The following is a 56,627-nucleotide window of genomic DNA, read 5'->3' on the forward strand; positions in this document are numbered from 1 at the left end:
GTCCACGAGCGCCACCCCGTCCCCGGGCGCCACGGACCCCAGCACCAGCCCCGGAACGGGCGAGACTTCGAGCGGCAGCCCCAGCGACCGTCCGACGCAGGGCAGTCCGTCGCCCACGAAGAAGCCGACGAAGACGCCGACCACGTCGCCCAGCGAGTCCGAGACCCCCAGCGAGTCCCCGAGCGACCCCGAGACCCCGACGCCCACTCCGTCGGAATCGGAGACGACCACGGACCCGTCCATGTCCGACTCCGCGAGCGGCCCGGCCGACACCGTCACCGCGTCGACGACGCAGGACGGGCCCGGTTCCCCGACGACCGCCTGAGAGCGCAGAACGCCGTACGGACCCGGAACCGGGTCCGTACGGCGTCACCGGGGCGCCGGCCCCGGATCAGAACAGTCGCAGCTTGTCGTCCTCGATGCCGCGCATCGCGTCGTAGTCGAGGACCAGGCACCCGATCCCGCGGTCCGTCGCCAGCACCCGTGCCTGCGGCTTGATCTCCTGAGCCGCGAACACGCCCCGCACCGGCGCCAGATGCGGATCACGGTTGAGCAGCTCCAGGTAGCGGGTCAGCTGCTCCACACCGTCGATGTCGCCCCGCCGCTTCAGCTCCACGGCGACCGTCGCACCGTCCGCGTCCCGGCACAGGATGTCGACCGGGCCGATCGCGGTCGGATACTCGCGGCGGATCAGGGTGTAGCCCTCGCCGATCGTCTCGATGCGGTCGGCCAGCAGCTCCTGCAGGTGCGCCTCCACGCCGTCCTTGATGAGCCCCGGGTCGACACCCAGCTCGTGGGACGAGTCGTGGAGGATCTCCTCCATCGTGATGATCAATTTCTCGCCCGCTTTGTTGACCACGGTCCAGACACCCGCGGTGTCGTCGGCGCCCTCCTTGAGGGTGCACGGCGGGGACATCCAGTTGAGAGGTTTGTACGCCCGGTCGTCGGCGTGGATCGACACGCTGCCGTCCGCCTTCACCAGGATCAGACGGGGGGCGGAGGGCAGGTGGGCAGTGAGCCGGCCCGCGTAGTCCACGGAGCAACGGGCGATGACGAGACGCATGGTCGGCAACGCTACTCGACGACGACGGCTGTACGCGATTCCCGCACCCCTCCCGTACGCGCCCCGAGGGCCGCCGATATGGCTTGCCCCTCTTTGCGACCGTTCGTAGATGGCCGGTTGTGTTCCCAATCTCCTGGTGCGGCCCGGACTGCGCCCTTACCGTGTAAGCAGGAGGTCGCCGTCTGTGTACGCAGCGTCGCCGCCCAGCCCTGCCCGTAAGGCCCCGGCCACCTGGCCGGGGCCGCGAGAGGAGAACCCATGTCGCTCGACGTCTCACCGGCGCTGTTGGAACAGGCCGAGCGAGGCGAGGTCGACGAAGCCGACTTCGTCGACTGCGTCCGGACATCCCTGCCCTACGCATGGGAGATGATCAGCTCTCTGGTGGCTCAGCTGAAGGTCGACGGCGGACAGTTCGCCGACAACCAGACGCCCCCGCCGGACGAGCAGGCACGTGGTCAACTGCTGCGTGCGCTCGCGAGTGATGCGATACGCGGCGCGCTGCAGCGGCACTTCGGAGTGCGCCTGGCATTCCAGAACTGCCACCGCGTCGCGGTGTTCCCGCTGGACGCATCGGTCGACGAGCGACTGGCCCGGTTCACTTCGGTGAGAGGCCAGTTGCTCAACCAGTCGCCCGAACTCCGGGACTGCTGAACGCTTCTGCTGCCGCTTCGGGCCGCGGGAGGTGCAACTGGCTCCGGGGCGGCAGCTCCCGTACCACCGCACCACCAGGACTACCGGCGTGAACGGATCACTTCAGCAACGGCAGCACTTCCGTGCCCAGCCGCTGCACGTTCGTCTCCGTCGCCGCGAGATCGCCCGACCCCTCCACCATGAGGGCGTAGCGGGTGATGCCCGTGCGCTCCGCCGTGGCTGCCAGCCGGTCGGCGGCGAAACGGGGCGGGCCCACCGGATGCAGGCCGCACAGGTACTCCGTGTACGCGACGGGGTCGCGCATCACCCGGTGCCGGCCGTCGACCGTCACATGGGCGTCGAGCCCCTGCCGCAGCCAGCCCGGCATCGCCTTCACGAGCGTCTCCGCGGCGTCCGCGGGACTGTCGGCGATCTGGGCCACCCCTGCGGACACATGTGCTACTCGCTCCACGACCTCCGCCGGCTGACCGGCCTCCCGGGCGGCCGACCGCCACAGAGCGACCGCGTCGGCCTTCTCCTCGTCGCCGCAGTGCATCCCGAGGAGCATCGGCAAACCCTTTTCAGCGGCGAGTTTCACGCTTTTCGGCGACGTGCAGGCGACGATCACCTCGGGACCCGGCGGACCGTCCCCGAGCAGTTCGTCGGCGCGGGGCACGACGGCCACCTCGCGGAAGTCGTAACGCTGTCCGCTCCCCGCGACCCGGGGCTTGTCCAGCCATGCGAGCAGCAGCTCCAGAGCCTCGGGGAAGCCCTTCTCGTACGCCCCGAGCCCGCCTCCGAAGACCTCCAGGTCGACCCATGGGCCGCCGCGCCCCACTCCGAGGGAGAAGCGGCCTCCGCTGGTCAGATGCAGCAGCGCGGCCTGCTCGCCGAGCGCGACGGGGTGCTGGTTCGGCAGCACGCTCACCGCCGTGCCCACGCGGATCCTGCGGGTGCGGCCGAGCAGCAGGGCGGCCAGTGTCGTGGCGGACGGGCAGACCCCGTACGGCACGAAGTGATGCTCCGCGAGCCAGACGGAATCGAGCCCCGACTCCTCCGCGACCTCGGCGGATCTGACGGCCCGGTGCAGGGCCTCGCCCTGCCCCTGGCCCGGGAACTGGGCTGCCAGTACGAACGTTCCTACGCGCATCGCCTTCTGCCTCCTTGCGGCCGACGCGGCTGTCCCCCCTCACGGGCAACAACGTCTGACACGTGCCAAAGGCACGGTCCACGGCGAAGTTGTTGCGATTTTCCGGTAACCCACCCACCCCGTCGCTGCTCACGCGTCACTCCTGACACGGGCCTCGGCCGATGCCTCTAGGCTGGACGGAAACGATCTGCCCGTACCGCCACCCCGTGAGGTGTCCCGTGTCCCCGCGCCGCAACCGCCCCCGAGGCGGCGAGAGTCCCACCCGCAGCCCAGGCGGTGCGGGAGAGCGGTACGGCGGGGGCGGTGCCACGGAGAGCTGGCAGGGCGAGGAGTGGTCGGTGCGCCCGGTGAGCGGCGCGAGCGCGGCGGGCAAGCGCTACCGCTGCCCCGGCTGCGACCAGGAGATCCCCTCCGGCGTCCCGCACCTCGTCACCTGGCCCGAGTTCGGCGGGATCGACGACCGCAGGCACTGGCACAAGGCGTGCTGGAACGCGAAGGACCGCCGCACCACACGGGTGCAGCGGTCCAGGAACGCTCCGCGCTACTGAGTCACACGTCGCGCCGGTCCAGCGACGCGAAGGCGCCAGCCATGGCCACCGCGGTCACACCGAGGATGATCCACAGCGGCTCCCATCCGGTCGGCCCCGACGTGGTCACCGAAGCGTTGTACATCGAGCCGATCTGGTTGGGGATCGAGTACTCGAAGAGGGCCTGCTGCACACGCGCCAGCGTCGGCGAGAACATGAAGATCGCCAGCACCAGCGGGAGCAGCACCACGGCGATCATGACCGTGATGGCGCCCGCGGAGTGCCGGACGAGCGCGCCGACCGCGAGCGAGAGCAGCCCGAGCGTCGCGACGTAGAGGCCCACCCCCACCGTGGAGCGCACCCAGAAGCCGGTGTCGGGTGTCGCGCCGTCGAGCATGGCCGTCTGCAGGACGCCCACGACCCCGGTGGTCACCGTGGTGATGGTGAAGGCGAGCAGGAAGAAGACGACCGCCTTCGCGGTCAGCATCCGCGCCCGGCTCGGGCACGCGGTGAGCGTCGTACGGATCATTCCGGTGCTGTACTCGGACGCGATGGTCAGCACGCCGAGAGTGATCACGCAGATCGATCCGAGCAGCACGCCGAAGAAGCCCAGGCTGAGCACCGGGGTGTCGTCGAGAGGGGCGTCCGAGATGCTCACGACGAACGCGGTGAGCAGTCCGATCCCGACCAGCAGCACGATCATCACACCGAGCGTCCACACCGTGGAGCGGACGGAGCGGATCTTCGTCCACTCGGAGGCGATCGCGTCACCGAGGCCCGGAGTGCGCACGGGGATCGGTGAGGCGTACAGGCCGGCAGGAGCGCCCCGGTGCTGCTGCGGCTGCGGGGGAGCCTGGTGCGCCTGCGGGGGCGGCGGCGGGGTCGCCGGCATCGTCATCGGGAGTCCTCGCTGGTCTTGCGCTCGGTCCGGTCCGCGGTGGCCGCGGGGGTGGGTGCGGGTGCGCCGGCGTACGGGTTCTGTCCCGGGGGCGGCGGGGCGTACCAGCCCTGCTGCGGGACCTCCTGCGGCGACTGCTGGGGCGTGTGGCCGGGCTGTGCGTAGCCCTCGTGGCCCGGCTGCCCGTAGCCGGGCGGCGGCAGCTGGAGGCCCTCCTTGGCGTCCGCCGTGGAGCGGTAGTCCACGACTCCCTGCGTCATCCGCATGTACGCCTCCTCGAGCGACGCGCGGTGCGGCGAGAGTTCCCACAGCCGTACATCGGACTCGTGTGCCAGATCGCTGATCCGGGACAGTCCCAGCCCGGTGACCCGCAGGGCACCGTCCGGTTCCGTCATGACCCCGCCGCCCGCCTCCGTGAGCGAGGCCGTCAGCTTCTCCCGGCACTCCGGCCGGTCCGCCGGGACGCGCACCCGGGCGAAGTCCGCGGAGTTCGCCGAGATGAAGTCGGTGACGCTCATGTCGGAGAGCAGCTGCCCGCGGCCGATCACGATCAGATGGTCGGCGGTGAGCGCCATCTCGCTCATCAGGTGGCTGGAGACGAAGACCGTGCGGCCCTCGGAGGCCAGCTGCTTCATCAGGTTGCGGACCCAGAGGATGCCCTCGGGGTCGAGTCCGTTGACCGGCTCGTCGAAGAGCAGCACCTGCGGGTCGCCGAGCAGCGCGGCGGCGATCCCGAGCCGCTGCCCCATGCCGAGGGAGAAGCCGTTGGAACGCTTCTTCGCGACGTCCTGCAGCCCGACGACGCCGAGGACCTCGTCGACCCGGGCCGCCGGGATGCCCGCCAGCTGGGCCAGGGACAGGAGGTGGTTACGGGCGCTGCGCCCGCCGTGCACGGCCTTGGCGTCGAGCAGGGCCCCCACCTGGCGCGGGGCGTTGGGGAGGCTGCGGAAGGCGTGGCCGCCGATCGTCACGTGTCCGGACGTGGGCCGGTCCAGCCCGAGCATCATGCGCATGGTGGTGGACTTGCCTGATCCGTTCGGACCGAGGAAACCCGTGACGGCACCGGGACGCACCTGGAAGGAAAGGTTGTGCACGGCCGTCTTCGCGCCGTAGCGCTTGGTCAGGCCGACTGCCTCGATCATTCTCCAGCCCCATCGACTTATCTGTCGTCGGGGCCCAGGCCTCGGCCGCACGCCCCCCGTCAAGAGTTAGGAGGATAACCAGCCGCGGGCGGTTCCGGCCAAGCCGTTGTGCGGAGCGTCGGCGCTCCGGCCGCTCAGGCGTCGCGCCTCTTCAGCACCAGGTAGCCGCCGGCCAGGGCCGCCACCACCCACAGCGCCATGATCCCGAGCCCGCCCCATGGCCCGTAGGGCGCCGGATCACTGTTCAGCGCGTCCGGAACCACCTGCATGATCTTGGATCCGGCCTGGTCGGGGAAGTACCTGGCCACGCTCTTGGCACCCGGGACCGCGGAGAGGATCTGCGAGACGAGGAAGAAGAACGGCATCAGGATGCCCAGCGACAGCATGGAGCTGCGCAGCATCGTGGCCACACCCATGGAGAAGACCGCGATCAGCCCCATGTAGATGCCGCCGCCGACGACGGCGCGCAGTACGTTCTGCGCACCGATGTCCGTGCCCCGGTCGCCGAGCATGGCCTGGCTGAGGAAGAAGGTCACGAAGCTGGTGGCGAGCCCGACCACCAGGGCCAGGACGCCCGCCACCGCGATCTTGCTGAAGAGGAACGACCCGCGCTGCGGCACGGCCGCGAGAGAGGTGCGGATCATGCCGGAGCTGTACTCCGTACCCACCACGAGGACACCGAAGACGACCATCGCCAGCTGCCCCAGGACCGTTCCGGAGAAGCTCACGAACGTCGGGTCGAAGGTGGCCTGCTCGGCGGCGGACAGGTCGTCGAACTGGCTGTTCAGCAGGGCGCTCAGGGCGGCGCCCATGGCGACGGTGACCACGAACGCGGAGATCAGCGTCCAGATGGTCGACGAGACCGTGCGGATCTTGGTCCACTCGGAATTCAGGACCGCGGGTACCGATGCCACCGCCGTCACACCCCCTTCGTCGCGTCGCCGGCCAGGCCGCCGGACTTCTGCTGGTTCCACTGGTCGCCCCAGTGCGGGCCCACCGGCGGTGGCTGGGCCCCGTCGCGGTCGGAGTGGGCGTGGTATTCCACGGAGCCCGCCGTCATCTGCATGAACGCCTCTTCCAGGGACGCGCGCTGGGCGCTCAGCTCGTGGAGCACGACCCCGTGCCGGCCCGCGAGCTCACCCAGCCGTTCCGGGGCCTCGCCGTCGATCTCCAGCGTGCCGTTGCCCGACTCGACCGCGACGACGCCCTCCGCGTGCAGCAGGTCGCGCAGGCGCTCCTGCTCCGGGGAGCGCATCCGTACGAAACTGCGGGAGTTCTCGCGGATGAAGTCGGCCATCGAGGTGTCCGCGAGCAGCTTGCCCTGCCCGATGACGATCAGGTGATCCGCGGTCAGGGCCATCTCGCTCATCAGATGCGAGGAGACGAAGATCGTCCGGCCTTCCGAGGCGAGGGCCTTCATCAGATTCCTGATCCAGTGGATCCCCTCGGGGTCCAGACCGTTGACGGGTTCGTCGAACATCAGGATCTCGGGGTCGCCGAGCAGGGCGGCGGCGATCCCCAGCCGCTGGCCCATGCCCAGCGAGAAGCCCTTGGACTTCTTCCTCGCCACCGCGCTCAGGCCGACCGTGTCCAGCACGTGCGAGACCCGGCTCGCCGGGATGCGGTTGCTCTGGGCCAGGCACAGCAGGTTGTTGTACGCGCTGCGCCCGCCGTGCATCGACTTGGCGTCCAGCAGTGCCCCGATGTGCTTGAGCGGCTCCTGGAGGTCGCGGTAGTGACGGCCGTCGATCCGCACCGTGCCGCTGGTGGGGTTGTCGAGGTCGAGCATCATCCGCATGGTCGTGGACTTGCCCGCGCCGTTCGGGCCGAGGAACCCGGTAACCATGCCCGGTCTGACCCGGCATGACAGATGGTCGACGGCAACCTTGTTGCCGAAGCGTTTGGTGAGGCCGTCGAGCTCGATCATGCGCTTACGCTAGAACGGCCGCGCGCCCGGCGCCACCACAAAGGCGGAACCGGGCGCGCGGAGTTACGCAGCCGACGTGCGTGCCGTCGCTCAGCGGGTCTGCTGGGCGGGGACCCCACGGGTCGCGGACTCGTCCTCCGCCGGGGAGCTCGCGGCGGCGACCGCGGCACCCGTCAGCGTCGCCAGCATCTCGCGGACGTTGGTCAGCTGGGCGTTGATCGAATCGCGGCGGTTGGTGAGCGCCGCCAGCTCGCGCTCGGATTCGCTGCGGATCCGGTCGGCCTTGGCGTTCGCGTCCGCCACGATGTCCTCGGCCTGACGCTGAGCGGTCTCCACCGTCTGGCGGGCGCGGCGCTCGGCGTCCGTACGGAGCTTCTCGGCCTCCAGGCGGAGCTGCTCCGCGCGGTGCTCGATCTCGGCGAGGCGCTTCTCGGCCTTCGCCTGACGGGACGCGAGGTCGCGCTCCGACTGCTCGCGGCGCTTGGCGAGGTTCGTCTCGAAGTCCGCGGCGGCCTGGGCGGCCTTGGCGCGGGTCTCCTCGAAGAGGGCGTCGGCCTCCTCGCGCTTCTGCTGGGCGTCCTTCTGCGCGTCGCTGCGCAGCGTGCTCGCTTCGCCCTTGGCCTTCTCGACGATGCGGACGCCCTCGTCGTCCGCCTTCGCCTTGCGCTCCGCGGCGAAGGTCTCCGCGTCGTTGCGCACCTGCTGGGCGGCCGACTCGGCCAGCTCACGGTGCTGCTCGGCCGCGCGGCGGGCCTCCTCACGCAGGTCCTTCGCCTCCTCCTCGGCGAGGCGGAGGATCTTCTCCACGCGGGCGCCGAGCCCGGCGTACGACGGCTCGGCGTCGTTGACCTGGGCCTGGGCGTTCTGCGTTTCGAGGTGGAGCTCCTCGATGCGCTTTTCCAGAGAGGTGATGCGGGCGAGCGCGCTGTCACGGTCGGCGACGAGTTTGCTGATGCGGTCGTCCACCTGACCGCGGTCGTATCCACGTCGCACGAGCTCGAAGCCGAAGGGGGAGGAAGGGTCGCTCATGGGGTTCCTGTCGAATGAGACCGGTGAGGTGTTAGAGGGAATCCTAGGGGCCTGAGCGGCGTGTCAACGTGAAGATGCCGCTTTGGTATGGAGAATGACACCCCTTTTGAGTGGCTGACCCCCGGAGTGCTTGCGAGCCGAAGGGTTGAATGTTCATGACGAAAAGGGTGGGCGGCTACCCGTCCGACGCCTTGCCCCCCGACCGCGTACCCGCCGCCGCGCCGGCCTTGACGCCCCCGGCGCCTCCGCCCGAGGCCTTGCCCGTTCCGCCCGGAGCCTCGAAAGACTCCAACGCCTCCAGCACGTCCTGGACACGGGAGATCTCCGTATTGATGTCCTCGCGCCTGCGGACCAGCAGGTCCAGTTCACGGCGGCCCTCGTCGACCATCTGCTTGGCCTCGGCCTCGGCGTCGGCGCGCAGCTTCTCGGCCACCCGGGTCAGCTCGGCCTTCTTGGTCTCGGCCTCCTTGAGGAGCGACTCGGCGCGCTTCACGGCCGAGATACGGACCTTGCTCGCCTCCGAATTCGCCTCCGACAACAGCTCCTTGGCCTTGGCCTCGGCCTCGGCCCGCTGTTCCGTGGCCGCCTTCATCAGCTTGTCGACCCGCTCGCCGGCCGTCTTCATCTGCTCGGAGGTCTCGCGCCGGGCGCGCTGGTGCAGTTCCTCGATCTCGCTCTCGATCCGGGCCCTGAGCTCCTCCGCCCGCTCCCGCGTGGCGGTGGCGTCCCGGCGGGCACCGACGAGCAGCTCGTCCGCGTCCGTACGGGCCCGCTCCACCAGGGAGTTGCCCTCGACCGTCGCCTCCGAGGTGATCCGCACGGCCTCGTTGCGGGCGGCTCCGACCATCCTGTCGGCCTGCTCCTCGGCCTCGGTGGCGGCTCGCAGCGCCTCCTCCTGGGCCTTCTCGACGAGCTGGTCCGCCTGTTCGGCGGCGTCGGCGCGGCGCTTCGCCGCGGTCTCTCGGGCCTCGTCCAGCAGCCTGTCCGCCTCCTGGCGTGCCTCCGCGCGCAGTTGCTCCGCCGCGGCCTCGGCGTCGGCGCGCAGCCGCTCCGACTCCTCGCGGGTGCGGGCCGCGTGCTCCTGGGCCGACCCGACGGTCTGTGCCGCCTCCGCGCGCAGCCGTTCCGCCTCGTCGGTCGCCTCTCCGACGAAGCGTTCCGACTGCTCGGTCGCCTCGGTACGGATCCGCTCGCTCTCGCTCGTCGCCTCGGCCATGAGCCGGTCGGCCTGCGCAGCCGCCTCGGAACGGATCCGGTTGGCGTCCTCACGGGCCTCGCCGCGTGCCCGCGAGGCGTCCTGCTCCGCCGACGCGAGGGCGTCGGACGCCTCCGTGCGGACCCGCTGGCTGTACTCGGAGGTGTCCGAGCGCAGCTTCTCCGACTCGGCGATGGCCTCGGAGACGGTCCGCTCGGCCAGCGCCTTCGCGGCCTCCGACTCCTCGTGGGCGACCTGACGGATGCGGTTCGCGTCCTCGGAGGCCCGCTCGCGCTCGGCGTAGGCGTCGGACCGGACCCGGTCCGCCTCCTCCTGCGCCTCGGTCCGCGTCCGCTCCGCCGAGTGCTCGGCGGCCGAGCGCAGCCCCGTGATCTCCTCCTCGGCCTGTTCCTGCAGCCCGGCGACGGAGTCCCGCACCTGCTGGGCGGTCTGCTCGGCCGCGGAGACCAGCTCCGCGGCCCGGCTCTCCGCCTCCTCGACCAGCCGCTGCGCCTCGGCCTGGGCCTCCTCGACCCGCTTGCGGGCGGAGGCGAGGAGCTCCTCGCTCTGCTCGCGGGCGCGCTCGCGGACCTGTTCCGCCTCGGCACGCGCGGAGCCGAGCGTCTCCTCGGCGGCCCGGCGGCGGCGGTTGGCCTCCTCCTGGGCGGCGGCCAGGGCCTCGGCGGCCTCCGTACCGACCCGCTCGGCGGCGGCCGCGGCCTCGGAGCGCACCCGGTCGGCGCTCTCCTGTGCCTCGTTCTTCAGCCGCTCCGCCTCGGCCGCGGCCTCGCTGCGCAGCCGTACGGCCACGGACTCGCCCTCGGCGCGGGAGCGCGCGGCATCGGCGGCGGCCTCGGTGCGCAGCCGCTCGCCCTCCGTCGTCGCCTGCTGCTGGAGCGTACGGATCCGCTCGGCCGCCTCCGTACGCAGCCGCTCGGACTCCTCGCTCGTCTCGCGGCGGATCCGCTCCGCCTCCGTGCGCGCCTCGCCGAGTGCCCTCTCCGCTTCGGCGACCCGGGACTCGGCCTCGGTGTGCAGCCGGGCCAGCTCCTCGGCCGCCTCGGACTTACGGGCCTCGACGCCGCGCTCGGTCTCCTCGCGCAGCTCCTCGGCGGCCTTCTCCGCGGCGGCGGTCAGCGCGGCGGCCTGCTCCTCGGCCTCGGAGCGCACCTTCTCCGCCTCGGCACGGCTGCGTTCGAGCGCTTCCTCGGCCTGCTTGCGCAGGGTGGCGGCACGCTCGGCCGCCTCGGTCCGTACGCGCTCGCTCTCGGTGCCCGCGGAGGTGCGCAGCTCCTCGGCGCCGGCCTTGGCCTTGGTGAGCAGCTCCTCGGCGGTGCGGGCACCCTCCTCGAGCTGCTGGACGGCCTCGCGGCGCGCCTCGCCGCGGATCCGCTCGCCCTCGGCCACGGCCTCGGAGCGCAGCTGCTCGGCCTCGCCGCGGAGCCGGCGTGCCTCCTCCTGCAGCTCGACGGTCTTGGCCCGGTACTCCTTGGTGTCGTCCTTGGCCGCGCCCTTGAGCTGGTCGGCCTGCTCGGCGGCCTCGCCGCGCAGCCGGTCCGCCTCGGCCTCGGCCTCACGGCGGATCCGGTCGGCCTCCTCGCGGGCCGACCTGGTGGTGGACCTGGCGTCGTCGGAGGCCTTGGTCAGGACCTCCTCGGCGCTCCGGGCAGCCTTCGCGAGCTGGGCGGCGGCCTCCTCGGCGGCCAGGGTGCGGGCCTTCTCGGCGGCCTCCGCGACCACCCGCTCGGCCTCCGCACGGGCGTCGACGAGCGCCTGTTCCGCCTCTTCCTTGAGCGTCTCGGCCTGCTTGGTGGCCTCGCCGACCAGCCGGGCGATCTCGGACTTGGCCGTACGGGTGCGCTGCTCGTTCTGCGACTCTGCGCCGGCCAGCCGCTTGACCGCGGCCTCCTTCGCCTCGGCCAGGACCTTCTCGGCCTCCAGCCGGGCCTCGCGCAGCCGGGTCTCGGCCTCCTGCATGCGCTGCTCGGCCGCACGGTTCAGCTCGGCGGTCTGCTGCCGGGTCTGCTCGGTCTCGGCGGTGGCCGTCGAGCGCAGTTGCTCTGCGTGACCGGTGGCCTCCTGGGCCTGGGCGGAAGCGGCCTCCAGCAGCCGCTCGGCGTCCCGGCGGGCCCGCAGCAGGGTCGCCTCGGCGTCGGCACGGGCCGACTCCGCCTCGGAGTTGATGCGCCGACGGGTCTCGTCGGCGAGCCGTGCCGCCTCGGCACGGGCGGCGGCCAGCGACTGCTCGGACTCCGCGCGCGACTCGTCCAGGAGACGACGCGCCTGGGATTCGGTCCTGGCCCGCAACTGCTCGGCCCAGGCGACGTTCTCGTTGACGTGGGACTCGACGGTCTGGCGGCGCTCCGCCAGTTCCTGGTCGAGCCGCTGGCGCCGCTGCACCGCCTCGGCGTGCAACTCGGCCTGGAGCCGGGCCTGGTGCTCCGCGTGCTCCTGCAGGATCCGCTGCGTCTGCGCCCTGGCCTCGCGCAGCTCGCGCTCGGCGTCCGTACGGAGCTGATCGGCCTGGGTCTGGGCGTTGCGGAGCATCTGTTCGGCCTGGTAGCCGATGTCCGCGCCGTCGTGTGCGGGACGGGTCGCCAGACTGCGCCGCGCCTCGTGCAGCTTGGCGCGCAAGACCTCGACCTGGTAACCGAGGTCCTCGGCGTGCTGGACGGCCTTCTCGCGGTCGGTCTTCAGCCGGTCCATCTCGGCTTCGATCCGCGAGAGATGGTCGTCAGCTCGGTGGCTCTGCTGGCTCTCGTAGCCCCGCACTGCGCGGTCCCATCCTTCCCCGAGCTCTCAACTTAGTTCGAGCAGGGGAGGCCCCAACCCTGGTCACAATTCTCCATACGAGTACCGCTCGCCGGCGAGCGGTCCCCCGGGGAATGGTGACAGATCAACGGCACGGCCCCGACCCGGCCCCGGCCCGGAACAGCCCACTCTACCGGGCCGGGTTTCGGTCGGGTCAGTGCTCTGTTGCCGAGGTGACCAGTTCCGTCAGTACGCCGTGGCAGTCCTTGGGATGGAGGAAGGTGATCCGGGAGCCCATCGACCCGGTCCTGGGCTCGTCGTACAGCACCCGGACGCCCTTCCCCCGGATGCCGGCGGCGTCCGCGTCGACGTCCGCGGTCCCGAACGCGATGTGGTGCACGCCCTCACCGTTCTTGGCCAGCCACTTCCCGACGGCCGAATCCTCCCGGGTCGGTTCGAGCAGCTGGAGGTAGGAAGCCCCGCCGTCCGAGGTCTCGTTGATCTTCAGCATGGCCTCCCGGACGCCCTGCTCCTCGTTGATCTCGGTGTGGTGCACCTCGAAGCCGTAGGTCGCGCGGTAGAACTCCACCGTCTTGTCGAGGTCGAAACAGGCGATTCCGATGTGGTCGATTCGAGTCAGCATGGAACCAGTGCAGCGCCCCGGGGATGGTTACGCAACGTGCGCGCGATCACACCCGATGCCGGATGACGGGCGCGGTACCGCTCAGTACATTCATGTAAACCCTCGTTCACAACCGATCCCAAGGGGCTGCGCCTCATGTCAGGAACGACCGGAACCACCTCAGTGATCGTCGCGGGCGCGCGGACGCCCATGGGCCGTCTTCTCGGCTCGCTGAAGACCCTCTCCGGAGCCGATCTGGGAGGCTTCGCCATCAAGGCGGCGCTGGACCGGGCCGGGATCGGCGGCGACCAGGTCGACTACGTGATCATGGGCCAGGTGCTCACGGCCGGGGCCGGGCAGATCCCGGCACGCCAGGCGGCCGTCAAGGCCGGAATCCCGATGAACGTCCCCGCGCTCACCGTCAACAAGGTGTGCCTGTCGGGGCTGGACGCGATCGCCCTCGCGGACCAGCTGATCCGCGCCGGTGAATTCGACATCGTGGTGGCCGGCGGCCAGGAGTCCATGACCAACGCCCCGCACCTGCTTCCGAAGTCCCGTGAGGGATACAAGTACGGTGCGGTCCAGATGCTCGACTCGATGGCCCACGACGGCCTGACCGACGCCTACGAGAACATCCCGATGGGCGAGTCCACCGAGATGCACAACACCCGCCTCGGCCTGACCCGCGCCGACCAGGACGAGATCGGCGCCCTGTCCCACCAGCGCGCCGCCGCCGCCCAGAAGAACGGCATCTTCGAGGCCGAGATCACCCCGGTCGAGATCCCGCAGCGCAAGGGGGACCCGGTCCTCGTCTCCAAGGACGAGGGCATCCGCCCCGAGACGACCACCGAGTCGCTCGGCAAGCTGCGCCCGGCCTTCTCCAAGGACGGCACCATCACCGCCGGCACCTCCTCGCAGATCTCCGACGGGGCCGCCGCGGTCGTCGTCATGAGCAAGGCGAAGGCCGAGGAGCTGGGCCTCCAGTGGATCGCCGAGATCGGCGCCCACGGCAATGTGGCGGGCCCGGACACCTCGCTCCAGTCGCAGCCGTCCAACGCCATCAAGCACGCCCTGAAGAAGGAGGGCATCGGCGTCGAGGACCTCGACCTCATCGAGATCAACGAGGCCTTCGGGGCCGTCGCGGTCCAGTCGATGAAGGACCTCGGCGTCACCTCCGACAAGGTCAACGTGAACGGCGGCGCGATCGCGCTCGGCCACCCCATCGGCATGTCCGGCGCCCGTGTGGTGCTGCACCTGGCGCTGGAGCTGAAGCGGCGCGGCGGCGGCACCGGTGCGGCGGCGCTGTGCGGCGGCGGCGGCCAGGGCGACGCGTTGATCATCCGCGTACCGGGCAAGTAGTCACCGTACGAGCGAGCGAGGAGGCCGAGTGAAGGTGGACGTCCCCACCCTGGTCGAGCAGGCACGTGAGGGCAGGCCGCGTGCGGTGGCCAGGCTCATCTCCCTGGTGGAGGGGGCCTCGCCGCAGTTGCGCGAGGTGATGGCCGCCCTGGCACCGCTCGCGGGGCACGCCTATGTCGTGGGCCTGACCGGATCGCCGGGTGTCGGGAAGTCGACCTCGACGTCGGCGCTGGTATCCGCCTACCGGAAGGCCGGCAGACGGGTCGGGGTCCTGGCCGTCGACCCGTCGTCGCCGTTCTCGGGGGGCGCGCTCCTCGGTGACCGGGTCCGTATGTCTGAGCACGCCTCCGACCCGGGCGTCTACATCCGCTCGATGGCCACCCGCGGTCACCTCGGCGGCCTCGCGTGGTCGGCGCCGCAGGCGATCCGGGTGCTGGACGCGGCGGGCTGCGAGGTGATCCTCGTGGAGACGGTGGGGGTCGGCCAGTCGGAGGTGGAGATCGCCTCCCAGGCCGACACCTCCGTCGTCCTCCTCGCCCCGGGCATGGGTGACGGCATCCAGGCGGCGAAGGCCGGAATCCTGGAGATCGGCGATGTCTACGTCGTCAACAAGGCCGACCGGGACGGCGCGGACGCCACCGCGCGCGAGCTCAACCACATGCTGGGCCTGGGGGAGTCCCGCGGGCCCGGCGACTGGCGGCCGCCGATCGTGAAGACGGTCGCCGCCCGGGGCGAGGGGATCGACGAGGTCGTCGAGTCCCTGGAGAAGCACCGGGCGTGGATGGAGGAGCACGGAGTCCTCGCCGAGCGGCGCACGGCACGTGCGGCCCGCGAGGTCGAGACGATCGCCGTCACCGCGCTCCGTGAGCGGATCGCCGATCTGCACGGCGACCGCCGGCTGGACGCGCTCGCCGAGCGGATCGTGGCCGGAGGCCTCGACCCGTACGCGGCGGCGGACGAGCTGGTCGCGGGACTCACCGGCGGGAACTGACGGTTCCCCGGGCGGCGTGCGGGCCGCCCGGGAATCCGTCCTCCCGCACCGTGCGGGGCCGGGGTCAGTCGTCGTCGTTGTCGTCCCTGTCGTCCGCGTCGCCGTCGGCCCCGTCGTCGTCCTGATCGACGGTGACCTTGCCGCTCTTCGCGTCGACGCGCAGTTCGTGGCCCTTGCCGTCCTCGCCCGCCACGTCGACGTCCCAGTGCGGCGTCCGCCCACCCCGGTCGTCGTTGTCGTCGTCGGCCCGGTCGTCGTCGAGGTCCACGGACGTCACCGTGCCGGGCTGCGCGGCGAGAGCCGCCTTCACTGCCGCGTCCAGGGAGACGCTCGCGGAGCGGGGCGCGTGCCGGTCGCGGTCGTCGTTGTCGTCGTCCTCGCGGTGCGACAGCACCTTGCCGTTCCGCGCGTCCACGGTCACGTCGTGCCAGACCTTGTCGGAGCCGTACACATCGAGCTCCCAGACGGTACGGGCGCTGTCGTCGTCATCGTCCAGCCCGGCCTCGGTGACCGTGCCGGGGACGGCCTTCAGCGCGGCGCCGACCGCCTCGTCGAGCGCGATCCGCGCGGTCTTCGCCGCCCCGGTGCTCCCGGCGTCTCCGCGCGGCCCCGCCGTCCGGTCCGTGCCCGCCGCCGTCCGGTCGTCGACGCCCCCGCTGCCGGAGTCGGCGAATGCGGCGGTCGTGACGAGCCCGCCTCCGACCAGCACGGCTGCGGTGAGAGCGGCGACTGCGATGTTGCGCTTCATGGTGGGTTCCTCCCCGATGGGATCTGCGGTGCGACGGGTTCCACACTGGCGGTGCGATGCTGAACGCAGCCTGAAGCCACCTGAAGGCGCCTTCAGGTTCGGTTTGGGAAGCTGTCCCCATGCGCCTGTTGATCGTGGAGGACGAGAAGCGCCTGGCGACGTCCCTCGCGCGGGGACTCACCGCCGAGGGCTTCGCCGTGGACGTCGTGCACGACGGCCTGGAGGGCCTGCACCTGGCCGGTCAGGGCGTCCACGACCTCGTGGTCCTCGACATCATGCTGCCCGGGATGAACGGCTACCGGATCTGCGCCGCCCTGCGCGCCGCGGGCCACGAGACTCCGATCCTGATGCTGACGGCGAAGGACGGGGAGTACGACGAGGCGGAGGGCCTCGACACGGGCGCCGACGACTACCTGACCAAGCCGTTCTCGTACGTCGTGCTCGTCGCCCGGGTCCGGGCGCTGCTGCGCCGGCGCGGAGGCTCCGCCTCCCCGGTGCTGACCGCCGGCACGCTGCGGATGGACACCGCCGCCCGGCGGGTCCACCGGGGTGAGGAGGAAGTCGCCCTCACGGCCAAGGAGTTCGCCGTCCTGGAGCAGCTCGTACTGCGGGCGGGCGAGGTGGTCAGCAAGGCGGACATCCTGGAGCACGTCTGGGACTTCGCGTACGACGGCGACCCGAACATCGTCGAGGTCTACGTCAGCACCCTGCGCCGCAAACTCGGCGCCGCGTCGATCCGTACGGTACGGGGCGCGGGCTACCGGCTGGAGGCCCTGTGAGGTCCGTACGCGCCAGGGCCGCCCTGGGCGCCACCCTGGTGGTCGCCATCGCCCTGACGGCCGCGGGACTCGCCGTCCTGATGGTGCTGCGCGGCAACCTGACGGACCGGGCGGGCCTGGAGGCCGAGGTGGCCGCACGCGAGGTGGCCGGGCAGCTGGCCCTCGGGGCGACCTACGCGGAGCTCGAGCTGGGTGACGAGGACACCCACCCCGTCCAGGTGACCGACGAGCAGGGGCGCGTGGTGGCCGCCTCCAAGGACCTGGAGGCGATCTCGGGAACGGGCACGGCAACGGTCGTACCGATGCCGTCGGCGCCGGTCCGGAGCCCGGGCGACGACGATGACGACGACGATGACGGGGGCGACCCGGCCCGGGGCGAGGTCTCCTCCGACCCGCCGGACTTCGTGAACGGCTCCGCCACCGTCGACGGCGACACGGCGGACTACCGCTTCGCGGCCGTCGAGGCGACCACCGGGCGGGACGTCACCCTGACCGTCCACGCCGGCGCCCCGCTCGCGGCCGAGCAGGAGGCCGTGGACACCGTGGGCACCTCGATGCTGACCGGGCTGCCCCTCATGCTGCTCGTCGTCGCCGGAGTGACCTGGCTCGTCACCCGGCGTGCTCTGCGCCCGGTCGAGGGCATCCGGCGGGAGATGGCCGCGATCACCGCGTCCGAGGATCTCAGCCGCCGTGTGCCCGAGCCGGACTCACGGGACGAGATCGCGCGGCTGGCCCGCACCACCAACGAGACCCTCACCGTGCTGGAGGCCTCGGTCGACCGGCAGCGGCGCTTCGTCGCCGACGCCTCGCACGAGCTGCGCAGCCCGATCGCCTCGCTCCGCACCCAGCTGGAGGTGGGGGAGGCGCACCCGGAGCTGCTGGACGTGCCCGGCGCGGTCGCCGACACCGTACGGCTGCAGGCGCTGGCCGCGGACCTGCTGCTGCTCGCCCGGCTGGACGCGGGGGAGCGGCCGGGGCGGACGGCGGTCGGCGTGGGCGCGCTGGTCCGCGAGGAGGTCTCCCAGCGCACGGCGGACCGGATCCCGCCGGAGGTGTCCGTCGCTGGTCACGGGGCGCTCGAAGTCGTCGGCTCGCGTGGGCAGCTGGCCCGGGTGGTCGGCAATCTTCTGGACAACGCCCAGCGTCACGCGGAGCGTTCGGTGGCCGTGTCGGTGCGGGAGGACCGGGGGGACGTGCTCGTGGAGGTCGCCGACGACGGTGCGGGCGTCCCCGAGGCCGAACGGGCCCGGATCTTCGAGCGCTTCGTGCGCCTGGACGACGCCCGCAGCCGTGACGACGGCGGGGCCGGGCTCGGTCTGGCGATCGCCCGGGACGTGGCCTCCCGGCACGGAGGCACCCTCACGGTGGGCGAAGCGCCGGGCGGTGGAGCGCTGTTCACCCTGCGGCTGCCCGGCAAAGCCGGGACGGAACCGGAACCGGGGCGTCAGGCCGGAAACCGCTGATGCGGGCTACGGCTTGCCGCGCCGCCCGCGCAGGTGCTCCGCGATCGGGGTCAGGGCCGCGTGCAGTCCGCCGAGCTCCTCGGGGGAGAGCAGATTCATGAAGTGCCTGCGCACCGACTCGACATGGTGGGGCGCGACCTTCCGCATCGTCTCGCCGCCCAGGTCCGTGAGGACAGCGAACAGCCCGCGCCGGTCCGACTCGCAGTGCTCGCGGCGCACCAGGCCGGCGTTCTCCATGCGGGTGATCTGGTGCGAGAGCCTGCTCTTGGACTGCAGGGTGGCGCCGGCGAGATCGCTCATCCGCATGCGCTGGTCCTCCGACTCCGAGAGGTTGACCAGGATCTCGTAGTCGTTCATGGTCAGGCCGAAAGGCTGGAGATCCTTCTCCAGCTGATGCGTCAGCAGCCTGCTGACGTCCAGGTGGGTGCGCCAGGCGCACTGCTCCGCATCGGTCAGCCAGCGGGTGGCCGTCTCGGTCTCCATGTATGAATTCTACCTAAGATGTTGAAAGCCGGACGAATTCAGGGTGTGTGACTCCGGGCACGTACCCCGGGACGTCACGCTCCGCAGACTACCGCTCACAGCCCGAAGCGACGCTGGAGGTCCCCCAGCTGACCGGGCATGCGGGGCGTGGAGCCGTGTTGACCGCCTCCGGGGCCGCCGCCCGGCACGCCGGGCTCGTGCGGCACCGCGCCGGTCGCCTGTTCGGGCATCAGCACCTCGGTCGACTGGAGCAGTACCGTACCCGCCCCGACGAACTCGAACTGGTGCTCCTCGCCCGAGGTCCCGCCGATCCCGGTCAGTGAGCGCAGCCCGCCCATCACACCCGTCATGTAGCCGTGATCGTAGTGGTGGCACGGCGAGGGGCAGTCCGCCCATCCCACGAGCGCCTGGGGGTCCACCCGCAGCGGCGGCTCCATGAAGACCACCGGGCCGTTGGACGCGGCGACGAACTTCCCCGTCCCGATCAGCGTCAGGAAGCCCGGCACGATCGACTGCTTCAGCGCCAGCGTCGGCTGGTAGGCGAGCAGGTTGCCGGACCGGATCGTCAGGTTGCCGTCCTCCAGGTCGAAGGAGTTCACCTCGAAGGCCCGGTCGGCGAGCAGCATCTTGCCGCTGCCCTCGGCCACCACCCAGTCGCTCGCGTGCAGCGGGGAGTGGAAGCTCGTACGGATCAGCCGCTCGAAGCGCCCGTGCCCGATGCCGTTGAAGTCGATCTGCCCGTAGTAGGCGATCATCTTGCCCTTCTGGAGGAACCACTGGCTCCCCTTGAGCTCCACGCAGAAGGTGTACGCGTTGACGTTGTCGTTGGACGGCAGCGTCATGGGATCGAAGATCCCCTCGGGCCTGGACGTCCTGGGGATGCCCCGTTCGGGCGTGCTCACAGCTTCTCCTCCGACGCCTGGACGTACACCGCTCCGCTGCCGCTGAGCTCCAGCTGGAACGCCTCACCGGAACCGCGCCCCACCATGTCGCGCCAGCCGAGCGCGGTGGACAGCTTGTTGGTCACGTCCCCGTGGTGGGCGACGTACGCCTGCGGGTCCACGTGCACCGGCCTTCCCGGCATGATCGGCAGCTCGATCACCCCGCCGTGCGCCATCACGGCCACCGCACCGTGGCCCTTGAGCGTCGTCGTGAACAGACCCTGCCCGGTCACCTGGCCGCGCACCATGCCCATCACCCCGCCCTGCGAGCCCATGAACATGGTGCCCTGCTGGAGGGTCCCGTCGAAGGCCAGCAGCCGGTCGGCCTCCACGTAGAGGGTGTCGCCGGAGAGGCCGATCACCTGGATGTGGTGGCCGCCGTGGCCGAACATCACCGTTCCGCTCCCCTCGACGGTCATCAGGGGCGCCGCCTCGTTCGCCACCCGCCGGCCGATCATCGACCCCAGGCCGCCCTGTCCGCCCTGGATGTTCGGGGTGAACGAGACGTCGCCCCGGTACGCGAGCATCGCGCCGCGCTGGCTGTACATCTTCTGGCCGGGCACCACCACGGCCTCGACCATCTTCGAGTTGATCTCACGGAACGGCATCAGACATCGCCCCCGACGGTGTTCCGCTCGCTGGGCTGTACGTAGACGAGTCCGTCGCCCTCGAAGCGGATCTGGAAGGACTCGCCGGAGCCCTCACCCATGAGCGTCCGGAAGTTCACCCCGGACTGGAAGTGCTGCTGGAGGCTGCCCTGGTGGGCTATGTAGGCGCCGGGGTCGACGTTCAGCGGGTACTGGGGTGTCACCCGCAGCACCACGGCGGAGCCGTCCGACATGATCGCCGCCTGGCCGGTGCCCTCGACGGTCGTGGTGAACAGACCGTTGCCGCTCGCCCCGCCGCGCAGGCCCGTGAAGGAGGTGCCGGTGCGCAGCCCGGCGTCGGTCGCCAGCAGGTTGCTGGCCTCGACGTACAGCGTCTCGCCGTGCAGCGAGACGAGGCTGATCTCGCTCGCCCGGTCGGCGAAGTAGCAGGTGCCCTGCCCCTTCACCTCCATCATCACCATCTGCTCGCCGGTCAGCCGGCGGGTCACCATGCCGCGCAGGCCGTCACCGCCGCCGGACATCTTCTTGAACGCCATCCGGCCGTCGTACGCGACCATCGAGCCGTTCTTCGCCTTGACCGCGTCACCCGTCAGGTCGACGGCGAGCGTCTTGCTGCCTTGGAGTCGGAACATCGCCACAGTGCGACGTTAGCCGCACGGGAGCCCGGCGGACAGGGCCGGGCGGACGATCCCGACCCCGACATGACCCTGATATGCGGCGATACGTGCCGCGAGGTCCGCGCGGGCCCCCCTGCCTCCGGGAGCGCGGGGCGATGCCACAATGACTGTGCTTGTGCCTGCGTTCACAAGCCGACACGCCCCTCCCACCGAAGGTGCCCTCGTGGACATCAAGACAGCTTCCGCCCTGCACCGGCTGCGCCTCATCTCGCTTCCCGAGGCGCTGTCCTTCCCGGCGCTGCTCATCTTCGGCTCGCTGCTCATGCGGGTCTCGGACATCGACTTCCTGATGCCGCCCCTCGGCGCGCTCCACGGCCTTCTCTTCACGATCTACGTCGTGTTCCTGCTGGACGTCTGGGTCAAGGCCAAGTGGCCGCTCAAGCGCGTCGCGCTCTTCTTCCTCCTCGCGGTCGTGCCCTTCGGCGGCCTCTACGGCGAGAAGCTGCTCAAGAAGTACGAGGCCGACGGCGTCATCGCCGCCCGCGCCCGCGCCGAGGGCACGGTGAACGTGTGATCGTCGCCTTCTCCGTCAGCCCCCTGGGTGTCGGAGAGGACGTCGGTGAGTACGTCGCCGACGCCGTACGCGTCGTCCGCGAGTCCGGGCTGCCCAACCGCACGGACGCGATGTTCACCTCCGTCGAGGGCGAGTGGGACGAGGTCATGGACGTCGTCAAGCGGGCCGTCGCCGCCGTCGAGGCCCGGGCGGGCCGTGTGTCCCTGGTGCTGAAGGCCGACATCCGGCCGGGCGTCACCGACGGCCTGACCTCCAAGGTCGAGACGGTGGAACGGCACCTCGCGGGCTGACGCCCCGTCCGTGTGTCCCTCGCCGGAACCCCCGCCGCCGTCAACGCGCCGGGGGTTCTTCCGTTCGGTGGAAGAAGACCGCTCACTCGGCCCTCCCGGGTCGACACCTCGCAGGGTTTCCCCTTCTTTGGTGGTATCGGCATATTCGACCGCTGGAGGCGCGATGCCGTCGGACGGACACGATCACGACAACCGCTGCCGGCTCACGGGGCAGCCCGCGGAAGGGCCCGTGCCGGTGAACCGGGTGCGGTACCGGGGTCTGCTCCCCGCAGAGAAGGGCCGCACGGGAGCGGTCCTCGTCGCGGGGCTCGCCCCCGCGTTCACCGGAGCGCTGCTGCTCGGTGCCCTGCTGACCACCGGGGCCGGCGCCCGGCTCGTGCTCCCGGACACCGTGCTGCTCCTGACGCTCTGCCCGTTCGCCCTGGCCGTGCTGGTCAACGCGGTCCTGGTCGCGCACGCCGTGAGGGTGGCCGGGGAGCCGGTCCCGGTGGCGTCCGAGCCGGGCACCGGGGTCGCCTTCCTCGCCACGTACGTACCGGGCGAGGAGCCGCTCTCCGCTGTGCGGGCCGTGCTGGAGGGTGCCGTACGGCTGCGGCACTCAGGGCCGCTGGACGTCTGGCTGCTGGACGAGGGTGACGACCCCGAGGCGAGGATGCTCTGCGCCGAGCTCGGCGTGCACCACTTCACCCGGCGGGGGGTGCCCGAGTGGAACCAGGAGAAGGGGCCGCACGAGGCCGGGGCGGAGCACGGAAACCACAACGCCTGGATCGCCAAGCACGGTGACGCCTACGGACTCCTCGCCTCCGCCGGCCCCGGCCACGTCCCCCACCCGGACTTCCTGGAACGGACGACGGGCTACTTCCGCGACCCCGACACCGCCTTCGTCGTCGGCCCGCAGGTCCACGCGCACCAGGACCCCGAGCCGCGGTGGTTCCTCCTCCGGGCGCTGGTCCAGCGCGTGGGCAACCGCTACGGCGCGCCCGTGCTCGCCGGCTCCGGCGCCGTCGTACGCGTCGAGGCGCTGCGCGGGGCCGGCGGCTTCCGCTTCCGGGCCGCCGGCGACATGGCCACCGGGCTCGAGATCCACCGCCGCCGCAACCCGCTGACCGGACGGTACTGGCGCTCCGTCCACACCCCCGGCGTACCGGACGCGGAGGAGACCGCCGGCTGCCGGCAGGACCGTTCGCGGGGACTGTACGGGACTCTGCTGCCGCTGTACGGGAAGGCATTGTTCCGGGTGTCTCCCGGCAGACTCCTCGGCTACACGCTGATGCTCCTCCACCAGCCCGTGGCGGTCGTCGGCTGGGCGCTCTGCGCGCTGACCTGGCTGCTGTTCCCGATGAGCCTCTGGGCCCTGCTCGCCCTCCCCGCCGCCGTGGCGCCGGCCGCGGCGCGGTCCCTCACGCTGCTCCTGGAGCGCCGGATCCGTGCGGCCCGCGACCACGCGCCGCGTCCCGCCCAGGAGACGGAGCACACCCCTGCCGCGGCTCCCGCCGGAGGGAACTGACCGCACGGTGCCGGCCGGTCCAGGGACTCGGCACGGCCCTCGCGGGACTGGCGGCGGAGTTCCTCCCGGTGCACCAGGTGGTCGCGTACCCGGGCGCGGGGCACGGTCCGCACGCTCCTGCTTGTCGCGGAGGTGCGTAGAACACGTATCCGGTACCGAAGTGCGAGACGGGGCTGACCGGCATGTGACCACTGGGTATGGTCGTGCCGTGCCGAAGCCCCTCAGCCTCCCCTTCGATCCCATCGCCCGCGCCGAAGAACTGTGGCAACGGCGCTGGGGGCCGGTGCCCTCCATGGGGGCGATCACGTCGATCATGCGGGCCCAGCAGATCCTGCTCGCCGAGGTGGACGCCGTGGTCAAGCCGTACGGGCTGACCTTCGCCCGCTACGAGGCGCTGGTCCTGCTCACCTTCTCCCAGGCCGGTGAGCTGCCGATGTCCAAGATCGGCGAGCGTCTGATGGTGCACCCCACCTCCGTGACGAACACCGTCGACCGGCTGGTGCGCTCGGGGCTGGTCGACAAGCGCCCCAACCCCAACGACGGGCGCGGAACCCTCGCCTCCATCACGGACAAGGGCCGCGAGGTCGTGGAGGCGGCCAGCCAGGACCTGATGGCGATGGACTTCGGACTCGGGGCGTACGACGACGAGGAGTGCGCCGAGATCTTCGCCATGCTGCGCCCGCTGCGGGTGGCCGCCCAGGACTTCGAGGACCGGTAGCCGCGGGGCCGGGGCGCCGCAAGATCGCCCCGGCCGTCCGGTTAGGCTCGATGCCATGAAACGCAGCGTGCTGACCCGCTATCGGGTGATGGCCTACGTCACCGCCGTCATGTTGATGATCCTTTGCGTGTGCATGGTCTTCAAGTACGGATTCGACACCGGTGAGAGTCTGACCTTCGCGGTCTCGCAGCTCCACGGCGTCCTCTTCATCATCTACCTGATCTTCGCCTTCGACCTCGGTTCCAAGGCGAAGTGGCCGATCGGCAAGCTGCTCTGGGTACTGGTCTCCGGCACCATCCCGACGGCCGCGTTCTTCGTCGAGCGCAAGGTCGCGCGCGAGGTCGAGCCGCTGATCACCGACGGCTCCGCGCAGGCCGTCAAGGCCTGACCGCAAGCACCTGAACCGCCCCGCGCGAAGCGCCGGGCGGTTTGCCGTCGACATTTACTAGGACGTCCTAGTAAATTTGTTTCCATGGACGCATCTGCGATCGAGGAAGGCCGCCGTCGCTGGCAGGCCCGTTACGACAAGGCCCGCAAGCGCGACGCGGACTTCACCACGCTCTCCGGTGACCCCGTGGAGCCCGTGTACGGGCCCCGCCCCGGCGACACGTACGAGGGGTTCGAGCGGATCGGCTGGCCCGGCGAGTACCCCTTCACCCGGGGACTCCACGCCACCGGTTACCGGGGCCGCACCTGGACGATCCGCCAGTTCGCAGGCTTCGGCAACGCCGAGCAGACCAACGAGCGGTACAAGTCCATCCTGGCCAACGGCGGCGGCGGGCTCAGCGTCGCCTTCGACATGCCGACCCTGATGGGCCGCGACTCCGACGACCCCCGCGCGCTCGGCGAGGTGGGCCACTGCGGCGTCGCCATCGACTCCGCCGCCGACATGGAGGTCCTGTTCCAGGGCATCCCGCTCGGCGACGTCACCACCTCCATGACGATCAGCGGACCCGCCGTCCCCGTCTTCTGCATGTACCTGGTCGCCGCCGAGCGCCAGGGCGTCGACCCGGCCGTGCTCAACGGCACGCTCCAGACCGACATCTTCAAGGAGTACATCGCGCAGAAGGAGTGGCTGTTCCAGCCCGAGCCCCATCTGCGCCTCATCGGCGACCTGATGGAGCACTGCACCCGGGACATCCCGGCCTACAAGCCGCTCTCGGTCTCCGGCTACCACATCCGCGAGGCCGGGGCCACGGCCGCGCAGGAGCTCGCGTACACCCTCGCCGACGGCTTCGGATACGTGGAACTCGGCCTGTCCCGCGGCCTGGACGTCGACACCTTCGCCCCCGGGCTCTCCTTCTTCTTCGACGCGCACCTCGACTTCTTCGAGGAGATCGCCAAGTTCCGCGCCGCCCGCCGGATCTGGGCCCGCTGGATGAAGGAGACCTACGGCGCGAAGACCGACAAGGCGCAGTGGCTCCGCTTCCACACCCAGACCGCCGGTGTCTCGCTCACCGCCCAGCAGCCGTACAACAACGTCGTACGGACCGCTGTGGAGGCGCTCTCCGCCGTCCTCGGCGGGACCAACTCCCTGCACACCAATGCCCTGGACGAGACGCTCGCCCTCCCCTCCGCACAGGCCGCCGAGATCGCGCTCCGCACCCAGCAGGTGCTCATGGAGGAGACCGGTGTCGCCAACGTCGCCGACCCGCTGGGCGGTTCGTGGTACGTCGAGCAGCTCACCGACCGCATCGAGGCCGACGCCGAGAAGATCTTCGAGCAGATCAGGGAGCGCGGCACCCGGGCGCACCCGGACGGCAAGCACCCCATCGGTCCGATGACCTCCGGAATCCTGCGCGGTATCGAGGACGGCTGGTTCACCGGCGAGACCGCGGAATCGGCCTTCCGGTACCAGCAGTCGCTCGAGAAGGGCGAGAAGCGGGTCGTCGGCGTCAACGTCCACCACGGGTCCGTCACCGGTGACCTGGAGATCCTGCGGGTGAGCCACGAGGTCGAGCGCGAGCAGGTGCGCGAGCTCACCGGGCGCAAGGCGGGCCGCAAGGACGGAGAGGTCCGTGCCGCGCTGGACGCGATGCTGGCCGCCGCACGCGACGGCTCGAACATGATCGCGCCGATGCTGGAGGCCGTCCGGGCGGAGGCCACCCTGGGCGAGATCTGCGGGGTGCTGCGCGACGAGTGGGGCGTCTACACGGAGCCGCCGGGCTTCTGACCCACGAGCCGGGCCCCGGGCTTCCGGCCCGAGGCCCGGTCACGCGGCGCCCTCAGGGTCCGGGGCGCCGCTCCATGGCCGCGGCTCCCAGCCCGCCGAGCAGCAGCATCGTGAAGCTCCGGGCCCAGCCGGTGTCGACGGGTTCGGCGCTCACCAGCGTCCGGTGCACCACGGCGCCGGCGATCACGTCGAAGATCAGGTCGGCGGTGCGGGCCGCGACCACCTCGTCCGGCTCGGTGGGCAGTTCGCCCCGTCGCTGCGCGCGCTCCCGCCCCTGGAGCACGAGGCGCTTCTGCCGGGTCACGATCGAATCGCGTATACGATCCCGCAGCGGCTCGTCCCGAGTCGACTCGGCCACCACGGCCATCAGCGCCGTCTTGGTCTCCGGCCGCTCCAGCAAGGCCGCGAACTGGAGGACCATGGCCTCCACGTCGGCCCCGAGGCTGCCGAGGTCGGGCAGCTCCAGCTCGTCGAAGAGGACGGCGACCGCGTCCACCACCAGCTCGTTCTTGCCCGTCCAGCGGCGGTAGAGGGTCGTCTTGGCGACCCCCGCCCGCGTCGCCACATCACCCATCGTCAGCTTCGACCAGCCGAGGTCGACCAGCGACGCACGGGTCGCCTCCAGGATCGCGGCGTCGGTCTCGGCGCTGCGAGGACGTCCGGACCGGGTGGGTTCGGTGGGGCTGCGGCTCAGCATGCGGCGACCATACCGGCCGGTAAGTAGTGCTGACCGGCCCCGGAGCCCGTGAGACAGATCACCGCGCGCCCTTGCCTGGGAGGGGGGCCGGGCAGTTACGCTACGGGTCGTAGCGTAAGAAGCGACGGTCCTTCCGTCGTGGCGCCACGACTGATCGACAGCCACTGGTGCCGGGTGGGGACCCGGCACCGAACATGGGGTTTTCAGGACCCTGGGACCGTTTCCGTCCGCCCGCCGCGCACACCGGCGCGGCTGTGGGCGGACGCGGTTCGCGGATTTTTCGGCAACAGCGCGCGCAGGGGGGAGGATGTACGTATGCAGCCTAGGAACATGTCCATGAGCGGCGTCGTCGACCTCGCCGCTGTGAAGGCGGCCAACGACGCCAAGGCGAAGGCCGAGCAGGCCCGCGCGGAGTCGGCCCGACAGGGGGGCGGCGGTGCCGTGGCACCCGCCTCCCTGGTGATCGACGTCGACGAGGCCGGCTTCGAGACCGACGTCCTCCAGCGGTCCACCGAAGTCCCCGTCGTCATCGACTTCTGGGCCGAGTGGTGCGAGCCGTGCAAGCAGCTCGGTCCGCTCCTGGAGCGTCTCGCCGCCGAGTACAACGGCCGCTTCGTGCTGGCCAAGGTCGATGTCGACGCCAACCAGATGCTGATGCAGCAGTTCGGGATCCAGGGCATCCCGGCCGTCTTCGCGGTGGTGGCCGGGCAGGCCCTTCCGCTCTTCCAGGGGGCGGCCCCCGAGAGCCAGATCCGCCAGACGCTGGACCAGCTGATCCAGGTGGGCGAGGAGCGTTTCGGTCTCACCGGGATCGTCGTCGACGCGGACGCCGGCGCCGGTGACGAGGGGGGCGCCCCCGCCGAGGTGCCCGCGGGGCCGCACGACGCGCAGCTGGAGGCCGCCGCGCAGGCGCTGGACGCCAATGACTTCACCGGCGCCGTCCAGGCGTACAAGAGTGTTCTTGCGGTCGACCCGGTCAACACCGAGGCCAAGCTCGGCCTCGCCCAGGCCGAACTGCTGGGCCGTGTGGCGGGGATGGACCCGCAGCAGGTCCGCAAGGACGCCGCGGAGAATCCGGCGCAGCCGGTGGCGCAGATGGCCGCCGCCGACCTGGACCTCGTGGGCGGCCACGTCGAGGACGCCTTCGGGCGGCTCGTCGAGACGGTCCGCCGCAATTTCGGTGACGACCGCGATGCCGTACGGGTGCGGCTCCTGGAGCTCTTCGAGGTGATCGGCCCCGACGACCCCCGGGTCGCGGCCGCCCGGACAGCCCTGGCGCGCGTCTTGTTCTGATGTGACAACACGGCCGTGGAGCCCTCCGGGCACCACGGCCGTTTTCACGGATGAACGACAACGAACACATCCGCTTTACCAAAACTTGATAAAAGTACGCACTGTTACTCGCAGTAAATCATCCTCAGGGGTCTGTCCGCTTTCGGGCTGTAATCCCGCCATTCGCACGTCCCTTTGGTGCCACCCTGTGTGGCCGGACGATACCCCCCTGTCGTGTCCTGGTTATCGGGTCGTTACTAGTCAGTAACGACCCCCCTTGTGTCACGGCCGCGAATGCACCACGATCGGCCACGCTCGGTCCAATACCCGCCCGCTCGGCGTCCAGTCGGCGCAGTCGGGGTTGTTGGGTCCCCACCGGGTGGTCGGCGGCAGTGGCGCCGATCGCGGACAGGGGGGTTCCTGCCCCTGGGCAGGGCCTGTCCGGAAACCGGTCGCGCAGACGCGTGGCCAGTGGTTGTCGCTCGGGGGTGATCGCCGGTGATTCGGATGCGGTACGCGCCTCCGGTCCGGGCGCTCTCCTTTCCGAGGACGTAGCACTTCTCCCATCCCAGGGCGGGCACGATGCCCGTACCGGAGATGTACGTCCGAGAAGGAGGAAATTTATGAGTTCGCAGGTTCGCGGTGGTACCAGATGGAAGCGTTTCGCTCTGGTCATGGTGCCGAGCGTCGTCGCGACGGCCGCTGTCGGCGTCGGTCTGGCACAGGGTGCGCTCGCCGCATCGTTCAGTGTCTCCGGCCAGAGCTTCAAGGTCAGCACCGACAAGCTCGTCGGTAAGGACTTCGTCCAGTACGGCAGCGTCGCTGTCGGCAAGGACCTCAAGGGCAACGACGCTGCTCACCCGGTTGCCGTTTCCGGCTTCAGCAGCGCCACGATCACCAACATGTGCCAGTCGGTGGTCACGCCCAACCTGCCCTTCGGTCTCGGCAGCGTCAGCCTGCAGCTGAGCGCGGGTACCGACCCGAAGAAGCCTGTCGAGGCGACGAACCTGTACCTCGACGTGGCCCAGCTCGACGCGGACGCGTACTTCGAGAACATCGACATCGGCGTCGCCGCCGGTTCGGTGGGCAAGCCCGGTATCCAGCCCGGCACCGAGAAGGCCGTCAACCCGAACGGCTTCGCGCAGCGCGCCGAGACGGCGACGCTGAGCAACGTGGAGCAGACGGCGTGGGCGACCACGGCCGGCACCTTCAAGCTCAGCAACCTGAGCCTGAAGCTGCACAAGGGCGTCAAGGAGTGCTTCTAAGCGCTCGCCCGGGTGACCGGAGTGTTCCCTGCGGACCTCCGGTCGCCCACCCCTTCTCTTCTCACAGCAGTACCGGTTCCAGGGAGCTGTTTTCCATGAGCCCCGAGTCCACAGGGCAGAACGAGCACTACCTCACCGTCTACCGGCGGGGATTCCGCACCTGGCGGGGTAACCGGCCGTTCTGGGCGGGCCTTTTCACCATCCTGGGTGGTCTACCCATCGCGTACTTCCCGTACGCCAACATGCACCTCGGCAACATGACGATCGCGATGTCGACCACCGCGGGTGCCGGGTCGCTGATCATCGGGGTCCTGCTCGTCACGCTGGGCCTCACCATGTGGTTCCACCACATCGTGCGGGTCTTCGCCGGTGTCGCCGCGATCCTGCTGGCGCTGATCTCCATACCCGTCGCCAACATCGGCGGCTTCATCGTCGGCTTCCTCTTCTCCCTCCTCGGCGGAGCCCTCTCCATCGCCTGGGTACCCGGCGACGCGAAGGGCGCGGTGTACGAGACCCGGAGTCCCGAGGCCGACGACACGCGGGCACCGGAGTACGGCCAGGAGTTCCAGGGAACGGCAGCCGTCCCGCCGCAGCCGATGCGGTTCGAAGGGGCGGTCGAGGCCGAGGGCGGGAGGCATCGTGAGGGGTGACGACGGTCAGATGAACGATTTCGGGCAGGACGACGTCCCGGAGCGAAGAGCACCCCGCCACGCGGCCCCCAGGAAGTCGCTGCTGACGAAGCTGCACATGCCCGCGGGCAAGAAGGCGTTCGCGCTCGCCGCGATGCCGACGGCGGTCTTCGTCGGAATGGGTCTCACGCCCAAGCTTGCGATGGCCGACGACAGTTCGGACATTCCGTTCGCTCCGGGTCCCTGCGTGACCCGCTCCGACGAGCCGGCCGAGTCGCAGGAGCCCGAGGCGAAGCCGACCCCGAGCGCCACGCCGTCCGACGAGGCGGGCCAGGGCGACGACGCCGGCAAGGACGACGCGGGCAAGGACGACGCCGCTACGCCGACGCCTTCCGCGAGCGCGAGTGCGGGGGAGGACGCGTCCGAGGAGACCCCCGAGGACGAGACCGCCCCGTCGGCCACTCCCACGCCCACCGAGTCGAAGAACCCGCTCGACCCGCTGGGTGTCGGTGACGCGCTCAAGGACATCTTCGACGGACCGGACAAGGAGACGGCCTCGCCGTCCCCCAGCGCCACCGCCGAGAGCCCGGAGCCGTCGAAGAGCGCCGACACCACCCAGCCGGTGGAGGAGGCCACGGACGAGGCGAAGGACACGGTCGACAGGACCACCGACGCCATCCGTGACGCCGCCGAGAAGGCGGGCGAGGACGTCGAGGAGCTCGACGACGACGTCAAGGGTCTCGACCCCGTCAAGGACGAGGCGGTCCCGGACGGCGCCAAGGAGCGCTTCCCCTGCCCGACCGCCGACCCGGAGGCCCTCGCCGCGGCCGACCTGGAGCAGGGCATCCCGCTGCTCCCGGACGACCCGTGGATCCTGGAGACCTCGAAGCTCACGCTCACCGGGCTCGACTACCAGGGCATCGTCGAGGTGAAGACGTACAACGGCAGCATCAAGAAGGTGCTCAAGTTCACGGCCGACACCATCGACATCAAGGACCTGCACCAGCTGACGAAGGGTCCGGCCGGCACCACCGGTCATGTCAAGGCGGCGGAGGGCTCCACGTCCACCATCCGCAACGGCACGGTGACGATGTACACGGAGGAGCTGAAGGGCAACCTCTTCGGCATCATCCCGATCACCTTCAGCCCGGAGTCCCCGCCGCCGCTGAACGTGCCCTTCGCCTTCTTCACCGACGCCACGGTGAAGCAGGCCGGCCAGTTCGGCGGCTCGCTCAAGGTCCCCGGCCTGCAGAACTACTTCACCGGCGGCAACAGCTGACCCCATGACCCATTCGGGAGCCGCACAACGACTGTGGCCCGNNCGGGCCACAGTCGTTGTGCGGGGAGGGCGTCAGGCGCGCTCGCCGCTCAGGTGGTGCACCCGGACCATGTTGGTCGTGCCGGGGACGCCGGGAGGCGAGCCGGCCGTGATGACCATCGTGTCGCCGTCGCTGTAGCGGTTCAGCTTCAGCAGCTCCGCGTCCACCAGGTCGACCATGGCGTCCGTGTTGTCCACGTGCGGGACGACGTAGGACTCGACGCCCCAGCTCAGCGCGAGCTGGTTGCGGGTGGCCTCCTCCGTCGTGAAGGCCAGGATCGGCTGCGCCACGCGGTAGCGGGAGAGGCGGCGGGCGGTGTCGCCGGACTTGGTGAAGGCCACCAGCGCCTTGCCGTCCAGGAAGTCCGCGATCTCGCAGGCCGCGCGTGCCACCGAACCGCCCTGCGTGCGGGGCTTCTTGCCCGGCACCAGAGGCTGGAGGCCCTTGGACAGGAGCTCCTCCTCGGCGGCGACGACGATCTTCGACATCGTCTTGACCGTCTCGATCGGGTACGCGCCGACGGAGGACTCCGCCGACAGCATGACCGCGTCCGCGCCGTCCAGGATCGCGTTGGCGACGTCGGACGCCTCGGCGCGGGTCGGCCGCGAGTTGGTGATCATCGACTCCATCATCTGGGTCGCCACGATCACCGGCTTGGCGTTGCGGCGGCACAGCTCGATGAGGCGCTTCTGCACCATCGGGACCTTCTCGAGCGGGTACTCGACGGCGAGGTCACCACGGGCGACCATCACACCGTCGAAGGCGGCGACGACGCCCTCCATGTGCTCGACGGCCTGCGGCTTCTCGACCTTGGCGATGACGGGGACCCGGCGGCCCTCCTCGTCCATCACCTTGTGCACGTCCTTGACGTCCTCGGCGTCCCGCACGAAGGACAGCGCGACCAGGTCGCAGCCCATCCGCAGGGCGAACCTCAGGTCCTCCACGTCCTTCTCGGACAGCGCCGGGACGTTGACCGCCGCACCGGGGAGGTTGATCCCCTTGTGGTCGGAGATGACACCGCCCTCGATGACGATGGTGGTGACCCGCGGGCCGTCGACCGAGACGACCTTCAGCTCGACGTTGCCGTCGTTGATCAGGATCGGGTCGCCCTTGGTGACGTCACCCGGCAGCCCCTTGTAGGTGGTGCCGCAGACCGACTTGTCGCCGGCCACGTCCTCGGAGGTGATCACGAACTCGTCCCCGCGGACCAGCTCGACGGGCCCCTCGGCGAACTTCCCGAGGCGGATCTTGGGGCCCTGCAGGTCGGCGAGCACGCCGACCGCGCGGCCGGTCTCGACGGCGGCCTCGCGGACCCGGTCGTAACGGCCTTGGTGCTCCTCGTGGGAGCCGTGACTGAAGTTGAAACGGGCCACGCTCATGCCGGCCTCGATCAGAGCGACGAGCTGCTCATGGGAGTCGACGGCGGGACCGAGGGTGCAGACGATTTTGGAACGGCGCATGAGGCGGATCCTATCGGTTTGTTTCACTGCGGAATATTCCGTCTGGTGGAAGATACAAAGGGGCGCGGGCCCGCTCAGTTGTGGATCAGGTCGAAGGTCTGGCCGGCGATCTCCAGCTCTTCGTCCGTAGGCACGACGGCTACCGCCACCCGCGCGCCTTCGGGCGAGATCAGCCGCGGTTCACCGGACCTCACGGCGTTGCGGTCCGCGTCCACGGCCAGGCCGAATCCCTCCATCCCCGCGAGCGCAGCCTTCCGCACCGGGGCCGAGTTCTCCCCTACCCCCGCCGTGAACACCACGGCGTCCACCCGGCCGAGGACCGCCGAATAGGCGCCGACGTACTTCTTCAGCCGGTGGATGTAGATGTCGAACGCGAGTGCGGCGCGCTCGTCGCCCTCGTCGACCCGGCGCCGGATCTCCCGCATGTCGTTCTCGCCGCAGAGGCCGACCAGGCCGCTCCTCTTGTTCAGCAGGACGTCGATCTCGTCCGTCGACATCCCCGCCACCCGCTTCAGGTGGAAGGTGACAGCCGGGTCGATGTCTCCCGAACGCGTACCCATCACCAGCCCCTCCAAGGGGGTCAGTCCCATGGACGTGTCCACGCACCGGCCGCCCGCCACCGCGGAGGCGGAGGCGCCGTTGCCCAGGTGCAGCACGATCACGTTCAGGTCGGCCACCGGGCGGCCCAGCAGCTCGGCCGTCCTGCGCGACACGTACGCGTGGGAGGTGCCGTGGAAGCCGTAGCGGCGGATGCGGTGCGCGTCGGCCGTCTCGACGTCGATCGCGTACCGGGCGGCGTGCTCCGGCATCGTCGTGTGGAACGCCGTGTCGAAGACCGCGACCTGCGGCAGGTCCGGGCGCAGTGCCTGCGCGGTGCGGATCCCCGTGATGTTCGCCGGGTTGTGCAGCGGGGCCACCGGGACGAGCCGCTCGATCTCCTTCAGCACGTCGTCGGTGATCACCGTGGGCTCGCTGAACTTCAGCCCGCCGTGCACCACCCGGTGGCCGATCGCCGCCAGCTCGGGGGAGTCGAGACCGAGGCCGTCGGCGGCCAGCTCGTCGGCCGCGGCCTTCAGTGCCTCCCCGTGGTCGGCGATCCTGCCGCTGCGCTCGCGGGGCTCCCCGCCCTTCAGCGGCGTGTGCACCAGCCGGGAGGAGGACTCGCCGATCCGCTCGACCAGCCCCGTGGCCAGCCGTGACCGGTCGCGCATGTCCAGCAGCTGGTACTTCACCGACGAGGAGCCGGAATTGAGCACGAGTACGCGGTGGGCGTCGGCCGGGGCGTCTGTCATGGAGCGGGAACCTTCGCTGGTCGGGTCGGTGGTCATCGCGGTCATTCCTCGCTCTGCGCCTGGATCGCGGTGATGGCCACCGTGTTGACGATGTCCTGGACCAGCGCGCCGCGGGACAGGTCGTTGACCGGCTTGCGCAGCCCCTGCAGGACCGGGCCGACCGCGACAGCGCCCGCCGAACGCTGGACCGCCTTGTAGGTGTTGTTGCCGGTGTTGAGGTCCGGGAAGATCAGCACGGTCGCCCGGCCCGCCACCTCCGACGCCGGCAGCTTGGTCGCGGCGACGGACGGCTCGACCGCCGCGTCGTACTGGATCGGGCCCTCGATCCTCAGGTCCGGCCGTGAGGCGCGTACCCGCTCCGTGGCCTCCCGCACCTTGTCGACGTCGGCGCCCGAACCCGAGGTGCCCGTCGAGTACGAGAGCATCGCGATCCGCGGGTCCACACCGAAGCGCGCCGCGGTGACGGCCGACTGCACCGCGATGTCGGCGAGCTGCTCCGCGTCCGGGTCCGGGTTGACCGCGCAGTCGCCGTAGACCAGGACCTTGTCGGCGAGGCACATGAAGAACACCGAGGAGACGATCGAGGCGTCCGGCTTCGTCTTGATGATCTCGAACGCCGGCCGGATCGTGGCCGCCGTGGAGTGCACCGAGCCGGAGACCATGCCGTCGGCCAGGCCCTCCTGGACCATCAGGGTGCCGAAGTAGTTGACGTCCGAGACGACGTCGTGTGCCAGCTCCACCGTCACTCCGCGGTGTGCGCGCAGCGCGGCGTAGCGCTCGGCGAAGGGCTGGCGCAGCTCGGAGGTCTGCGGATCGACGATCTGGGTCTCCGCGAGGTCGATGCCCAGGTCGGCGGCCTTCTTGCGGATGACGTCGGTGTCCCCGAGGAGGGTCAGGTCGCAGACGTCGCGGCGGAGCAGGACGTCGGCGGCGCGCAGGACGCGCTCCTCGGTGCCTTCGGGCAGGACGACCCGGCGCCGGTCGGAGCGGGCCTGTTCCAGGAGCTCGTGCTCGAACATCATGGGGGTGACCCGGCCGCTGCGGGCCAGCGAGATCCGCTCCAGCAGCGCGCCGGTGTCCACGTGGCGCTCGAAGAGGCCGAGGGCGGTCTCCGCCTTACGGGGCGTCGCCGCGTTCAACTTGCCTTCCAGGGCGAAGAGTTCAGCCGCCGTGGGGAAGGAGCCGCCGGTCACCGCGACGACCGGGGTACCCGGCGCGAGACGGGCCGCCAGCCGGAGTATCTCCTCGCCGGGGCGCTCGTTCAGGGTCAGCAGGACGCCGGCGATGGGCGGTGTGCCGGCGCTGTGCGCGGCGAGCGAACCGATGACCAGGTCCGCGCGGTCGCCGGGGGTGACGACCATGCAGCCGGGGGTCAGGGCCTTCAGGAGGTTCGGCAGCATGGCACCGCCGAACACGAAGTCCAGCGCGTCCCTGGCCAGGCCCGAGTCGTCGCCGAGCAGAACCGTTCCGCCCAGTGCGGCGGTGATCTGGGCGACGGTGGGCGCCGAGAGCGCGGGGTCGTCCGGCAGTACGGAACACGGGACCGGGAGCTGCGCGCCCAGCCGTTCGGCGATGTCCGAGCGGTCCGCGGACGCCACCCGGTTCACGATCATCGCCAGTACGTCGCAGCCGAGGCCGGCGTAGGCCCGGTAGGCGTTGCGCGTCTCGGCCCGGACGGACCCGGCGTCCTGGTCCTTGCCGCCGACCACCGCGATCAACGAGGCGCCGAACTCGTTGGCGAGCCGCGCGTTCAGGGCCAGCTCGTCGGGGAGCTGGGTGGCGGCGTAGTCGCTGCCGAGGACCAGGACCACCTCGTAGTCGCGGGCCACCCGGTGGAATCGCTCGACGAGCAGTGAGACCAGCTCGTCCGTGCCCTTCTCCGCCTGGACGGCGGACGCCTCCTGGTAGTCCATGCCGAAGACCGTCTCCGGGCTCTGCGAGAGCCGGTAACGGGCCCGCAGCAGCTCGAACAGCCGGTCGGGCCCGTCGTGGATCAGCGGCCGGAAGACGCCGACCCGGTCCACCTGACGCGTCAGTAGCTCCATGACTCCCAGATCGACGACCTGGCGGCCGTCTCCCCTGTCGATCCCGGTCACGTACACGCTGCGCGCCACGCGTGGTCTCCCGTCCTCTTTGGCTTGTATCGCCCTTTTGACGATACCTACCGGAGCAGGTGAGCCGCCCGCCGGGCAACGTGCCCGGGAGGGGGCCACCGGGCGCCCCGAACGGTCCCCGCCGTGCGGCCGGAAGCGCCGGGTCCCGGCCAGGCGTGGGACAATCGTCATGGCTCACGGTACGGGGGTTTCTCGACGGTCCTCGGAGTCCACGGCACTAGCGAGCAGGAGACAGAGCAGGATGCGCATCGGAATTCTCACCGCAGGCGGCGACTGCCCAGGCCTGAACGCTGTGATCCGGTCGGTCGTGCACCGCGCGGTGGTGGGGCACGGCGACGAGGTCATCGGCTTCGAGGACGGCTTCAAGGGGCTGCTCGACGGCCACTTCCGCCCACTCGACCTGAACGCGGTAAGCGGCATCCTGGCCCGCGGCGGCACGATCCTCGGCTCGGCGCGCCTCGAGCGCGACCGGCTGCGCGAGGCCGCCGAGAACTGCGCGGAACTCTCCCTCCGTTACGGCATCGACGCGCTGATCCCGATCGGCGGCGAGGGCACGCTCACCGCGGCCCGCATGCTGTCCGACGCCGGTATGCCCGTCGTCGGCGTCCCGAAGACCATCGACAACGACATCTCCGCCACCGACCGCACCTTCGGCTTCGACACCGCCGTGGGCGTCGCGACCGAGGCCATAGACCGGCTGAAGACTACCGCCGAGTCGCACCAGCGGGTCATGGTCGTCGAGGTCATGGGCCGCCACGCGGGCTGGATCGCCCTGGAGTCCGGCATGGCCGGCGGCGCCCACGGAATCTGCCTGCCGGAGCGGCCCTTCCAGATCGACGACCTGGTCAAGATGGTCGAGGAACGCTTCGCACGCGGCAAGAAGTTCGCCGTCATCTGCGTCGCCGAGGGAGCGCACCCGGCCGAGGGCTCCATGCCGTACGCCAAGGGCGAGATCGACCAGTTCGGTCACGAACGCTTCCAGGGCATCGGCAACCGTCTCGCCGCCGAGCTGGAGCTGCGCCTCGGCAAGGAGGCCAAGCCGGTCATCCTCGGCCACGTGCAGCGCGGCGGCACACCGACCGCGTACGACCGGGTGCTCGCGACCCGCTTCGGGTGGAACGCCGTGGAGGCCGTGCACCGCGGTGACTTCGGCCGGATGACGTCGCTGCGCGGTACCGAGATCGTGATGGCCCCGCTGGCGGACGCGGTGACCCGCCTGAAGACGGTCCCCAGCGACCGGATGTACGAGGCCGAGTCGGTCTTCTGAGCCCCCGCACACGCGGCCCCTGCCGTCCACGAAGGACGGCGGGGGCCGCTGCCGTTCCCCGGCCCTCAGATCCCGGCCGTCCGCCAGAACTCCTCGACCACCCGGTCCAGGAACTCCCGCCCCGCGTCGCCCGCCGTCCCCGCCCGGTCCCGGCCCGTGGTGTTCCAGCTCAGTGTCGACACCATCAGGGCCTGGTAGTCGGCGTGCAGCTGCTCCAGCACGTCCTGGATGAGGACGCGGTCCAGCGGGACGAGCTTGTCCACCGGCCTCACGTATGCCTGCCACCGGGTCGTGACCGCCCTGGTCAGCAGCTCCGCCAGCTCCTCGTTCCGGCCGGTCGCCGTCAGGAACTGCGCCGCCGACATGTCCAGAGCGTCGCAGAGTGCCACGGCCTGGCGCTCGTTGCCGCGCCACCGCCCGGACTCCTCGACCCGCTGGTACGCGGCACCCGTCATCCCGAGCGAACGCGCCAGATCGTCGACCGCGATGTCCCGGGCCAGCCGGTGCTCGCGCAAGGTGCTCGCGGCGGCCAGCAGTTCGCCCGGCGCGCACCACAGGACACCGGCCAGCGCCATCAGTTCGCGCTCACCGGGCAGGGCCGTGCCGCGTTCCCAGGCCATCACCGTCTCGGCCGTGATCCGCAGCCCGTACTGGGCGCCGAGCCCGTACGCAACATGTCCGGGAGCCATTCCCAGCGCCTCGCGGAGTCGGCGCGCGGCGGGGGCGTTGAAGGGCGGAGTGGGGTGCACCGCACCACCGTAGAAGCCCGGGAACTGCCTGGCTACAGGCTGTTCCTAACGGTTTACCCTTCGTGCGATCCTCCTAGGACACCCCTCCCGGGGTGGCCGGACCCATCAGCGGGTTTCAGCCACCCAGTGATAATGCAGCTCGGGGCGGCCGACCTGACCGTAGCTCGGCCGCCGCACGGCCCGGCCCGCCGTCACCAGATGCTCCAGATAGCGGCGGGCGGTGATCCGGGAGATCCCCAGCTCCTCACCGGCGGCTGCCGCGGTCACCCCGTCCGGTGCCTCCCGCAGGGCCCGGGTCACCGCCCCCAGCGTCGGGCCGCTCAGCCCTTTGGGCAGTGTGGCCGGGTCGGAGACCCGGAGCGCGCCCAGCGCCCGGTCCACCTCCTCCTGGTCGCTCGCCTCACCGGCGGCCGCCCGGAACTCGGCGTACCGCACGAGCCGGTCCCGCAGCGTGGGATATGTGAACGGCTTCAGCACGTACTGCACGACGCCGAGCGACACGCCTTCCCGCACCACCGCCAGATCGCGCGCGGACGTCACCGCGATGACGTCCGCGCCGTGCCCCGCAGCCCGCAGCGAGCGCAGCAGCTGCAGACCGTGCCCGTCGGGCAGGTAGAGGTCGAGCAGCAGCAGGTCGACCTCCGTACGGTCCAGCGCCCGCACAGCCTCGGCCCGGGAGTGGGCGACGGCGGCGACCTCGAAACCCGGCACCCGGCCCACGTACAGCTGATGGGCGTCAGCGGCCACCGGATCGTCCTCCACGACCAGCACCCTGATCACGGTGCGGCCACCTCCGTCCCCGCCGTACGGCCGGCCAGCGGCAGCCGCACCGTGAACTCCGCGCCGCCACCCGCGGCCCTGCCCAGGGTCACCGTCCCTCCGTTGCGGTGGACCGCCTGCCTCACGAGTGCCAGGCCGAGGCCACGGCCCGTGCCGTGGGTCGTCCAGCCGCGCCGGAACACCTCGTCCGCGTCGGCCGGGCCGATCCCCGCACCTGTGTCCGCCACCCGCAGCAACAACTCGCCGGAATCCGTCCGCGCGGTCACCGTGACCAGAGCCCGTGTCGCGGTGCGCTGCGCGGGGACGGGCCCGCCGGCCTCGCCGGTCGCCGTCTCCGAGGCGGCGTCCGCCGCGTTGTCGATCAGATTGCCGAGGATCGTCACCAGGTCCCGCGGCGCCAGGGAGTGCGGAAGGGCCCCGTCGTCGATCAGGCTGTCCTCGGTGAGCACCAGCTCCACACCGCGCTCGTTGGCCTGCGCCGCCTTGCCGAGCAGCAGTGCGGCGAGCACCGGCTCGGCGACCGCGTCCACGACCCGGTCGGTGAGCACCTGGGCCAGCTCCAGCTCGGCCGTCGCGAAGTCCACCGCCTCCTCGACCCTTCCCAGCTCGATCAGCGACACCACGGTGTGCAGCCGGTTCGCCGCCTCGTGCGCCTGTGAGCGCAGCGCCTGGGTGAAACCGCGCTCCGAGTCGAGCTCACCCGAGAGCGCCTGCAGCTCCGTATGGTCCCGCAGCGTCACGACCGTGCCGCGCCGCTCGCCTCCGACCACGGGGCTGGTGTTGACGACGATCACCCGGTCCGCCGTCAGGTGGACCTCGTCCACCCGCGGCTCGGACGCCAGGAGCGCCCCCGTCAGCGATGCCGGCAGCGCCAGCTCGTCGACCCGGCGCCCGACCGACCCCGGCGCCAGCCCCAGCAGCTCCCGGCCCGCGTCGTTGATCAGGGCGACCCGGCGCTGCCCGTCCAGCATGAGCAGCCCCTCGCGCACCGCGTGCAGCGTGGCCTCGTGGTAGGTGTGCATCCGGCTCAGCTCGCCGGCGTTCATCCCGTGCGTGTGCCGCCGCAGCCGCGCGTTGATCACGTACGTCCCGAGCGCGCCGAGCGTCAGGGCGGCTCCCGCCGCCGTCCCGAGGGCGCCGAGCTGCTCCCGTACCTGGGTGGACACCCGCTCGACGGTGATGCCCGCGCTGACCAGGCCGACGATCCTGTCCCCGTCGCGCACCGGCGTGACGACGCGTATCGAGGGGCCGAGCGTGCCGGTGTAGGTCTCCTCGAACGTCTCGCCGAGCAGGGCGCGCTCGGTGTGCCCGATGAAGCTCCGGCCGATCTGGCCGGGGTCGGGGTGGGTCCAGCGGACCCCGTCCGGATTCATGATCGTCACGAAGGCGATCCCGGTGTCCTCGCGCACCTGTTCCGCGTACGGCTGGAGTACGGCGGACGGGTCCGGGGTACGGATCGCCTCCCGCACCGACGGCGATCCGGCCATGGCGAGCGCGGCGGCCCTCACCTGGCGGGCCGCGGTCTCCTCCGCCTGGGACCGGCCGGAGGCGTACGCGAAGAAGGCGCACCCGGCCACGACCGCGGCCACGAGCAGGGCCTGCATCGCGAACAGCTGGCCGGCCAGGCTGCGGGGGAGGGTTCGGGGCAGGCGCATGGCACCCAGTCTGCCTGGCGGGGGCACCCGGCCCAAGGTGGCTGATAAGCATCTGTGAACGATATGAACGCAACGGTGACGGCCGTCACAGGGAAGTGAATAGTCACCGGGGCCCCCAGGGACGGGGAGCCGCCGTATACCCGAGGAGACCCCCGTGGCAGAGAAAGCCGCACGACGGGACCGCACCCACTACCTCTACATCGCCGTGATCGCCGCCGTGGTGCTGGGCATCACGGTGGGTCTGGTGGTTCCGGACTTCGCCGTGGAGCTCAAGCCGATCGGCGCAGGCTTCGTCAACCTCATCAAGATGATGATCTCGCCGATCATCTTCTGCACGATCGTGCTGGGGGTCGGCTCCGTACGGAAGGCCGCCAAGGTCGGTGCCGTCGGCGGTCTGGCCCTCGGCTACTTCCTGGTGATGTCGACCGTCGCCCTGGCCATCGGCCTGGTCGTCGGCAACCTTCTGGAGCCCGGTTCCAGCCTCCACCTCACCGACGCGGCCCGGGCCGCGGGCGAGGCGCAGGCGGGTGAAAGCGAGTCCACCGTCGACTTCCTGCTCGGCATCATCCCGACCACGATGGTGTCGGCCTTCACCGAGGGCGAGGTCCTGCAGACCCTCCTCATCGCGCTGCTCGCCGGCTTCGCGCTCCAGGCCATGGGCTCGGCGGGCGAACCGGTCCTGCGCGGCATCGGTCACATCCAGCGCCTCGTCTTCCGCATCCTCGCCATGATCATGTGGGTGGCCCCGGTCGGCGCCTTCGGTGCGATGGCGGCCGTGGTCGGTGAGACCGGCGTGGACGCGCTGAAGTCCCTCGCGATCATCATGATCGGCTTCTACGTCACCTGCGCGGTCTTCGTGTTCCTGATCCTGGGCGTGATCCTGCGCCTGGTGGCCGGGGTCAACATCTTCACCCTGCTGAAGTACCTGGGCCGCGAGTTCCTGCTGATCCTCTCCACCTCCTCCTCCGAGTCGGCCCTGCCGCGGCTGATCGCGAAGATGGAGCACATGGGTGTCAGCAAGCCCGTCGTCGGCATCACCGTGCCGACCGGCTACTCCTTCAACCTCGACGGCACCGCGATCTACCTCACGATGGCCTCGCTCTTCATCGCCAACGCGACGGGTGACCCGCTGACCATCGGCGAGCAGATCTCGCTGCTGATCTTCATGGTGATCGCGTCGAAGGGCGCGGCGGGCGTCACCGGCGCCGGTCTGGCCACCCTCGCGGGCGGTCTCCAGTCGCACCGCCCCGAACTGGTCGACGGTGTCGGCCTGATCGTCGGCATCGACCGCTTCATGAGCGAGGCCCGCGCCCTGACGAACTTCGCGGGCAACGCCGTCGCCACGGTGCTGGTCGGCACCTGGACCAAGGAGATCGACCGGGAGCGGGTGGACCAGGTCCTCTCCGGCTCCCTCCCGTTCGACGAGAAGACGATGACGGACGACGCCCACGGCGGCGAGCCGCACGTCCCGGAGTCGCGCGACGGCGACGTCGAGGCCGACGAGAAGCCTTCGCTGGCGAAGGCGTAAGAAGGCGTAAGACGCCGGAAGGCGTAGCGATACAGACAGATGAGTGCGGCCGGTACGGGACTCCCGTACCGGCCGCTCCTGTCGTGGCCCGGCCACCCACTCGTGTCCCAGGTCGCCCGTCTTTCCCTGTTCCCTGAGGAGGCCGTCAGCGTGCGCACGAGGGCGGACGCCGGGACATGCGCCATGTCCGTCGGTGAGCTGTTCGAACCGACTGGCAGCGGTGCCGTGTCCTGCGCCCCCTGGCTCAGGGCGCCTTGCCTTGACGCCGACGTCAAGGATTACGGTCGCGGTATGCGAATCGGGGAACTGGCCGAACGCGCCGGGACGACGACACGGACGCTGCGGTACTACGAATCACGGGGCCTCCTTCACGCGCGCCGCGCGGAGAACGGCTATCGCACGTACGACGAGGACGACCTGCGGCAGATCCGGCAGATCCGGACCCTTCAGGACTTCGGATTCGACCTGGAGGAGACCCGCCCCTTCGTCGACTGCCTGCGCGCCGGCCACCCGGCGGGCGACGCCTGTCCGGCGTCACTGGCCGTCTACCGGCGCAAGATCAATGAACTGGACTCACTCATCGGCCAGTTGCAGGGGGTCCGTGCGGAGGTGGGCGCGCAACTGGCCCGCGCCGAACTGGAGGCTTCGGCCGAACTGCCCGGCGGCCCCGAACCACGGTGCGAACTGAACTGGGAGGACGAGAAATGATCCATGCGGAAGGTGTCGCCGAGGTGACGGACGCGACGTTCGACGCGGAGGTACTGGGAGCAGCTACCCCGGTGCTGGTCGAGTTCACGGCCGACTGGTGCGGCCCGTGCCGCCAGCTCGCCCCGGTGCTCGGCGCCATCGCGAAGGAACAGGCCGGCCGTGTCAAGGTGGTGCAGATCGACGTGGACCACAACCCGGGCATCACCAGCCGTTACGCCGTGCTGTCGATGCCGACCCTGATGGTCTTCCGGGCCGGCGAGCCGGTGAAGTCGATGGTGGGCGCCCGTCCGAAGCGCCGCCTGCTCCAGGACCTTGAGGACGTGCTCCCGGCGGCGGTCTGACGGCCGTGGGCTCACAGGTCGCCAGGCAGCAGCCGGAATGCCGGATGGCCGGTGAGCGGGCGCATTATCCGGAAGTGGCGGTCGGAGGTGAAGAGGTCCGCGGTCCGGAAAGCGGCGGCGAGCACCACGTTCATCGCGTCGGCCAGCCCGACCCCTCGGCCGTTGTCGGCATCCTCGTATCCCCGCATGACTGCCATGGCGCCGCGCAGGTGCGTGGTCACTTCCGGGACTTCGAAGCGCCGGGCCTCCACCTGGCCCGCGACGAAGTCGAGTGCGTTCATGGAGGCGCGGGCGCCGACCCGGGAGGTGAGCAGATAGTCCAGTTCGGTGAGGACCATCGGCGACACCACGAGATGCCCCACCGAGGCGAGCGCGTCCCTGTGCGCCGCATGGCCGGGGTCCTTGGGGGTGAACAGCCGGTACAGGGCGTTTGTGTCGGCGATCGCGACCGGGCTGTCAGTCATCGATCGCGCCCATACCCCTCAGCGTGGCGTCGATCTCGTCGTCGGTGAGTGCCGGGCCGCCGAGATCGGGAAGGTCCAGTCGGCCCATCGGGTCGGTGCGGAAGGGATAAGAGGGCCGACTCAGGCGGGACCCCCGGGGAACGATGTCCCCTATGGGTACGCCGTCCTTGGTGATGGTCACCGTCTCGCCGGCTTGGACACGTGCCATGACCCGCGAGGTCTGTTGGTTCAGCTCGCGAAGCGGGACTTCCCTGTTGTCGCCCATGGCGTGAGTGTACTACTTGTTCTACGTAGTGGCCTGGTGCCGACTCCGGACCCAGGCGGCGGACGGACGGCGTCGCGGTACGGGCGGCTGGTGCTGTCGTCGCTGCGCGGAGGGGGAAGGGCGTAGCTCGCCTCGGGTCTCGGGGGCCGGGGTTCGAGCATCGGAAGCGGGCCGGTCACTCCTTCGAGCGTACGCACAGGGCTCCGGGCCCGGCGCTTGAGCTTCGGGATTCGGGGGTCGGAGTCCGGGGGCCGGGATTCGAGCGATGTCGTTCATCCGGCTGGGAAAGAAAGGGTTTGGGAAAACCTGACCACCCTCCCTACCCCGTCACGGTCAGCAAGTATGACTAATCGTGACCGAGTTGCGGCGCAGAGTCGCGGATGCCTACGGTGCCCACAACGAAACGACCCCGACGCGGTGTTGTAGCACCGGCCGGGGTCTCACCCCAAGATCGATACCCTAGAAAGACGATCTCGTGGCTATCCAGCACCCTAGCTCCGCCCCGTGCGCCCCCGCACCCTCGCGCCCGTACCGCCAGGCACGCGCCGGCTACGGCAAGCGCTCCGTACCCGATCAACCCCTCGCCCAGCCAGCCGACTTCGCGCTTCTTCCCGAGCGTGAGCGGTACGTCGCCGGGTACGTCGACCACCTTCCCGACGGTGCGGCGATGGACATCAAGTCGCTGGCCAAGGACCTCCCGCTGTACGGGCAGATGGCCATCGGCACCGCCCTGCGCACGCTCGCCGTCGCCGGTCACCTCCGCCACGTACGCTGCCGTGTCGAAACCCTCGGCCAGAGCCGCTGGGTGACGCGCACCTACTGGTCCCGCACCGCCCACGACAACGAGTGGTGGACCACGCACCTTGCGGGCGAGGCGTCCGGGCGAGAGGGCGCACCCCTCCAGAAGGCGAGCGAGCCGCCGGCCTGGGCCCCCGCTCCCCAGGAAGCCGTCTGCGCGCCCGCCGTACCGCAGCAGCGAACGACGTCCGCCCCGGCCCCCGACGCCGCCCCCTCGGCCGCGTACGTCGCCCTGGCCCGCCTGGGCCGCACCGATCCCCGCCTGGCCCTCTCCGCCGAGGACTGCGCGGTGCCGGAGCGGCTCGCCGGGGAGTGGTTCGCACGCGGCGTGGACGCCGACTACCTCACCCAGGCCCTGACGTCCGGCCTCCCCGCGCAGGTCGGCTCGCCCGTCGGATTCGTACGCCGTCGCCTCACCGACAAGCTCCCACCCCGGCTCCCGGAGGCTTCTGCTCCCGCCGGACCTGACGCCCCCGCGCGGCGTCTCCTGGTGGAGTGCTCCGAATGCGGCCGGCCCGGCCCGGCCGACGCGTTCCCGGACGGCCTCTGCCGCCCCTGCCGTGCGGCGGTCCGGGAGGGGGCCGGAGCCCCCGGGCCCGCAGAGTCCGAACTGCCCGGCGCGCGCGACATCCACGCGCTGGTGGGCAGCATGCGCAACCTGATGCGGGCACCCTGAGGGATGCCGGGCTGGTGGACTCGGACACGGGTTCGTACGATCAGGTTCGACGACTCGGTCCACCGTGACAGCAGGGGGCGAAATGCGGGAGAGCGCCCACTGGCTCATCAACTGGCATGCCGCACACCAGGACGGGCTCCGCGCTCGCGGAATCGGCGCCGTGGTGAACCGGCCGCATCGTGGGACACCGACCCGGGGGCGTCCGAAAGCCACGGCGGTGAGCCTCACCCTGGAATCAGGCGAGCGCCTGGGGCACGTGTTCGTCTGGGAATCGGGAAGTGCCTCGCTCCTCTTCATCGACTCCCGCAGCGAGTACATGTGGCAGGACGAACAGGAGCTGAGCTCCGAGGGCGATCTGCCTCGGGTCCTGGCGCCGCTCATCGAGCTCGTCGAAGGTCTGCAGGGCTCCGCATCCCGCGGGTGAGCCGTGAAGGAGGGGCGGCGCACCCGCGGAAGCGGTGAGCCGCCCCTCGTCACTCACGTCAGGCCGGCCGCAGCCACACCGTCGCCAGCGGCGGCAGCGTCAGCGTGATGCTGGTGTCCCTGCCGTGGGCCGGTACCGCCTCCGGCTTCAGCGGTCCCTCGTTGCGCACGTCGCTGCCGCCGTACCGGTCCGCGTCCGTGTTGATGATCTCCACCCACGCCTGCGGCCCGTCCGGTACGCCGATGCGGTAGTCCTGGCGCACCACGGGGGAGAAGTGGGAGACGGCGATCAGTGGTGAGCCGTCGGCGTCGTAGCGCACGAACGAGAACGCGTTGTCCTCCGCCGCGCCACCGTCGATCCAGGCGAAGCCCCCGGGATCGGTGTCCCGCTGCCAGAGGGCCGGCAGCGCGTTGTACACGGCGTTGAGGTCCGTGACCAGGCTGCGGACGCCACGGTGGTCGCCGCTGGCCTCGTACGTCTCGTCGAGCAGCCACCAGTCGGGGCCGTGGCCTTCGGACCACTCGGCGCCCTGTGCGAACTCCTGCCCCATGAAGAGGAGTTGCTTGCCGGGGTGGGCCCACATGAAGCCGAGGTAGGCCCGGTGGTTCGCGCGCCGCTGCCACCAGTCGCCCGGCATCTTGCTGACCAGGGCCTGCTTGCCGTGCACCACCTCGTCGTGCGAGATCGGCAGCACGTAGTTCTCGCTGTACGCGTACACCATCGAGAAGGTCATCTCGTTGTGGTGGTACTTGCGGTGGATGGGCTCCTTGGACACGTACACGAGGGAGTCGTGCATCCAGCCCATGTTCCACTTCAGGCCGAAGCCGAGCCCCCCGTGGTCCGTGGCGCGGGTGACGCCGTCCCAGGCGGTGGACTCCTCCGCCATCGTGACGACGCCGGGGTTGCGCCGGTAGACCGTCGCGTTCATCTCCTGGAGGAAGGCGACCGCGTCCAGGTTCTCCCGGCCCCCGAACTCGTTCGGCGACCACTGGCCGTCCTCGCGCGAGTAGTCGAGGTACAGCATCGAGGCCACCGCGTCGACCCGCAGCCCGTCGATGTGGAACTCCTCGCACCAGTAAGTGGCGTTGGAGACGAGGAAGTTACGGACCTCCTTGCGGCCGTAGTCGAACTCCAGGGTGCCCCAGTCCGGGTGCGCGGCCCTGTTCGGGTCGGAGTGCTCGTACAGCGGGCGGCCGTCGAACTCGGCGAGCGCCCAGTCGTCGCGGGGGAAGTGCGCCGGCACCCAGTCCATCAGGACGCCGATCCCCGCCGCGTGCAGCGCGTCGACCAGGAAGCGGAAGTCGTCCGGGGTGCCCATGCGGGACGTCGGCGCGTAGAAACCGGTGACCTGGTAGCCCCAGGACCCTCCGAAGGGGTGCTCGGAGACCGGCATCAGCTCCACATGGGTGAAGCCCAGCTCCCGTACGTACGACGGGAGTTGGGAGGCCAGCTGGCGGTAGCTGAGGCCCGGGCGCCAGGACGGCAGATGGACCTCGTAGACGGAGAACGGGGCCTCGTGGACCGGGCGGTCGCCCCGGTGGCTCATCCAGTCCGCGTCCTGCCACTCGTGGTGGGACGCGGTGACCACCGAGGCGGTCGCGGGCGGCACCTCGGTGCTGCGGGCCATCGGGTCGGCGCGCTGGGTGTGCGAGCCGTCGGGCCGGCAGATGTCGTACTTGTAGACGGCGCCCTCGCCGACGCCGGGGAGGAACAGCTCCCATACGCCGGTGGAGCCGAGGGAGCGCATGGGGCAGGCCGTGCCGTCCCAGTAGTTGAAGTCGCCCGTCACACGGACCCCGCGCGCGTTCGGCGCCCACACGGTGAACCGGGTGCCCTTCACGCCCTTGTGCTCCATCGGCTCGGAGCCGAGCGCCTTCCACAGCTCCTCGTGCCGGCCCTCGCCGATCAGATGCAGATCGAGCTCGCCGATGGCGGGGAGGAACCGGTACGGGTCCTCGACCTCGATCGTGTCGTCCTCGTAGGCGACCCGCAGCAGGTACTCCTCGGGCACGCCGGACAATGGCAGGACCCCGGAGAAGAAGCCGTCGCCGTCGCTCTGCAGTTCGGCCCGCTTGCCCTTGACCACCACCGCCACGCTGCGAGCGTGGGGGCGCAGCGTCCGGAAGAGCACACCGCCCGAGGCCGGGTGCGCGCCCAGGACGCCGTGCGGGTCGTGGTGCTCGCCGGCGAGCAGCCGTCCCCGGTCCGCGTCGTCCAGGGCGGTGGCGGGCAGCACGTTCTTGCTGCCCCCGCCGCGGCGCGGACGGGGCGGGGTGCCGCCGGCCGCGGTCGTCCGCCTGGCCCGGACACGCTTGGCGGGCGGTGGCGGGGCCGACTCGGCAGGTGCGTCCGCGTCGGCGGGGCCGGTGGCCGGAGCGGTGGCGGCCGGCGCGGCGGCGGTGACCTCTGCGGTCACCGGCTTGGCGGTGGGCGGGACCTCGATGGGATCGGACGGCTTGCGGGACGGCTTGCGGGCGGTCACGGAGACAGCCTCCTCGGAAGATGGGTGATGGGTGGCGCAGGTCACGCGGGCATGGCGGCCAGGCGCTGGATCGCGGCCATCGGGACCGGTAGCCAGTCGGGGCGGTTCCGGGCCTCGTACAGGACCTCGTACACCGCCTTGTCGGTCTCGTGGGCGCGCAGCAGCTCCGGTTCGGCGCGCGGGTCGGAGCCCGCCGCGCGGGCGTAGCCCTCGCAGTACGCGGCACGGCAGCGGGCCGCCCATTCGGGGTTCCACGGGTGGTGCGAGCGGGCCGCGTAGTCGAAGGAACGCAGCATCCCCGCGACGTCGCGCACCGTCGGCTGCGGGCTGCGGCGCTCGGGCAGCGGCCTGGAGGGCTCGCCCTCGAAGTCGATCAGTGACCAGAAACCGTCCTCCCCGCGCAGGGTCTGGCCCAGGTGCAGGTCGCCGTGGACGCGCTGGGCGGCCCAGCCGCGCCCCGTGTCCCCGAGTGCCGCGACGGCGTCGAAGGCGGCCCGCAGCCCCGGTACGTACGGGACGAGCGCCGGGACCGCCTGTGCGGTCGCCTCCAGGCGTTCCACCATCCCGGCCACCAGGTCCCTGGTCCGGTCTTGGGCCAGGGACGGCGTCGGCAGCGCGGCGGCGAGCGCCGTGTGCACCTCGGCCGTCGCCCTGCCGAGGGCATGGGCCTCGGCGACGAAGTCCCGCCCGTCGGTCAGGGCGGCGAGCGCGAGCTGCCACCCGTCCTGCGCGCCGTGCAGGAACGGCTGCAGCACGCCGAGCGTGAGCGGTTCCGGGCCCGTGTCCGCCTCGAACCAGGCCACCGGTGCGGGTACCCGGCCGCAGCCCTCACGGCCGAGCGCGAGCGGCAGTTCGAGATCGGGGTTGGTGCCGGGGAAGACCCTGCGGAAGATCTTCAGGATGAGCGCGTCCCCGTAGACGAGCGAGGAGTTGGACTGCTCGGTGTCCAGGAAGCGCGGCGTGAGACCCGGTGGGATGGGCTGCGCGCGGTCGAAGCGGAGCGGGCCGAGGGATCCGGGGTTGCGGAGCCGTTCCAGCAGGAGGGCGGCGACGCGCGGGTCGTGCAGCCCCTCGTACAGGGTGCGGCCGGCCAGCGGTCCTTCGGTGACCTGGCCGATGCGTGCGTCCGCCAGCCGCTGGGGCAGTGCGGTGCGCACGCCGAGCAGGAGCTGGTAGCAGTCGCCCTGCGTCTGCGCGGGGCGGCCGCTCGGCTGGTGGACCCGGACGAGCAGGTGCAGCAGCCCGGGGCCCGTGCCCGTGGCGTCCAGTGGCAGTATCTCCGTCGCCGCGACGAGCGAGAATCCGGTGACGGGCTGCCCCTTGCCGGCGAACCACCGCTGACGGGGCACCCACTCGTGGAGCAGCGGGGCGAGTGACGGCAGCAGCGCCGTGGTGCCCGTGGCGCTCGTATGTCTTCTTGTCGTCTTTCTCGACGTTGTGTTCTTCGCCAGGGCGACTCGAGTGGATGCAGCCTCCGACATGGCATCGCGTCCTTTCCCCGGGCACACCACAGGATGCGAAGAGTGTCCCGGATTGCGGCAATGGCTGTCCGGCTGTGCGGGACGTGTCGGGTGAGGAAAGTCCGTACGGACTCGACCAAAGAGGATCATGGGCCCTCAGGAACCCCGAAGAGCTCCATATGGGGTCAGAGTGCCCCCTGCGGGACGGCGGAAACCGCCCCGCAGGTGACGCCGGTCAGTTGATGCGCCGTCAGTTGGCGGGCAGTGGCGGGATGCCGGCCGGAGCGTCCTTCCGCATGCGGAACCAGTAGAAGCCGTGGCCGGCGAGAGTGAGCAGGTAGGGCCACTGGCCCACGGCCGGGAAGCGCACCCCGCCGATCAGCTCCACCGGATGACGTCCGCTGAAGTCGCGCAGATCCAGCTCGGTCGGCTGCGCGAACCGCGAGAAGTTGTGGACGCACATCACGAGGTCGTCCTTGTACTCACGGGTGAACGCGAGGACCGCCGGGTTCGACGACGGGAGTTCGCTGTAGGAGCCGAGGCCGAACGCCGGGTTCTGCTTGCGGATCTCGATCATCCGGCGCGTCCAGTGCAGCAGTGAGGACGGCGAGGCCATCGACGCCTCGACGTTGGTGACCTGGTAGCCGTAGACCGGGTCCATGATCGTGGGGAGGTAGAGCCGCCCCGGATCGCTGGAGGAGAAACCGGCGTTGCGGTCGGGCGTCCACTGCATCGGGGTGCGTACGGCGTCGCGGTCGCCCAGCCAGATGTTGTCGCCCATCCCGATCTCGTCCCCGTAGTAGAGGATCGGGGAGCCCGGCAGGGACAGCAGCAGAGCCGTGAACAGCTCGATCTGGTTGCGGTCGTTGTCCAGCAGGGGCGCGAGTCGCCGGCGGATGCCGATGTTGGCCCGCATCCGCGGATCCTTGGCGTACTCCGCGTACATGTAGTCGCGTTCCTCGTCCGTGACCATCTCGAGCGTGAGCTCGTCGTGGTTGCGCAGGAAGATGCCCCACTGGCAGCCGGACGGGATCGCGGGGGTCTTCGCCAGGATTTCCGAGACCGGGTAGCGGCTCTCGCGCCGTACGGCCATGAAGATCCGGGGCATCACCGGGAAGTGGAACGCCATGTGGCACTCGTCGCCGCCGGCCGTGTAGTCGCCGAAGTAGTCGACGACGTCCTCCGGCCACTGGTTGGCCTCGGCCAGCAGCACGGTGTCCGGGTAGTTGGCGTCGATCTCCTTGCGGACCCGCTTGAGGAAGTCGTGGGTCTCCGGGAGGTTCTCGCAGTTGGTGCCCTCGCGCTGGTAGAGGTAGGGCACGGCGTCGACGCGGAAGCCGTCGATGCCGAGGTCCAGCCAGAAGCGCAGTGCCGAGATGATCTCCTCCTGCACCGCCGGGTTCTCGTAGTTGAGATCGGGCTGGTGCGAGAAGAAGCGGTGCCAGTAGTACTGCTTGCGGACCGGGTCGAAGGTCCAGTTGGACGTCTCCGTGTCGACGAAGATGATCCGCGCGTCCGGGAACTGCTTGTCGTCGTCGGCCCAGACGTAGTAGTCGCCGTACGGCCCGTCCGGATCGGTGCGGGACTGCTGGAACCAGTCGTGCTGATCGCTCGTGTGGTTCATGACGAAGTCGATGATCACGCGCATGCCGCGCTGGTGCGAGGCGTCGACGAACTCCACGAAGTCGGCGAGGTCGCCGAATTCGGGCAGCACGGCGGTGTAGTCGGAGACGTCGTAACCGCCGTCCCGCAGAGGCGACTTGAAGAACGGCGGCAGCCAGAGGCAGTCGACGCCCAGCCACTGCAGATAGTCCAGCTTGGCGGTGAGGCCCTTGAGGTCACCGACGCCGTCCCCGTTGGAGTCCTGGAAGGACCGGACGAGTACCTCGTAGAAGACGGCGCGCTTGAACCAGTCGGGATCGCGGTCCTTGGCGGGAGTGTCCTCGAACAGGTCGTGGACAGGCTCATTGACGATCATGGTGTGGGTGACCCTCCGGTCGGCGGGGACGGTCGCAGGACCGCGATGTGCGCGGGTGTCACACCCGGTTCGAGGCGCACATAGAAGGTCCTGCCCCAGTGATAGGTGTCGCCGGTGAGCTCGTCGCGCACCGGCACGCTCTCGTGCCGGTCGAGGCCGAGGCGCGGCATGTCCAACGAGACCGTGGCCTCCTGGGTGTGGTGGGGGTCGAGGTTGACGACCACGAGGACGGTGTCCGTGCCGGAGCGCTTGCTGTAGACGATCAGCGCCTCGTTGTCGACCGAGTGGAAGTGCACGTCGCGCAGTTGCTGGAGCGCCGGATGGCGACGCCGGATCCGGTTGAGGGAGGTGATCAGGGGAGCGATCGAGCGGCCCTCACGTTCCGCCGACTCCCAGTCCCTGGGCCTGAGTTGGTACTTCTCGGAGTTCTGGTACTCCTCGCTCCCGGGACGCACCGGGGTGTTCTCGTACAGCTCGAAGCCCGCGTACACGCCCCAGGAGGGGGACAGCGTCGCGGCCAGCACGGCCCTCGCCTCGAAGGCCGGACGTCCGCCGTCCTGGAGGTAACCGGGAAGAATGTCGGGCGTGTTCACGAAGAAGTTGGGCCGCATGTACGAGGAGCTCTCGCCCGAGAGCTCGGTGACGTACTCGGTGAGCTCCTGCTTCGTGTTACGCCAGGTGAAGTACGTGTACGACTGCTGGAAGCCGACGGAGGCCAGCGCGCGCATCATCGCGGGGCGGGTGAAGGCCTCCGCCAGGAAGATCACGTCCGGGTCGGTGCGGTTGATGTCGGCGATCACCTTCTCCCAGAAGACCACCGGCTTCGTGTGCGGATTGTCGACGCGGAAGATCCGTACGCCGTGCTCCATCCAGAACCGCAGGACACGGACGGTCTCGGCGACGATCCCGCTCAGGTCCTTGTCGAACGCGATCGGATAGATGTCCTGGTACTTCTTGGGCGGGTTCTCGGCGTAGGCGATGGTCCCGTCCGGGCGGTGGTGGAACCACTCGGGATGCTCCGTCACCCAGGGGTGGTCCGGGGAGCACTGGAGCGCGAAGTCCAGCGCGATCTCCATCCGCAGCCTGCGGGCCGTCTCCACGAAGTGGTCGAAGTCGTCGAGGGTGCCGAGACCGGGGTGGACGGCGTCGTGGCCGCCCTCGGCCGAGCCGATCGCCCAGGGCACCCCCGGGTCGTCGGGGCCGGGGGTGAGGCTGTTGTCCGGGCCCTTGCGGTGGGTGGTCCCGATGGGGTGGACCGGTGGCAGATAGACGACGTCGAAGCCCATCGCGGCCACGGCCGGAAGCCGTTCGGCGGCGGTCCGGAAGGTGCCGCTGACCAATCTGGTGGCCGGCTGGGGGATGTCCGCCGTGACAGCCGGAGCCTTCTTCCGCGTGGCGGCGGCGGTCTTCGCCGTCCTCGTGGCCCGCGGCTTCCGGGCGGGCTTCGGCGGAGCCACCGGCTCCTGCCGCGCACCCTCGGAGCGCGGGAACAGTTCGTACCAGGAGCCGTACAGCGCGCGCCGGCGCTCGACGGTCAGCGGCAGCGGACGGGACGCGGTGACCAGCTCGCGCAGGGGGTGGCGGCCGAGCGCCTCGTCCACCTCGGCGGTCAGCGCGGCCGCGAGCCGGGAGGCCGCGGGGCGGTCCGTGTCACGCAGCGCGTCGACGGCGGCCAGCACGGCCTCACGGCCGTCCTTCTTCGGTACGCCCTCGGCGGCGCGGGCGTACAGCTCGGCCCCCTCGTCGAGGACCAGGGCGGTGTCGATGCCCGCCGGGATCTTGATCTGCGCGGCCACGCGCCAGGTGGTGACCGGATCACTCCACGCCTCGACGGTGTACGTCCAGCGGCCCTCGGACCCGGGGGTGACATCGGCCCCCCACCGGTCCGTGCCCGGGGCCAGCTCGCGCATCGGCGTCCAGGGGCCGGGCCGTCCGTTCGGGTCGCACAGGACGACGTTGGCGGCAACGGCGTCGTGGCCCTCGCGGAACACGGTGGCGCTGACCTCGAAGGTCTCGCCCGCGACGGCTTTGGCGGGCCGTCTGCCGCAGTCGACGAGCGGACGTACGTCCAGGACGGGAATGCGACCGATCATGGAATCACCTGGGGGTCGGAGCTCGGCATGCACGGCGCGCGGCGTGGGCGTGAGGGGCTGACCGCGCGCGCCGCGATGGTGGGGTTGCGTCCTTTGTAGCTGCTCGACTGTCGGCTGGCGGGCTGTGGGCATGGCAGCTCCTGTCCGCGTTCACTCGAATGGCAGGTGCACGGACGGATCGTGCTCGGACCGGGGCACCTGGGATGTGCAGCGCGGGGTGTTTCCGGGGGAGCCTTCCCACCGCTTTCGGGCGGTCAATCCCGACGGTGTGTTAACTCCTGGGTGCGACGGACGCACGCGCTGTGGGCCGCGCGCCGGTCCCCCGGCCGTCACGCGGGCACCTGTGAAGCCTTCCCTGTGGTGCGGGGTGCCACAAGTCCGCGTGAGGTGAGGAAATCAGCCATATCGCCCGTGACAGAGGGGTACGTGACTGGTGCATCTGGCCCATGGGGCGCGCGGGGTGCGAGGGGCCGGAGGCACTCGCCGGGCCCCGGTGGCAGGGGTGGTCCAGGAGCCGGCAGCGGGAGGGCGCGCGCCGTGCGGTGCCGGGGGCCGGGGCGGGCGTGCCGCGCCGCACCGGGCCCACTGAGCCGGTCGCGCGCCGTGGTTGCGTGCGGGGGTGCACCGCTACCGTCGAGGGTGACGGAGAGGGCGCCCACCGTCGTGCGTCCCCTCGGATCCGTACGTCCCCTGTAAAGGTGGGATACGTGAAGGCCATTCGTCGGTTCACCGTGCGCCCCGTCCTCCCCGAACCCCTGCGACCGCTCAGCGACCTCGCCCGTAACCTGCGCTGGTCCTGGCACACCGAGACCCAGCGGCTCTTCCGTGCCGCCGACCCGGAGGGCTGGCGGCCCGCGGACGCCGACCCCGTGCGTCTGCTGGGCGCCGTCTCCGCGGCACGCCTCACCGAGCTGGCCGGTGACCAGCAGTTCCTGCGCCGCCTCACCGAGGTGTCCGACGGACTCCGGGAATACCTCGGCGGCCCGAGGTGGTACCAGGACCAGCTCTCCCAGGGCGCGGAGCTCCCCGCTGCCGTCGCCTACTTCTCCCCCGAATTCGGGGTCACCGCCGCCCTGCCCCAGTACTCGGGCGGGCTCGGCATCCTGGCCGGCGACCATCTGAAGGCCGCCAGCGACCTTGGCGTGCCGCTCATCGGGGTCGGCCTCCTCTACCGCCACGGCTACTTCCGCCAGAGCCTGTCCCGGGACGGCTGGCAGCAGGAGCACTATCCCGTCCTCGACCCCAACGAGCTGCCGCTCACCCTCCTGCGGGAAGCCGACGGCGCCCCCAGCCGGGTGGTGCTCGCCCTGCCCGGCGGCCGCTCGCTGTACGCCTCGGTATGGCTCGCCCAGGTCGGGCGTGTCCCCCTGCTGCTCCTGGACTCCGACGTCGAGGAGAACGCACCGGGGGAGCGGGATGTCACCGACCGGCTCTACGGCGGCGGCAGTGACCACCGGCTGCTGCAGGAGATGCTGCTCGGGATCGGTGGTGTGCGGGCCGTGCGCACCTACTGCCGGCTGACCGGGCACGCGGCCCCCGAGGTGTTCCACACCAACGAGGGGCACGCCGGATTCCTCGGCCTGGAACGCATCCGGGAACTCTCCGAGACGGGCCTGGACTTCGACGCCGCCCTGGAGGTCGTGCGGGCCGGCGCGGTCTTCACCACGCACACTCCGGTCCCCGCCGGGATAGACCGTTTCGACCGCCAGCTCGTGGCCCGTCACTTCGGCGACGACGGCGAGCTGCCGGGAGTCGGTGTCGAGAAGATCCTGCGCCTCGGGACGGAGACCTACGAAGGCGGCGAGCCCGGCCTCTTCAACATGGCGGTGATGGGGCTGCGGCTCGCTCAGCGTGCCAACGGGGTCTCCACCCTGCACGGGGCCGTCAGCCAGCAGATGTTCTCCGGCCTGTGGCCGGGGTTCGACCCCTCCGAGGTGCCGATCACCTCGGTGACCAACGGGGTGCACGCCCCGACCTGGGTCGCGCCCGAGGTCCTCCGGCTGGGTGCCGGCACCTTCGGTTCCGAACGCGCCGAGAACGCCCTCGCCGGTGCCGACGTCGGCCTGGAGGCGGGCCCCGACGGCGGGGCGGCCGGCACCCCCAGGCGCTGGGACGCCGTGACCGCCGTCCCCGACCGTGAGGTCTGGGAGCTGCGCCGGGGGCTCCGCGAACAGCTGGTCACCGAGGTGCGAAGGCGGCTCTACGCCTCCTGGCGCAGGCGCGGCGCGGGCACCGCTGAACTGGGCTGGATCGACGGTGTGCTCGACCCGGACGTGCTGACCATCGGCTTCGCCCGCCGGGTGCCCTCGTACAAGCGGCTGACGCTCATGCTGCACGACCGCGACCGGCTGCGGGCGCTGCTGCTCCACCCGACGCACCCGATCCAGATCGTCGTCGCCGGCAAGGCGCACCCCGCCGACGACGGCGGCAAGCGGCTGATCCAGGAGCTGGTGCGCTTCTCCGACGACCCGCGGGTGCGCCACCGCATCGTCTTCCTGCCGGACTACGGCATGGGGATGGCGCAGAAGCTCTACCCGGGCTGCGACGTCTGGCTCAACAACCCGCTGCGCCCGCTGGAGGCCTGCGGCACCAGCGGGATGAAGGCGGCGCTCAACGGCTGCCTCAACCTCTCGGTGCGCGACGGCTGGTGGGACGAGTGGTTCGAGCCGGACTTCGGCTGGGAGATCCCCACCGCCGACGGCTCCGCCACCGACGAGGAGCGGCGC

Annotated in this window: 51 protein-coding genes (1 of these 51 running past the window's edge); 23 read left to right on the top strand and 28 right to left on the bottom strand. The window is 70.8% G+C overall.

Annotated features, from left to right (window positions below):
* Window positions 1–243 (bottom strand): hypothetical protein (locus tag BFF76_RS06830; protein WP_208604823.1); only part of this gene is annotated, 243 nt, incomplete at its 3' end.
* 148 nt (window positions 244–391) lie between these two features.
* Complete coding sequence (gene nucS, locus BFF76_RS06835; RefSeq protein WP_031091505.1) at window positions 392–1,063, bottom strand: endonuclease NucS; 672 nt, start codon at window positions 1,061–1,063, stop codon at window positions 392–394.
* A gap of 258 nt (window positions 1,064–1,321) precedes the next feature.
* Between nucS and BFF76_RS06840 the strand changes: the two genes are divergently transcribed.
* The gene (locus tag BFF76_RS06840) at window positions 1,322–1,714 is read left to right on the top strand and encodes an SCO5389 family protein (protein ID WP_014154035.1); all 393 of its coding nucleotides are present in this window, start codon (window positions 1,322–1,324) and stop codon (window positions 1,712–1,714) included.
* Between the two features lie 97 nt (window positions 1,715–1,811).
* Here BFF76_RS06840 and BFF76_RS06845 read toward each other — a convergent pair whose 3' ends face one another.
* Window positions 1,812–2,843: an LLM class flavin-dependent oxidoreductase gene (locus BFF76_RS06845; protein WP_065847625.1), complete on the bottom strand. Its 1,032-nt coding sequence runs from the start codon at window positions 2,841–2,843 to the stop codon at window positions 1,812–1,814.
* Window positions 2,844–3,061: 218 nt separating this feature from the next.
* Between BFF76_RS06845 and BFF76_RS06850 the strand changes: the two genes are divergently transcribed.
* On the top strand, window positions 3,062–3,391 hold the full coding sequence (locus BFF76_RS06850; protein WP_031091507.1) for a hypothetical protein: 330 nt from the start codon (window positions 3,062–3,064) through the stop codon (window positions 3,389–3,391).
* Window position 3,392: 1 nt separating this feature from the next.
* On the opposite strand, the gene BFF76_RS06855 is transcribed toward BFF76_RS06850, so the two are convergent.
* From BFF76_RS06855 to mce, 7 genes are all read right to left on the bottom strand, one after another.
* On the bottom strand, window positions 3,393–4,268 hold the full coding sequence (locus BFF76_RS06855) for an ABC-2 transporter permease (RefSeq protein ID WP_031091508.1): 876 nt from the start codon (window positions 4,266–4,268) through the stop codon (window positions 3,393–3,395).
* Window positions 4,265–5,410, bottom strand: coding sequence for an ABC transporter ATP-binding protein (locus tag BFF76_RS06860; protein ID WP_031091509.1), 1,146 nt, complete (start codon window positions 5,408–5,410; stop codon window positions 4,265–4,267). The genes BFF76_RS06855 and BFF76_RS06860 overlap by 4 nt, the downstream gene beginning before the upstream one ends.
* 134 nt (window positions 5,411–5,544) lie before the next feature.
* Window positions 5,545–6,324, bottom strand: coding sequence for an ABC transporter permease (locus BFF76_RS06865; protein ID WP_031091510.1), 780 nt, complete (start codon window positions 6,322–6,324; stop codon window positions 5,545–5,547).
* Between the two features lie 5 nt (window positions 6,325–6,329).
* A complete protein-coding gene (locus BFF76_RS06870) occupies window positions 6,330–7,337 on the bottom strand; it encodes an ATP-binding cassette domain-containing protein (protein ID WP_031091511.1) in 1,008 nt (335 codons plus the stop codon).
* A 90-nt stretch (window positions 7,338–7,427) separates the two neighbouring features.
* A complete protein-coding gene (locus tag BFF76_RS06875) occupies window positions 7,428–8,366 on the bottom strand; it encodes a coiled-coil domain-containing protein (protein WP_031091512.1) in 939 nt (312 codons plus the stop codon).
* Between the two features lie 175 nt (window positions 8,367–8,541).
* Window positions 8,542–12,333: a polarized growth protein Scy gene (gene scy, locus BFF76_RS06880; protein ID WP_053929370.1), complete on the bottom strand. Its 3,792-nt coding sequence runs from the start codon at window positions 12,331–12,333 to the stop codon at window positions 8,542–8,544.
* A gap of 193 nt (window positions 12,334–12,526) precedes the next feature.
* Window positions 12,527–12,955 (bottom strand): methylmalonyl-CoA epimerase, encoded by a 429-nt coding sequence (gene mce / locus BFF76_RS06885; protein ID WP_031091515.1) that lies wholly within the window; start codon window positions 12,953–12,955, stop codon window positions 12,527–12,529.
* A 135-nt stretch (window positions 12,956–13,090) separates the two neighbouring features.
* On the opposite strand from mce, the gene BFF76_RS06890 reads away from it, so the two are divergent.
* Window positions 13,091–14,293, top strand: coding sequence for an acetyl-CoA C-acetyltransferase (locus BFF76_RS06890; RefSeq protein ID WP_078850530.1), 1,203 nt, complete (start codon window positions 13,091–13,093; stop codon window positions 14,291–14,293).
* A gap of 28 nt (window positions 14,294–14,321) precedes the next feature.
* Complete coding sequence (gene meaB, locus BFF76_RS06895; protein WP_053929369.1) at window positions 14,322–15,284, top strand: methylmalonyl Co-A mutase-associated GTPase MeaB; 963 nt, start codon at window positions 14,322–14,324, stop codon at window positions 15,282–15,284.
* 64 nt (window positions 15,285–15,348) lie between these two features.
* Here the strand turns inward: meaB and BFF76_RS06900 are convergent, their stop codons facing one another.
* Entirely contained in the window at window positions 15,349–16,032 is a 684-nt protein-coding gene (locus BFF76_RS06900; protein ID WP_065847628.1) for a PepSY domain-containing protein, read from the bottom strand.
* Window positions 16,033–16,151: 119 nt separating this feature from the next.
* Here BFF76_RS06900 and BFF76_RS06905 point away from each other — a divergent pair, with 119 nt between their 5' ends.
* Window positions 16,152–16,811, top strand: a complete 660-nt coding sequence (locus tag BFF76_RS06905) for a response regulator transcription factor (protein WP_031091521.1) — start codon at window positions 16,152–16,154, stop codon at window positions 16,809–16,811.
* Window positions 16,808–18,274: a sensor histidine kinase gene (locus tag BFF76_RS06910; protein ID WP_065847630.1), complete on the top strand. Its 1,467-nt coding sequence runs from the start codon at window positions 16,808–16,810 to the stop codon at window positions 18,272–18,274. The genes BFF76_RS06905 and BFF76_RS06910 overlap by 4 nt, the downstream gene beginning before the upstream one ends.
* A gap of 6 nt (window positions 18,275–18,280) precedes the next feature.
* Here BFF76_RS06910 and BFF76_RS06915 read toward each other — a convergent pair whose 3' ends face one another.
* The 4 genes from BFF76_RS06915 to BFF76_RS06930 all read right to left on the bottom strand — a co-directional run bounded on the left by BFF76_RS06915 (window position 18,281) and on the right by BFF76_RS06930 (window position 20,938).
* Entirely contained in the window at window positions 18,281–18,757 is a 477-nt protein-coding gene (locus BFF76_RS06915; RefSeq protein ID WP_031091523.1) for a MarR family winged helix-turn-helix transcriptional regulator, read from the bottom strand.
* A 95-nt stretch (window positions 18,758–18,852) separates the two neighbouring features.
* Window positions 18,853–19,599 carry an AIM24 family protein gene (locus BFF76_RS06920; protein ID WP_031091524.1) on the bottom strand — a complete coding sequence of 249 codons (747 nt, stop codon included), beginning with the start codon at window positions 19,597–19,599 and terminating at the stop codon, window positions 18,853–18,855.
* Between the two features lie 56 nt (window positions 19,600–19,655).
* Window positions 19,656–20,306 (bottom strand): AIM24 family protein, encoded by a 651-nt coding sequence (locus BFF76_RS06925; protein WP_031091525.1) that lies wholly within the window; start codon window positions 20,304–20,306, stop codon window positions 19,656–19,658.
* Window positions 20,306–20,938, bottom strand: a complete 633-nt coding sequence (locus BFF76_RS06930) for an AIM24 family protein (protein WP_031091526.1) — start codon at window positions 20,936–20,938, stop codon at window positions 20,306–20,308. Before BFF76_RS06930 ends, BFF76_RS06925 begins: the two co-directional genes overlap by 1 nt.
* 208 nt (window positions 20,939–21,146) lie before the next feature.
* Between BFF76_RS06930 and BFF76_RS06935 the strand changes: the two genes are divergently transcribed.
* From BFF76_RS06935 to BFF76_RS06960, 6 genes are all read left to right on the top strand, one after another.
* On the top strand, window positions 21,147–21,497 hold the full coding sequence (locus tag BFF76_RS06935) for a DUF3817 domain-containing protein (protein WP_031091527.1): 351 nt from the start codon (window positions 21,147–21,149) through the stop codon (window positions 21,495–21,497).
* On the top strand, window positions 21,494–21,787 hold the full coding sequence (locus BFF76_RS06940; RefSeq protein WP_031091528.1) for an MTH1187 family thiamine-binding protein: 294 nt from the start codon (window positions 21,494–21,496) through the stop codon (window positions 21,785–21,787). The genes BFF76_RS06935 and BFF76_RS06940 overlap by 4 nt, the downstream gene beginning before the upstream one ends.
* 163 nt (window positions 21,788–21,950) lie before the next feature.
* Window positions 21,951–23,294 (top strand): glycosyltransferase family protein, encoded by a 1,344-nt coding sequence (locus BFF76_RS06945; RefSeq protein ID WP_053929366.1) that lies wholly within the window; start codon window positions 21,951–21,953, stop codon window positions 23,292–23,294.
* A 208-nt stretch (window positions 23,295–23,502) separates the two neighbouring features.
* Window positions 23,503–24,012, top strand: a complete 510-nt coding sequence (locus tag BFF76_RS06950; RefSeq protein ID WP_031091531.1) for a MarR family winged helix-turn-helix transcriptional regulator — start codon at window positions 23,503–23,505, stop codon at window positions 24,010–24,012.
* A 55-nt stretch (window positions 24,013–24,067) separates the two neighbouring features.
* Window positions 24,068–24,400 carry a DUF3817 domain-containing protein gene (locus BFF76_RS06955; RefSeq protein ID WP_031091532.1) on the top strand — a complete coding sequence of 111 codons (333 nt, stop codon included), beginning with the start codon at window positions 24,068–24,070 and terminating at the stop codon, window positions 24,398–24,400.
* 84 nt (window positions 24,401–24,484) lie between these two features.
* On the top strand, window positions 24,485–26,185 hold the full coding sequence (locus BFF76_RS06960) for a coenzyme B12-dependent isobutyryl-CoA mutase large subunit (protein ID WP_031091533.1): 1,701 nt from the start codon (window positions 24,485–24,487) through the stop codon (window positions 26,183–26,185).
* Between the two features lie 52 nt (window positions 26,186–26,237).
* On the opposite strand, the gene BFF76_RS06965 is transcribed toward BFF76_RS06960, so the two are convergent.
* Window positions 26,238–26,882: a TetR/AcrR family transcriptional regulator gene (locus tag BFF76_RS06965; RefSeq protein WP_031091534.1), complete on the bottom strand. Its 645-nt coding sequence runs from the start codon at window positions 26,880–26,882 to the stop codon at window positions 26,238–26,240.
* Window positions 26,883–27,197: 315 nt separating this feature from the next.
* Here BFF76_RS06965 and BFF76_RS06970 point away from each other — a divergent pair, with 315 nt between their 5' ends.
* The 4 genes from BFF76_RS06970 (at window position 27,198) to BFF76_RS06985 (ending at window position 31,327) form a co-directional block, all read left to right on the top strand.
* Window positions 27,198–28,175, top strand: a complete 978-nt coding sequence (locus BFF76_RS06970) for a tetratricopeptide repeat protein (RefSeq protein ID WP_078850531.1) — start codon at window positions 27,198–27,200, stop codon at window positions 28,173–28,175.
* A 602-nt stretch (window positions 28,176–28,777) separates the two neighbouring features.
* Window positions 28,778–29,419: a DUF6230 family protein gene (locus tag BFF76_RS06975; RefSeq protein WP_031091536.1), complete on the top strand. Its 642-nt coding sequence runs from the start codon at window positions 28,778–28,780 to the stop codon at window positions 29,417–29,419.
* 95 nt (window positions 29,420–29,514) lie between these two features.
* On the top strand, window positions 29,515–30,069 hold the full coding sequence (locus BFF76_RS06980; protein WP_065847632.1) for a DUF6114 domain-containing protein: 555 nt from the start codon (window positions 29,515–29,517) through the stop codon (window positions 30,067–30,069).
* Window positions 30,059–31,327, top strand: coding sequence for a hypothetical protein (locus BFF76_RS06985; RefSeq protein ID WP_031091538.1), 1,269 nt, complete (start codon window positions 30,059–30,061; stop codon window positions 31,325–31,327). The genes BFF76_RS06980 and BFF76_RS06985 overlap by 11 nt, the downstream gene beginning before the upstream one ends.
* A gap of 72 nt (window positions 31,328–31,399) precedes the next feature.
* On the opposite strand, the gene pyk is transcribed toward BFF76_RS06985, so the two are convergent.
* The 3 genes from pyk to pta form a co-directional block, all read right to left on the bottom strand.
* A complete protein-coding gene (pyk, locus tag BFF76_RS06990; protein WP_031091539.1) occupies window positions 31,400–32,827 on the bottom strand; it encodes a pyruvate kinase in 1,428 nt (475 codons plus the stop codon).
* A 74-nt stretch (window positions 32,828–32,901) separates the two neighbouring features.
* Window positions 32,902–34,119, bottom strand: coding sequence for an acetate kinase (locus BFF76_RS06995; RefSeq protein WP_107418398.1), 1,218 nt, complete (start codon window positions 34,117–34,119; stop codon window positions 32,902–32,904).
* A 41-nt stretch (window positions 34,120–34,160) separates the two neighbouring features.
* Entirely contained in the window at window positions 34,161–36,233 is a 2,073-nt protein-coding gene (gene pta / locus BFF76_RS07000; protein WP_065847636.1) for a phosphate acetyltransferase, read from the bottom strand.
* A gap of 241 nt (window positions 36,234–36,474) precedes the next feature.
* Here pta and BFF76_RS07005 point away from each other — a divergent pair, with 241 nt between their 5' ends.
* On the top strand, window positions 36,475–37,500 hold the full coding sequence (locus BFF76_RS07005; protein WP_031091542.1) for an ATP-dependent 6-phosphofructokinase: 1,026 nt from the start codon (window positions 36,475–36,477) through the stop codon (window positions 37,498–37,500).
* A gap of 65 nt (window positions 37,501–37,565) precedes the next feature.
* Here the strand turns inward: BFF76_RS07005 and BFF76_RS07010 are convergent, their stop codons facing one another.
* From BFF76_RS07010 to BFF76_RS07020, 3 genes are all read right to left on the bottom strand, one after another.
* A complete protein-coding gene (locus BFF76_RS07010) occupies window positions 37,566–38,189 on the bottom strand; it encodes a helix-turn-helix domain-containing protein (RefSeq protein ID WP_234316684.1) in 624 nt (207 codons plus the stop codon).
* 165 nt (window positions 38,190–38,354) lie between these two features.
* Complete coding sequence (locus tag BFF76_RS07015) at window positions 38,355–39,029, bottom strand: response regulator (protein WP_053929360.1); 675 nt, start codon at window positions 39,027–39,029, stop codon at window positions 38,355–38,357.
* Entirely contained in the window at window positions 39,026–40,684 is a 1,659-nt protein-coding gene (locus tag BFF76_RS07020; protein WP_065847638.1) for a sensor histidine kinase, read from the bottom strand. The genes BFF76_RS07015 and BFF76_RS07020 overlap by 4 nt, the downstream gene beginning before the upstream one ends.
* A gap of 154 nt (window positions 40,685–40,838) precedes the next feature.
* On the opposite strand from BFF76_RS07020, the gene BFF76_RS07025 reads away from it, so the two are divergent.
* The 3 genes from BFF76_RS07025 to trxA all read left to right on the top strand — a co-directional run bounded on the left by BFF76_RS07025 (window position 40,839) and on the right by trxA (window position 43,261).
* A complete protein-coding gene (locus tag BFF76_RS07025) occupies window positions 40,839–42,212 on the top strand; it encodes a cation:dicarboxylate symporter family transporter (protein WP_031091547.1) in 1,374 nt (457 codons plus the stop codon).
* Window positions 42,213–42,503: 291 nt separating this feature from the next.
* Window positions 42,504–42,920, top strand: coding sequence for a MerR family transcriptional regulator (locus BFF76_RS07030; RefSeq protein WP_053929380.1), 417 nt, complete (start codon window positions 42,504–42,506; stop codon window positions 42,918–42,920).
* A complete protein-coding gene (gene trxA, locus BFF76_RS07035) occupies window positions 42,917–43,261 on the top strand; it encodes a thioredoxin (protein ID WP_053929358.1) in 345 nt (114 codons plus the stop codon). The genes BFF76_RS07030 and trxA overlap by 4 nt, the downstream gene beginning before the upstream one ends.
* 11 nt (window positions 43,262–43,272) lie before the next feature.
* Here the strand turns inward: trxA and BFF76_RS07040 are convergent, their stop codons facing one another.
* Both BFF76_RS07040 and BFF76_RS07045 read right to left on the bottom strand, forming a co-directional pair.
* Window positions 43,273–43,725, bottom strand: coding sequence for a PIN domain-containing protein (locus tag BFF76_RS07040; RefSeq protein ID WP_065847640.1), 453 nt, complete (start codon window positions 43,723–43,725; stop codon window positions 43,273–43,275).
* The gene (locus BFF76_RS07045; protein ID WP_031091553.1) at window positions 43,718–43,990 is read right to left on the bottom strand and encodes a type II toxin-antitoxin system Phd/YefM family antitoxin; all 273 of its coding nucleotides are present in this window, start codon (window positions 43,988–43,990) and stop codon (window positions 43,718–43,720) included. Before BFF76_RS07045 ends, BFF76_RS07040 begins: the two co-directional genes overlap by 8 nt.
* Window positions 43,991–44,465: 475 nt before the next feature.
* Between BFF76_RS07045 and BFF76_RS07050 the strand changes: the two genes are divergently transcribed.
* The gene (locus BFF76_RS07050; RefSeq protein WP_065847642.1) at window positions 44,466–45,464 is read left to right on the top strand and encodes a hypothetical protein; all 999 of its coding nucleotides are present in this window, start codon (window positions 44,466–44,468) and stop codon (window positions 45,462–45,464) included.
* An 82-nt stretch (window positions 45,465–45,546) separates the two neighbouring features.
* Window positions 45,547–45,888 carry a hypothetical protein gene (locus tag BFF76_RS07055; RefSeq protein ID WP_065847643.1) on the top strand — a complete coding sequence of 114 codons (342 nt, stop codon included), beginning with the start codon at window positions 45,547–45,549 and terminating at the stop codon, window positions 45,886–45,888.
* Window positions 45,889–45,946: 58 nt separating this feature from the next.
* Here the strand turns inward: BFF76_RS07055 and glgB are convergent, their stop codons facing one another.
* The 4 genes from glgB to BFF76_RS07075 all read right to left on the bottom strand — a co-directional run bounded on the left by glgB (window position 45,947) and on the right by BFF76_RS07075 (window position 53,901).
* Window positions 45,947–48,370, bottom strand: a complete 2,424-nt coding sequence (glgB, locus tag BFF76_RS07060; RefSeq protein WP_079122335.1) for a 1,4-alpha-glucan branching enzyme — start codon at window positions 48,368–48,370, stop codon at window positions 45,947–45,949.
* Between the two features lie 41 nt (window positions 48,371–48,411).
* Complete coding sequence (locus tag BFF76_RS07065) at window positions 48,412–49,851, bottom strand: maltokinase N-terminal cap-like domain-containing protein (protein ID WP_065847645.1); 1,440 nt, start codon at window positions 49,849–49,851, stop codon at window positions 48,412–48,414.
* 229 nt (window positions 49,852–50,080) lie between these two features.
* Window positions 50,081–51,808 (bottom strand): maltose alpha-D-glucosyltransferase, encoded by a 1,728-nt coding sequence (gene treS, locus BFF76_RS07070; protein WP_053929354.1) that lies wholly within the window; start codon window positions 51,806–51,808, stop codon window positions 50,081–50,083.
* Window positions 51,805–53,901, bottom strand: a complete 2,097-nt coding sequence (locus tag BFF76_RS07075; protein ID WP_065847647.1) for an alpha-1,4-glucan--maltose-1-phosphate maltosyltransferase — start codon at window positions 53,899–53,901, stop codon at window positions 51,805–51,807. The genes treS and BFF76_RS07075 overlap by 4 nt, the downstream gene beginning before the upstream one ends.
* A 707-nt stretch (window positions 53,902–54,608) precedes the next feature.
* Here BFF76_RS07075 and glgP point away from each other — a divergent pair.
* A protein-coding gene (gene glgP / locus BFF76_RS07080; RefSeq protein WP_065847649.1) for an alpha-glucan family phosphorylase crosses the window boundary here: on the top strand, window positions 54,609–56,627 show its 5' portion. The gene runs 660 nt beyond the window's last position; 2,019 of the gene's 2,679 nt are visible here — the first part of the coding sequence; its start codon is at window positions 54,609–54,611; its stop codon lies beyond the right edge, outside the window.

This window comes from Streptomyces mutomycini, assembly GCF_001700505.1.
In the GTDB taxonomy this organism is placed as follows: Bacteria; Actinomycetota; Actinomycetes; order Streptomycetales; family Streptomycetaceae; genus Streptomyces; species Streptomyces mutomycini.

Bases quoted from the DNA above. Each gene is read 5' to 3' on its own strand.
- BFF76_RS07030 (WP_053929380.1), top strand. From the start codon at position 42,504: ATGCGAATCGGGGAACTGGCCGAACGCGCCGGGACGACGACACGGACG.
- BFF76_RS07075 (WP_065847647.1), bottom strand. From the start codon at position 53,901: ATGATCGGTCGCATTCCCGTCCTGGACGTACGTCCGCTCGTCGACTGC.
- BFF76_RS06870 (WP_031091511.1), bottom strand. From the start codon at position 7,337: ATGATCGAGCTCGACGGCCTCACCAAACGCTTCGGCAACAAGGTTGCC.
- BFF76_RS07020 (WP_065847638.1), bottom strand. From the start codon at position 40,684: ATGCGCCTGCCCCGAACCCTCCCCCGCAGCCTGGCCGGCCAGCTGTTC.
- BFF76_RS07005 (WP_031091542.1), top strand. From the start codon at position 36,475: ATGCGCATCGGAATTCTCACCGCAGGCGGCGACTGCCCAGGCCTGAAC.
- BFF76_RS06925 (WP_031091525.1), bottom strand. From the start codon at position 20,306: ATGCCGTTCCGTGAGATCAACTCGAAGATGGTCGAGGCCGTGGTGGTG.
- BFF76_RS06845 (WP_065847625.1), bottom strand. From the start codon at position 2,843: ATGCGCGTAGGAACGTTCGTACTGGCAGCCCAGTTCCCGGGCCAGGGG.
- pyk (WP_031091539.1), bottom strand. From the start codon at position 32,827: ATGCGCCGTTCCAAAATCGTCTGCACCCTCGGTCCCGCCGTCGACTCC.
- BFF76_RS06905 (WP_031091521.1), top strand. From the start codon at position 16,152: ATGCGCCTGTTGATCGTGGAGGACGAGAAGCGCCTGGCGACGTCCCTC.
- BFF76_RS06945 (WP_053929366.1), top strand. From the start codon at position 21,951: ATGCCGTCGGACGGACACGATCACGACAACCGCTGCCGGCTCACGGGG.
- BFF76_RS06930 (WP_031091526.1), bottom strand. From the start codon at position 20,938: ATGTTCCGACTCCAAGGCAGCAAGACGCTCGCCGTCGACCTGACGGGT.
- BFF76_RS07040 (WP_065847640.1), bottom strand. From the start codon at position 43,725: ATGACTGACAGCCCGGTCGCGATCGCCGACACAAACGCCCTGTACCGG.
- BFF76_RS07045 (WP_031091553.1), bottom strand. From the start codon at position 43,990: ATGGGCGACAACAGGGAAGTCCCGCTTCGCGAGCTGAACCAACAGACC.
- BFF76_RS06955 (WP_031091532.1), top strand. From the start codon at position 24,068: ATGAAACGCAGCGTGCTGACCCGCTATCGGGTGATGGCCTACGTCACC.
- BFF76_RS06840 (WP_014154035.1), top strand. From the start codon at position 1,322: ATGTCGCTCGACGTCTCACCGGCGCTGTTGGAACAGGCCGAGCGAGGC.
- BFF76_RS06970 (WP_078850531.1), top strand. From the start codon at position 27,198: ATGCAGCCTAGGAACATGTCCATGAGCGGCGTCGTCGACCTCGCCGCT.
- BFF76_RS06875 (WP_031091512.1), bottom strand. From the start codon at position 8,366: ATGAGCGACCCTTCCTCCCCCTTCGGCTTCGAGCTCGTGCGACGTGGA.
- treS (WP_053929354.1), bottom strand. From the start codon at position 51,808: ATGATCGTCAATGAGCCTGTCCACGACCTGTTCGAGGACACTCCCGCC.
- BFF76_RS06915 (WP_031091523.1), bottom strand. From the start codon at position 18,757: ATGGAGACCGAGACGGCCACCCGCTGGCTGACCGATGCGGAGCAGTGC.
- BFF76_RS06860 (WP_031091509.1), bottom strand. From the start codon at position 5,410: ATGATCGAGGCAGTCGGCCTGACCAAGCGCTACGGCGCGAAGACGGCC.
- BFF76_RS06995 (WP_107418398.1), bottom strand. From the start codon at position 34,119: ATGACAGACGCCCCGGCCGACGCCCACCGCGTACTCGTGCTCAATTCC.
- BFF76_RS06960 (WP_031091533.1), top strand. From the start codon at position 24,485: ATGGACGCATCTGCGATCGAGGAAGGCCGCCGTCGCTGGCAGGCCCGT.
- nucS (WP_031091505.1), bottom strand. From the start codon at position 1,063: ATGCGTCTCGTCATCGCCCGTTGCTCCGTGGACTACGCGGGCCGGCTC.
- BFF76_RS06900 (WP_065847628.1), bottom strand. From the start codon at position 16,032: ATGAAGCGCAACATCGCAGTCGCCGCTCTCACCGCAGCCGTGCTGGTC.
- BFF76_RS07065 (WP_065847645.1), bottom strand. From the start codon at position 49,851: ATGTCGGAGGCTGCATCCACTCGAGTCGCCCTGGCGAAGAACACAACG.
- BFF76_RS07010 (WP_234316684.1), bottom strand. From the start codon at position 38,189: ATGGCTCCCGGACATGTTGCGTACGGGCTCGGCGCCCAGTACGGGCTG.
- BFF76_RS06975 (WP_031091536.1), top strand. From the start codon at position 28,778: ATGAGTTCGCAGGTTCGCGGTGGTACCAGATGGAAGCGTTTCGCTCTG.
- BFF76_RS07055 (WP_065847643.1), top strand. From the start codon at position 45,547: ATGCGGGAGAGCGCCCACTGGCTCATCAACTGGCATGCCGCACACCAG.
- BFF76_RS06965 (WP_031091534.1), bottom strand. From the start codon at position 26,882: ATGCTGAGCCGCAGCCCCACCGAACCCACCCGGTCCGGACGTCCTCGC.
- trxA (WP_053929358.1), top strand. From the start codon at position 42,917: ATGATCCATGCGGAAGGTGTCGCCGAGGTGACGGACGCGACGTTCGAC.
- BFF76_RS06980 (WP_065847632.1), top strand. From the start codon at position 29,515: ATGAGCCCCGAGTCCACAGGGCAGAACGAGCACTACCTCACCGTCTAC.
- BFF76_RS06855 (WP_031091508.1), bottom strand. From the start codon at position 4,268: ATGACGATGCCGGCGACCCCGCCGCCGCCCCCGCAGGCGCACCAGGCT.
- BFF76_RS06890 (WP_078850530.1), top strand. From the start codon at position 13,091: ATGTCAGGAACGACCGGAACCACCTCAGTGATCGTCGCGGGCGCGCGG.
- mce (WP_031091515.1), bottom strand. From the start codon at position 12,955: ATGCTGACTCGAATCGACCACATCGGAATCGCCTGTTTCGACCTCGAC.
- BFF76_RS06920 (WP_031091524.1), bottom strand. From the start codon at position 19,599: ATGACGCTGCCGTCCAACGACAACGTCAACGCGTACACCTTCTGCGTG.